We start from the raw sequence: 49,160 nt of genomic DNA on the forward strand, positions 1-49,160 counted from the left end.
TGGTTTCTGTCCATCGAGGCGGGCCTGCCTCCTGATGCTGGCGGCTCGTGCCGTCGGCGCGCCGTACAACCCGGGCGCCCTCAGCGTCTCCGCGGGCGGGGAACCGTCTCCTACGCCGGTTCGAGGTGACCAGGTGGGGCCTCCTACCGGCTGGTCGTCCGCCGCGCTGACAAGATCACGCCGACGGAACCGGGCCTGTGGTTGGCCTCGCGCCGGCGGGCGTACACCCGTCGGCGCGGCATGCTCTGGGAGACGCCCGTCGAGCACGAGCCGTGGCCGCTGGCCGACGCCGCGGTCGACATGATCGAGGAGACGCTGACGACAGCCGCGGGCATCCCCGCCCCACTCGACGAGCCCGTGGTGCACTTCTCGGAAGGAGTCCGGCATGTACGCCTGGGTCCCTCCCGGCCCTGTGTCCCAGGACCGGGCCCTTCCTGACCCCGGGCTGACACGACGGGCCCTCGCCCGGCCGGGATTCCCCCAACCCTTTCGAGCGGGGACGAGCGGATGAGCCGGATTCTCAGCGGGGCAACGCGGCGCCCCCGGCTGCGTTTCGACGGTTGGATCGCGGGCCTGGGCACCTCTTCCGGAACGCGCATCGTGCTCGGACACTGGCAGCGGTCACCGTTCGGGCGGTTCAGCGATGTGATGCTGGAACGGCCCGACGGAGAACGGCTGCTGCTGGCCCCCACGCAGGGGACGGCGAACTTCGTCAGCGACACCTATACCTTCGAAACCGTACGCGTCGTCCCGATCGACGTGACCGTCGCGGACGGCACCTGGATCGTCACCGCGGGGTCACTCGACCTGCGCTTCACCACCGGCCGGCGGGGGCTTCTGGGGTTCCTGCTGTGTGCCGTTCCCGGCGCGCTCGCCCGCCGTCCGGTATGGGGTGCGCTGACGGACTGGCCGACCCGGGTGCTGCTGCCCGGCGTGCGGACCCGCGGCAGCGTCGGCGCAGGACGCCGCGAGTGGTACGGCGCCCGGGACCTGCGGCCGATTCGCACGGTGTCGGCGGCCTTCGAGGGAACCGACCTCGGTGCGACAGCGCCCGTCGAACCGCCCGTGCGCTTCGGGTTCGGCTCGGTGCCGAGGAGACCCGCCGTCACACGGGTCACGACGACGATCTCGCTCGACTCCGAGTAAGGACACCCGGCCAGGGGTACCCGGCCGACCCTACGAAGGGGGCCCCTTGGACAAGACCAGAGTTCGGGAGCCTGCGAACACGGTGGCGGTCGCGCACGGTGCCTTCAACACCGTCGGCGGACTGTGGCCGCTGCTGCACCTGCGCGGTTCCGGGCGGGTCGGACCGAAGGCCGATGTGCGGCTGCAGATGACGACGGGTGGACTGCTGGTCTCCTGTCCACGCCTTTTCGCCACCGCTGGAGCGGACCGGCCAGTACGGCGAACAGGACGACGGGTTGCTGCACCGGATGCCCACGAGTTCTGCGGACCACCTCTCACCGAAGGGCCGCCAGGGAACCCCCAGCAGACCCCGGACCAAGCACAACGTGAGCATTAGGGAGGCCGCCGATGAGTGAGCAGACCCCGTCCCAGGCAGAGGGTGAGCGGCAGCAGAACATCGCCGCGAAGGACGAGCCGGAGACGCCCGGGCCTGGCGACGCACCACGGACGACCCCTTCGCAGGCGGAGGGCGAGGACGAGGACGAGGACGAGGAGAGGCGCGAGGAGTGGGAGGCCGGTTGGTCCGGTCCATGAGAGGCCGCTGCGGGCGACGGTGGTGAAGGCGTGGACGGCCCTGTGAACGACGTCCGGTCGGCGCACTGCGGGCTCACTCGCCGGTGGTCTTGCCGATCAGCCCGCCGTACGCCAGTTGCAGCGCGTCTGCCCCGGCCAGGGCGGCGAGCGCGCCCATGGCGGTGCGCGTCGCGCGCGGCCAGAGCAGCTGGCCGGCGGTGAGAGTCGAGGCCACCCAGACGCTCATGCAGAACGGGCAGGTCACCAGCTCACCCACGGTCTCCTTGCCGTCCTCGGGCTGCGCCTCCTCGTGCAGTTCGGCCGGGCCTTGCGGACCGACGTACCGGGTGAAGGGGGCCCGCAGTGGACTGGTCACCGATGCCTTGCTCAGCAGACGGCTGAGCCGGAACGTGGCCACCGAGGTCAACACCACGTCCCACGGCTCGGGCCGCTCGGGCAGCGGGCGCCCGCGCAGCCGTACCGCCGTGACCCAGGCCGCCGTGTACGCCCCGAATCCCGCCATGGCCGCCAGATAGCCGCCCAACGGCCGATCGTGCCCTGCCGAATAGTCTCGTTCGGTGTGCGTGAGAAGGCCGTGCACGCGTCGTGCGAGGCGGCCGTCAGCTGCTGTGCCCATGGGCCGTACCCGTTTCTGTCGCGCTCCGATGCCGGTCCGCTCCCCGACCGTTCCCCGGACGGTCGCCTCGGTCCTGCCGGCGCAGGCGCACCTCGACGCGGCCGTCGACGATGCGGCTGTCGAAGGCAGGCTGGGGCGCGGTTGCGGGGCCGCGGACGTTCCAGCCGTCCGAGAGCCGAAAGACGCTGCCGTGCCAGAGGCACTCGACGCACCCGTCCGCGACCGTGCCCTCGGACAGCGGTCCGGCGAGATGACCGCACCGCTCGGCCAGCGCGTGGATCGTCCCACCCGGCTCCCGCGCCACCAGGACCGGCACGTCGTCCACGCTGCGCCGTACGGGCTGACCGGCCGGGAACTCGTCCACCGTCCCGATCCGATGCCAGCCCTCCGTGACGACGTGTGGAACCTCTTCTGCGTGGTTGGCGCCGGACGCCTGCCGGTAGGCCAAGTTCGGATCGGCCCGGGGCTCCCGCTCCAGGCAGTCCAGCAGCCGCAGGACCCGGCTCTGCCGCATCCGACGGAGGTGAGGCGTTGTGGTCATGGTCGGCCGGGTCCCCACCTGCACGGACGCCAAACGGAGCGACGAACGTCCGAGCAGTTCCGCCCCGACATCGGTGGCCGTGTAGTCGATGACCTCACTGCCGACGTGGCATTCGGCCATCTCCAGCCGCTCGGGAATGCGGTCGATGGAGATCACCCTCGCCTTCCCCCGGCTGAGCACGGATTTTCACGCTCGGCCGCACTCCTGTCCGGGCGCGACGGGACGTGCGCCGGGGAACGAGCTATGCACCGCCGTTGCCCTCGCGCAGGGAATGGATCATGCTCTGCAGGATCCGGAACGCGCTTGACTGCTCGGTCTCGGTCATGCCGGCCAGCATTCTGATCTCGACGGACCGGACCGCTACGGTCGCCTTCTCGAGGCTCTGTCGGCCACGAGGTGTGAGCCGCGTGGGAAGAGCCTTCCCGACGGGTGCCTGCGCGGGCCTGGTCACGTAGCCCTCCCGTTCCAGGGCTTGGAGCAGCACGTTCATCGACTGCCGTGTCACGAACGCGCCCCGCGCGAGTTCGGAGTTCGACAAGCCCGGTCGTTGAGCCAGCAGCTCGAGGCAGGAGTAGTGCGTCACGCTCATCCCGAGCGGCCGCAGCACCTCCTCCATGGCTACGCGGAGAGCGCTCGACGCCTCTTTCAACAGGTAGCCCAGTGACGTCTTCAGGTCGACACCGTCTTGATTCATGTCAGGATTCTGACATAGGTTGCCTGTGTCAGAAAGCTGACACGAAAAGAAGGAGCATCATCATGCCCGCGACCGGCCCCGACTTCATCTCGCTCCAGGCGCGCGACCTCGACGCTTCGCAAGCGTTCTACGAGCAGTATCTCGGCCTCGTCCGCTCGTCGGCCGGACCTCCGCACGCCGTCGTCTTCGAGACGAAGCCGATCGCGTTCGCACTCCGCGACGTCGTTCCCGGCACCGACCTCGCATCCGTCGCCCAGCCCGGCATCGGTGCCGCGATCTGGCTCCACGCCACAGACGTCCAGGCCATTCACGATGCTCTCGTCGCCGACGGTCACACCATCGTCTCCGCACCGATCGACGGCCCCTTCGGCCGGACCTTCACCTTCGCCGACCCCGACGGCTACCGAATCACCCTCCACGACCGCGCCTGATCGGCCAAACGGCACCGGACGATCACCGATCCCCGAAGGCCGCGGAGCGCTTCCACGCCTGCGGCCGGCGTTCGGGCCACCGTGGGAGCCGGCCGCAGGTGTGGAAGCGCTGCCGCGCGGCTCCCTCCTGCACGGCCTGAACGGCGTCAATCTGTGGGCGGGTGTGTCTGCTTCGCCTCGCGAAGGGCCACCCAGGCGTCCGCTACGGGCCCGATATGTTTAAGTTTGTCGGGGTTGTTCACTGTGTGGATCGTCTGGATCTGCCCGTCGCGTACGTCGAGCGCCCAGGTACTGAGGACCTGGCCGTCCCGGTCGCGGAAGATGGCGCCCGGCTGGCCGTTCACCTGCTGAGGCTGTACGACGCCGCCGCCCCTGACGACCAGCGGCACGAACGCCGCGAGCACCCGGGCCGTGTGCCCGGCACCGAGGATGACGGGCTTGAACTGCGGGGCCTTGCCGCCGCTGTCGCCGATCATCTGAACGTCGGCGGCCAGCAGTTCGGCCAGCCCGTCGACGTCCCCTTCCCGGAAGGCGTCGAAGAACCGTTCGGCGAGTTTCTCGCGCTCCTTCCGGTCGGCTTCGAAACGCACCTGGCCCATGGCCATGTGACGGCGCGCCCGCGCCGCGAGCTGATGGCACGCCGCCGTCGAACGCCCCACGGCCGCTGCGATGTCCGGGAAGCCGAAGGCGAACACCTCCCGCAGCACGAAGACCGCGCGCTCGAGCGGCGTGAGCCTCTCCAGCAGGAGCAGGGCCGCCATCGACAGCGAGTCCGCCAGCTCCGCCGACCGCGCCGGATCCTCGTACGGGTCGGTGAGCAGCGGTTCGGGAAGCCACGGCCCGACATACTCCTCCCGCCGGACGCGTGCCGAGCGCAGCACGTCGATCGAGATCCGGGTGACCACGGTCGACAGGAACGCCTTGACCGAACCCGGCTGAACGGAGGTGGCCTGGTAGCGCAGCCAGGTCTCCTGGACCGCGTCCTCGGCCTCGCTCACACTGCCCAGGATCCGGTAGGCGATCGAGAACAGCAGCGGCCGCAGCTCCTGGAACTCTTCGGTCTTCGTCACGCCGGCTCCTCCTTGAATCTGAGCCACCACCAGAGGTGGCGCGGCTTCCAGTTGGGCAAGCCGCGCCCCTCGGCCATCAATGATCACTGCCTGTTGTTCGGCCGGCAGCGGGGCACCTGCGCATCCGCCATGGCGCCATGACCCGTGGAACGCGCCGCCGTTCAGGGCCACCTCACCAGGGCACGGAGCCCTCCTCGCTGAAGAACCCGGCGGTCGGTCCGTCCGCGCCAAGGGTGGCCAGGCGCACCACGGCTGCGGCGCCCTGTGCGACCGTGAGGAGCCCGGTGTGGTTGTTGCTGTCCGTGGCGACGAAGCCGGGGGCGACCGCGTTGACGAGAACGCCGTCCTTCCGCAGCTCATTGGCGTACTGCACGGTCAGCGCGGTCAGCGCGCTCTTGGACGGCGAATACGCAGCCGACGGCAGCAGTACCGCGAAGGGGCCGTCCGGATCGCTGGTGAGAGTCAGCGACGCCGCATGACTGCTGACGTTGACGACGCGCGGCGCCGGTGACCGCCGCAGCAGCGGCAGCATGGCGTTGGTCACCGCGATCACCCCGAAGACATTGGTCTCGAACACGGCCCGGACCATGGCCAGGTCGACGGAGCTGGGGACTTGATCGTGGGCTTCATCCGGTGCGACCTGCCCGGATCCGGTGATGCCGGCGTTGTTGATCAGCACGTCGAGGTAGCCGAAGCGCTCCTCAACCTGCTTCGCGGCCTCCTGGACGTCGGCCTGGTCAGTGACGTCCAACGTGACCGCGTGCGCGTCACCGCCTGCCGCGCGCACCGCCGCGGCGGCCTCCTCGCCGCGCCGCGGGTCTCTGGCACCGATCAGGACCGTCATGCCCAGCGCAGCGAGTTGCTCGGCGACCCCACGACCGAGCCCCTTGTTCGCCCCGGTGACCAGCGCGATCTTCTGATGTGCCGTCTCCTCGCCCATGTCCCGCTCCCTGTTGTCGAGGTGGGTTCTTCGCAGAACCTGTCTTCGCAACCTGAGACGAGACAGCCCTGCAAACTCTGACACGCGGGACAGAGCCAACTGTTCTCGGCCGAGGCGTTCTGGCCGGAGTCAGGCAGGACGGTCTGCTCGCCGTCGAGGTCCACGAAGCGGTAGCGGCGCTGCCGCCGAGCCCGTCCGGTGCGGAGCTGTGCCGGTAGAGCGCGTAGCCAGTGGCACGTCCGTCGCGCTCGTGGTGCACAGCGCACCGGAGCGAGGTCGCCGTACCGCGCCGGTGTGGGCCACGGCAAGACCGATGACCACCCCGTATTGAGACACGACCAGGAGTACACCGCTCTGCGCCTCGCCCTGATGGTGGTGGGTGACCTCCAGCGCGACCCCCTGGGGTCGGCACCCGCTCCGAAGTCACGGGGTGTGCCCCATGGCAACAGCGTCGGCCGGGATCCGGAATTCCGGCTCCCGGCCGACGGCCGTGTCGCGGTGGACGGTCGGTCAGGAGTTGAACGGCGTGGATCCGTCGCCCGTGACGATGCGCCACAGATGGTCGGCGGTGCCGTTGTCGTCCCACTGCACAGCCTGGGCCCCGGATGCGGTGGACATGTTCTGGATGCCCAGGGCCAGGCCGCTGTTCTTGTTGACGATCTTGCAGTAGCCGCCACCCGCGTCCACCAGTGACCAGAGGTGGTCGGCGGTGAGTGTGTCGCCCCACTGCAGTGCGGTGGCGCCGGCCGTCTTGGAGGCGTCCTTGATGCCGAGCACCTGGCCGCTGTTGGTGTTGAAGATCTTGTAGTAGCCGTTCTCGGCGGGAACGATCTTCCACGAGTGGTTGGCCGTGGTGTCGGCCGTCTGCTGCTGGGCGGCGCCTCCAGGGGCGATCGAGGAGCCGGAGATACCGAGCTCCAGGTTGCTGTTCTTGTTGATGATCTTCACGGCCGGTGTCTCCGGATACCAGGCCTCCAGCTCGGTGACGCCGACGGATTTGCCGGTCTGGGGGGTGAGGACGACCCGGAACTGGGAGGTCGTGATCGTCGGGAAGGTCACCTCGTTGGCGTTGTCGGCGACCGGGGTGGCCGGGTTCTTGGTCTGGTTCGGGACGTTCACCCACGACCCGTTGCTGAGGTATTGGACGGTGTAGCTCGCCGGGACGCGGATGTTCGCGCCGTCGTCGTAGGTGTAGAACTTCACTTCGTTGATCTTTCGCGGCGCGCCGAAGTCGACGCCGAGGTGGTCGGTGGCGTTCGGCGAACCGGAGTTGGTCCACCGGTCGTCGGGGATCTTGTCGTAGCGGATCCAGCCGTCGGTGGCCCGCAGCGGGGCGTCGAAGGTGGTGGGCTTGCAGGTCTGCCCGCTGTGACAGTGCGGACCGTTGGAGACGGTGTTGGTGTAGGAGGCGAAGGCCTTCGGGAAGGGCTGGGTGATGGTCCGGCCGAGCCAGTCCTGCTCGGCGGTCAGCGGGTTGGCCGCCACGTTCATCAGCCGCGTGGCCGGCGCCGTGGCGACGGGGGCGGCCACGTTCACGGTGGTGTTCCCGAGCGTCGACGACTGGTGGATGCGCTGACCGTCCTGGAAGATCTGCAGGCCGCTGCCCTTGCCGTAGTGCGTGCCGTCACGGTCCCAGCGGATCGAGTAGGTGTGCCCGTGGTACGGCAGGGACTCCACGGCGAACCAGTCCCAGCCGGACGGGACCAGCGGCTTGAGTGCCAGCGTGTTGTCCGCCTGCGGCTTGATGCCCAGCAGACCGGTGAGCACCAGGTCGTTGAAGCTGGAGTGGTTGTAGTTCTCGCTGAAGTTGAAGCCGTCGTAGATCCACTCGCCGGTGTCTCCGTTGGCGGCCTCGGCGATGTAGGGCTTGCCGTCCTTGTGCTGGAGGTCGGCGAACTGCGCCAGCATCGTCTGGTAGTCCTGCTTGGTGACGTAGCTCTGCGCCGGGTAGTCCTGGAGCAGGTTCGCCATGCCCGTCAGGATCTGGCTCGTCTGGAACGGCCAGCTCGGGCCGTTCCAGTGGCAGCAGTTGGCGTCGTCGCGCTGCTGGGAGGCGGGGATCGCCTGGTAGTTGAAGTAGGGGTTCGTGGCGATCCGGTCGATCTCGGCGAAGCCCGTCCCCTTGGTGAACTTCAGCGTGTTGGCCCCGGCCTTCATCGGGACCTGCACGGTGACGGACTTCGACTCCGAGAACTGGCCCCAGCTGCCGGTGGGGGCGTAACTGACGGCGATCGGGCCGGCGGTGGCGCCGTTCACGACGAGGTTGTGGGTTGACGTGCTGGTGGTGCCGTTGGCGTAGTGGACGGTCACCGGGTACGTGCCGTTGCCGGGCGCGTCCACGGTGAAGGTGACGTCGCTGTCGGCGAAGTCGATCTGCCCGATGTACTTGCCGTTGGAGGCGGTGGTCGCGTTGAAGGTGTTCGCGTGGGTGACGGCGGCCTGCTCGGCCTCGTAGTCGTGCACCCGCTCCAGCGTCGTGGGGCCGAACGGCGCCGCGAACCGCTTGGAGTCCGTCAGGTACTTCCACGCCGACGAGTACTGCGCATCGGGCAGGTTGAACGCCCAGGGGGCGTAGCCCATCGCCTCGCGCCAGGTCGTCCTGGTCTGCTTCAGGGTGCCGTTGGTGTTGTCCGTGTTGTAGACCTGCATGAAGAACTGGCGCTGCGGGTCCCAGAGCGAGTTCTGCACGGCGGCCTTGAGCTGCGCGGCCTTGGCGTCGTACTCGGTCGCGGTCGCGGTGTCGCCGTTCATGGTGGCGATCTTGCTGATCGCCTGGGCGGCGCTGAACATGTAGGCGTTGATCGTGGGCCGGTAACCCGGGCCGCCGCTGAACCAGTTGCTGCTGTGCATCGACGTCTCGGTGTACTCAGTGGCGTCGGACAGCGGGGTCTGGTGGTACAGGTCGCTGGTGGACTGTGTGCCGTTCACCGTGACGTCGTTGGTGAAGTTCGAGTCCCACCGCTTGTAGAGCGCGATGAGCTGGGGGAGGTCGGACTTGATCCGGGCCGCGTCTCCGGTGGCGAGATAACGCTGGTACGCGGCGCTCGTGATCCACTCGCTGAAGTTGCGGGCGCCCGAGTTGCCCGCCCCGCGCAGCCAGAAGTCCAGGTAGTCACCGGCGTAGTCCTGGTTGCGCAGCCAGCGCCCGTCCAGCACGTGGTAGCCGGCCGCGTCCGGGAGCGCGGTGTACGGGTTCCCGGCATAGCCGATCGGCACGTCGTACTCGGTCGACACGTAACCCGTCCCCGGCGTGGTGTAGCGGAGGGCACGCTTGTAGGTGCTCCACCGGTAGTAGTAGACATCGTCGATGTCGTTGTCGGGGGTGTCGAGGAAAGGGATGTTGTCCTTGTACCACTGCCGCTCGTCGAGTTGGTTGGCGGCGAGGATCGCGTCCTTGTCGAGCGCGACCGCGTTGGGGTCGTCGGCCGCTTGGGCGGGGGTCGCCCCCGGCCCGCCGGTCAACAGGGCCATGGACAGCGTCGAGCCGCACAGTGCGGCCACCAGGCGGGAGCTGGGTCTGAGTCGGTGGCGCATAGAGGTGTCCTCCATTGGGCACTCATACAAGACATTCGTCATTCGAAATATCGAACAGCGTTCGAAATTTTGCGAGACGGTAGTGACGGACGGGACGGGAAGTCAATAGATCCGGCAAGGAAAGTCGACAGCTCGGACAACTCGGGAACATCGCCGCGTCGTTGCCCAGGTGGTTCCGGGGGCCTGCCGTGTCGGCGCGGGCGTGTCGGTACCAGCTGGTCACGGTGGTCCCAGGCCCGTGGCCAGCCAGACCCCATCGCCTGTCGCTCGACGAACTCGCAGGCCGGGGTGAATTGGACTGGTCACGGTGCGCCCTCGACTCCGTCAGCGTCCGTGCGGTCAGAGGGGGCCGTTGACGGGACCGAATCCGACCGACCAATGACCCTCCCGCTGAGGGTCTTCGGCGTGGTGGCGGGGTCGCCGCCCACCGTCGCGAAGGGCAGGGCGGTGGTGCGCGCCGAGGGCCGCTGGATCAGTTACGACGTCCCGGAGGCCCGCCTCAAGCCGGGCCGGAATGGTGAGCGTGGCGCCGTTCCGGCCCGACAGCACCGTGGCGCCGGAGCCGTCGACGACCATGACGTTCTGGCCGGGGAACGGATTGCGCACGGTGATGTCGCCGTTCGCGCCGGCCTCGACGGCGACGGTCACCAGTGTTCCGCCGCGGATCTGTACGTGGGCCTTGCCCCTGCGCTGGATGTGTACGGTCCCGTCCGCATCCCGGGAACTCGGACATCCGGGCGCGATCCGCAGGGTCTGGTCGGGCAGGCCGGATCGCCGCGGCGGCCCGTCGGGGGGGGGGGGGGGGGGGGGCGGGGGGGCCCGCCCCCCCCCCCGCCCCCCCCGCCCCCCGCCCCCCCCCCCCCGCGACCGAGCCAGTCGGGGGGCCCCACCCCCCGGCCCGCGGCCCCCCCGGGCGCGCGCGCCGGGGGGGGGGGGGGCCGGGGGGGGCCCGGGGGGGGCGGGGGGGGGGCGGCCCCCGCCCGCCCGCGCCGCCCGCCCCGCGCTCCTCAGCGGGACTTCTTCGCCATGCTCTGTTCCAGGAAGGAGATGACGGTCTGCCACGTCGGAGTCACGGGACTCGGCGGCGTGGACCGTCCGCCGCGGGTCGTCTGCTCATAGGCGCCCGCTCGGATCGCGTCGTCGCTGAGCATCGCGAAGGCGGTGCCGTGTCCGGCCTTCGGGAAGGAGATCAGGTGTGCGTCGTCACCCGAGGCCACCAACTTGTCGTAGAGGAGCCGGCTCTGGTGGTGGGGAACGATGGAGTCCTGCTCTCCGTGCAGGATGAGGAACGGCGGGGTGCGCCGGTCGCCGATGTAGGTGAGCGGGTTGGCGGCGGCGACCTTGGCGGGGCATGCCGTGACGGTGCAACCGAGCAATCGTGACTCCGGGGGAGCGGGCGTCGGAGTGGCAGTTCGTCAACCCGAACGCCGAGTTGACGACCTGGCAGTTGTCCGGCATGTGCGCGTCCATCTGCAGGAAGTCGGTCGGCGGGTAGAACGGTACGGCCGCCTGGACGGCGCTGGACGGTCCGCGTGGGCCGACGTCGCCCTCCAGCACCGGGATGTTCCCGGTGACGGCGGCCATCGCCGTGGTCCAGCCGCCGGACGAGTCGCCCATGATCGCGACGCGGTCGGGGTCGAGGTGGTACCTCGTCGCGTTCGCGCGCAGCCAGCGGACGGCGCCCTTGATGTCGTACAGCTGGGCCGGGAACCGCGCCTGCCCGCTGGAGGGATCGCCACGCCCGCGACGGCGTATCCGTGCGGGTTGAGCTGTGCGGCCACCTTGTCGGCTCCCGTGCGACCGCTGTCCGCCAGCCAGCCCGAGCCGCGGGTGAAGATCACCAGCGGGACCGGCCGGTCGGACCTGGGGACGTGGAGGTCCAGCAGATGGCCCTGGGTGCCGGGTGGTTGGGCGGGCGCGTAGGCGAGATCCTTGATGACCTCCACGTCCGTGGCCGCCCGCGCGGGGGAGGGAGCGGCGGCCCCCGCGGCCGTGATCAGAGCCACGGCCGCGGCTGCCGCCGCCAGGGCCCGGGGGAGACGCCTCTGGGGGGACCGCATACGCAGAAACATGCCAACTCCGCTTCGAGTGGGTGGAACAGCGCACGTACGGCGGCCACCCGGCCCTTGGCTCCGGCGGCCGGACGGCGACGGGGGTGGGCCGGGCCAGGCCGTAGCGGTCCGCGACCGCGTCCGCCTTCTCGCGCTCGCCGCGCGCCAGCAGCACGCCGGGCGACTCGGGCAACAGCTTGAGCAGCAGCGGTACGGCGATCACGGCCGGCAGCACGCCCGCCCAGAACACCCAGCGCCAGCCCGCGGCCGGAGCCAGGCTCAGGCCGAGCCCGGTCGCCGCCATGCCCCCGAAGTGGTACGACGTCATGAGCAGGCCGGTGGTGAGGGCGGCCCGGCGCGGTGGCGCGAACTCCATCACCATCGCCAGGCACAGCGGCATGAGCCCGCCGAGGCCGAGCCGGCGACGAACCGGCCCGCTCCGAACGCGCCGATGCCTCCGGCCACGGCGCAGATCACCGAGCCGACGGAGAACAACGACACGCTCGCCACCAGCATCAGCCGTCGGCCCGGCCAGTCGGTGAGGTTACCGGCGGTGAGCACGCCGATGAGCATGCCGAACGTGGTCCAGCTGCCGATGGTGCCGGCGGTGGCCGGCACCAGCCCGAGCTCAGGGTCGTCGAGCATGTGCGGCATGACGGCGCCGTAGATGTTGACGTCCATGCCGTCGAAGAAGACGGCCAGCCAGCACAGGGCCAGGTAGAGGCCGATCGCATCCGGCTATTCGGCTATTCGGCCAGGGTCGTGCGAGGTCGCGCCGCAGAGGGATGCGTGCTGTCCTGAAACCAGCTGCAGGAGTACACGCCTATGCGTCACAGCCGGACTTCCGCTTTCGCATCCGCCCGGTCGCCCGCGCCGACCGGAGCGCGCGGCGGCCTGCTGCCGAGGCGGGACCTCGCCGCTGCCTGGTTCCTGGTCGTGTTGATCGCAGTGCCGGCCTGGGCGCTGGCGATCGGGCAGGCCCGGGACATGGGGGTCGAGCCCGGCACGATGGGGATGGCCCTGCCGCTGTTCCTGCTGCTGTGGGTGACGATGATGGCGGCCATGATGCTGCCGTCCATGGCGCCGGTGGCCATCACGTGGGTAAGGGGGATCGGCCGGCAGTCTTCCGGCTGGACGCGCACCGTGCGCACCGTCGAGTTCGTGGGCGGGTATCTGCTGGTCTGGACCGCCTTCGGACTGCTCGCATACGCGGCTCTGGCCCTCACCGGCGGCCTGGTGGGCGACCATGCGACCGCCGGGCGCTGGATCGGCGCGGTGGCCTTCCTGCTCGCGGGCCTGTATCAGCTCGGCCCCCTCAAGTACGTCTGTCTGCGGCACTGCCGCGACCCCATGAGTCACCTGGTGCGCTACGCCGGGTTCCCGCAGCCGGCCCGTGACCTTCGGGTGGGTGTTCATCACGGCGCCTACTGTGTCGGCTGCTGCGCGGGACTGATGGTCGTCCTGATCCCGCTCGGCGTGATGAACGTGGCGGCGATGGCTGCACTGGCCGTGGTGATCTTCGTGGAGAAACTGTGGTCCCACGGCCCGCTGCTCGCATGGGCGGTGGGCATCGCGTTTCTCGTGCTGGCCGTGATCGCGCCGTTCCAGGACTGGCCGCTGCCGGGACTGCAGGGGTCCATGCCGTCGATGGAGGGCATGTGACTCACCTGGCCCCCGAATCCGTGATGTCCGCCAGGCTGCCCGTCGGCAGCCGAAGAAGCCCGCGCCGGACACGCAGAACAGCACCAGGTAGTTGAACAGCATCCGCAACCAGGTCGCGGCCGTGACGTCGCGTGACGCGATCACCGGGCCCCGGTCCTTGTCGGCCGCGGCGCAGGCGATGGTGCGCCGGTTACCGGTCGCCGGTCGACGACTGCCTGCCGGGCGACGATGGGCCCCGGTGGTCTGGGACGCCTTGCCTCATTTTCGATGATTTTGAACCGGGAGCCCGCTTCGTAGGCCGGAATACGACAGCAGCAAGCAACGGGTTCGTTTCACGGATTCGGCCGGGGAGCAACCGGCCGTGGCACGCTCCCGGTGGGTAAGGCTCCCGCTGGACCGCCCAGCTCTTCAGTCCGGACCGCTCCAGTCGAACGGGAAGTGTTTGCTCGACTTCCCCGAGCGTTCCCAGGAGAAGCCGAATGCCTCGGCTCGGTCGACAGTGGCCCGTCCCCAGGTGGCGACCTGGCCGGGTCCGACCTCGGCGCCCGGGGCGTTGTGGACCTGGACGCGTGCGCCGTCCGGCGTCGTCGGGCCGGTGAGTGCCTCGGCGGCGGCCGTGACCTTGCCGGGAATCTCGGCTCGCCAGGTGTCGAGGTCCTCGTCGATCTCGACGTGGATGGGGGCGAAGTCCATGCCGCGCATCTCGGGGTGGAACATCTCACCGAACTGCGCCGGCCATCCGCCCGCCTCACCGCCGAAGATGGCCCCGAGTGCACCGCGCTGCTGTTCGTCGGCTCGTTCGTCGAGGAAGACCGCGGCGTACGGGTCGGTGTGCGTGCCGGCCCAAGGGTTGCCGACGAAGGAGCCGAGCATCAGGACGTTGAGATCGTCGAGCCGCACGTCGCCGAAGCTGCCTTCCCGGATGTGCCAGACAAGCACGCCTTCGCAGTCGCCGTAGGTCGGGGGCTGTGCAAACGTGCAGGGGCACGGTATGGCGCACTTGCACACATCGAACCAATCACCGGTCAGGCGCCAACGCGTACCGGTAGTGACCTGCTGTGCCATCTCGCTTCCCTCCTGCCGAGCCCCAGGGAGCTCACTCGGAGTGGCGAGACCGCGTGTCCCGAACCCGCTCGCGGGATCGCGAGGCGGCCTCCCTTCCAGCTTGCACCTCACGTCCCGGCCGGGGAAACCCGGCCACCGCGGAGCTCAGGTGCGAAGTTCTGGAGCACACCCCACTTGGCCATCGAAAGGGAAGTGGTGCGATACGAGGTGCCGGCGAAGGACGTCGTACGTGTGCGGGCCGACGTAGCCGGGTTCGGACTGCCGAACGAGGGCCCTTTGGCCCGGCGCGCCAACGGGAACGGCGGCCACGGCCTCCGGGGGAGTGGGCGGGGACCGCCGCTGAGGATTTCGGCCGAGCGCGGCGGTGGTCAACGCCAGTCGTCGATCACATACGCGTCGGGGTGGCTGTACCCGGGTTCGTTGGGCCTGTGCATGGTCACGCCCTGCAACCAGGTGCGGAAACCGCGGTCGATCATGCGCTGGTAGGCATCCGGGCGACCCAGGTTCATGCCGGCGTCCAGTTGCCCCAGCCCGCGCTCGGCGGCCAGCCGCTCGCATGCGTCGAGCAGTCGCTCGAACCGGTCGGCGGCCTCCGGACCAGGACGTACGGCACCGAATTTGACGAAGCACACGTCCAAGCCGGCCTCCGTCCCGGTTCCGCAGTGGCAGACGGCCAGGCCGTCGAGCTCGGAGCCGGCGCCATGGAGCAGGATGGTGTCACCGAGTCCCTGCGCGTGCGCAGCCACGATCTCGCGTTCCAGGCTCAGGCCCTCGTACACGGCTCCGGTCAGCGCGCGACAGAGGCTCAGTGCGTCGGGCCGCTCGGCGGCGGGCAGTTCGCCATAGAGCACCCGGCCGGGGACTGACGCACCGTCTGTGACCTGCTTCTTCATGATGGCTGTGAGGAATCGAGGCCAGAAACCGTACCGGCGGTAGAGCTCAAGATGCTTGGGACTGTGCGCGAAGGTGAACAGGCCGAGGTGGCGGTTCCCCCAGGCGTCGAAGCAGTCGATGACCGGCTCCATCAGACGCCTGCCGATGCCCTGGTCCCACAGATCCGGACGTACGGTCAGCGGTCCGAAAAACCCGACGCTGCCCCAGTTGGCGGCGAAGTTCGATGCGACTACTTCGCCCTCGACCGTCGCCGCGAAGGCCGCCTGTGGATCGGCCGCCCAGCGGGTGCGGACGTAGTCGACGGTTCCGAACGGATCAGGTGCCCCCAGGAAGGTCCCGAAGGCGCCCCTGCAGATCTCGTCGGCCCGATCCAGGTCCGCCTCATCCAGCAGGCGGACTGATACCGGGGCCGCGCCACTCTTGCGCTCCGCTGCTGGTGGGACCATCACTCTCTCCTTCCTGCCTCCGTTCCATCGCACCACGGAGGTGCGCCGCAGGCGAGATGAACGGTCCGGCGACACCCTCGAGGATCGAGCACCAAGCCGGTCAACCTTGCCTGTCCGCGGGAACCGCAGCAGGTAGCCGGCGGCCTCTGTGGCACAACCTTGGCGAAGCCGCCGAGAGGTGCGTTGCAGACCACCGCGGCTGATTACCGAACTGGGCGCCCGGGCCACCAGGGTGGGTCCAGGAGCCCAAAGAACCCACGGACACTCCGGGCTCTCCGTGGCCTTGGAACAGCTCCGCCTCAAGGCCGTCTTGGCCCATTGTCCCGAGCCGCATGCGCTCTCCGGACATGTCCGGTCCTTCGCCCGGATTCTCACCGAGCGCCAGGGCCACCGGCTCCCTGAGTGGCTCGCCGCGCCGTCGGGCGGTAGCGAGGATACGGGCGCGGTGGGAACGCGCATTGCGTCGCAGCGGGTCGCGGACGAAAGGCTTTGGCGCGGCGGTCGATCCCTTGTCAGTCGAGGTCAGGCAGCGGGCGCCAGGCCACGTCGCGGGCGTCCTCCGGCGGGACGCCGAGCATACGCAGCAGCATCTCGGCCAGGTTCGAGGCCGCCTCGTCCCCGTCGAGATCCGGGCGGGCGAACCGCAGTTCCACCAGCGCCAGGAGGGAGCCGCCCAGGGCGGTCAGGGCGGCGGTCGGGTCCCCCGTGGCGAAACGGCCGGAGGCGATGCCGACCTCCAGGTCCCGCACGGCGCGCGAAGCCAGGCCCGAGTCGGAGTGGATGTGACCGAGGCCGCGATGGCGCAGGACCTGCATGAGTTCCGGTCGGGAGTCGGCCAGGCGCGCGCTGAGGCGAAAGCCCGCCGCGACGAGTTCCGCCGGGTCGTCGACGTCCCGCAGGTGCTCGTCGAAGGTCTGGCCGAGCTCTTCGAGGGCGTCCACGACGGCCGCGTCGAACAGCTCCGCCTTCGATTCGAAGTGGTTGTAGAAGGAGCCGAAGCCCACGTCGGCGCGTTCGGCGATCGCCTGGATGCTGGCGCTGGTGTCGCCGGTGTCGGCAAGGATCTGCCGGGCCGCGCGGACGAGCGCCTGACGGGTCTCGGCGCGGCGCCGTTCGAAGCGGTTACGGGGCGGGGCTGATGTCGGCATACGCGTGAGTCTACCCGCGAGAGCCGTTACGCCACAGTTCTGATGAACCAATCAGTGCAACTCTGATGAGATTATCACTTGTATCCGATGCCGCTATTGACGATCTAAGCGTCAAGCTTGATGATTTCCTCATTACGGCAATGTTGCTTGGAGGACACCATGTCCGAAACCCGCGTCAACGCAGTCGGCGTCACGGACGCCAGGACGGCCCATCAGGACCTCCACAGTGAGCAAGGCGCCCTGCGCGGCGAACACCCCGGACGGTCCCGCAACCCGGTGATCAAGGTCGCCGGCCTGGCCTGGCTGGAGTTCGAGAAGCCCGACCTGGACCGGGCCGAGGTGTTCGCCTGCGACTTCGGCTTCCAGATCGCCGCCCGCGCGGAGCGGGAACTGTGGCTGCGCGGCACCTTCGCCGGCTCACCGTGCGTGGTGATCCGCAAGGGGCGTGCCAGCACCTTCATCGGCCCGGCGTTCCGCGCGGCCGAGCGCGCCGACCTGGACCGGCTGGCCCGCGCCACCGGCACCGACGTGCGCGACACGGACGTCCCCGGCGGCGGAAGGGGTGTCGACCTGCTCGATCCCTCCGGCTTCCCCGTGCGCGTGGTGCACTGCGGCGAGGATCTGGCGGCGCTGCCCGAACAGCGGCCGCTCGAGCTCAACTTCGGCGCGGAACATCGTCGCAGGAACGTCACACAGCGGCCGCCCCGGGAGCCGTCCCGCATCCAGCGGCTGGGCCATGTGGTGCTGGAGACGAGGGTGTTCGCCCGCGCTCTGGACTGGTATCTCGACACGCTCGGGATGATCGTGTCCGACTTCCTGTTCCTGGACGGGCAGCGCGACCGCGGCCCGACGATGGCCTTCATCCGCTGCGACCAGGGCAGCCGTCCCGCGGACCACCACACCCTCGCGATGCACCTCGGCCCCGGCAACGGCTACGTCCACTCCGCCTACCAGATCACCGACCTCGACTCGATCGCCGCCGGCGGCGAGTACCTGGCCGAGCGCGGTTACCAGCGCAGCTGGGGCATCGGACGGCACATCCACGGCAGTCAGCTGTTCGACTACTGGCGCGACCCCGACCGCCTCATGCTGGAGCACTTCGCCGACGGCGACCTGTTCTCCTGCGACGTCGAACCCGGCTGGGCGCCCATGTCGACCAGCGGCCTCGCCCAGTGGGGCCCGCCGGCCTCCCGCGACTTCCTCGGCGCCGGCCCCTCGCCGCAACGGGTCCGCGACGTCATCCAGGCCCTGCGCGGCGACAACGAAATGGACCCCGCGCGCCTCCTGGGCCTGCTCAAGGCCGCCAACTCCTGACCCCCGCACCCCTCACGAAGGCACTGACATGAGCACCAACGTCCTGCGCACCGCCGACGGCTGGTGGGTGGTGCGCGACGCGCACGCCGTCCACATCGACACCAATGCCGTCACCACCGCCGAGCTGCTGGCCGACCGGGCCGCCGTCACAGCGGCCGCCGACTCGGGCGAGGCGGGTACGCCCGTGGCCGACCTGGTCGCCCTGTCCCCCGTCACCACTCCCTGCCGGGTGGTCGCCCAGATGGTCAACTACCGCAGCCACGCCCGCGACTCGGGCTTCACCGGCGACATCCCGCCCGCCTTCTTCCGCAAGGCGTCCGGCTCGGTCAGCGGCCCCCACCAGGGCATCGTCCGCCCGCAGCACGTGAGGTTCCTCGACTACGAGATCGAGCTCGGCCTGGTCATGGGCGCGCCCCTTCCGGTCGGCACGGTCGTGGAGGAGCGGGACCTTCCCGCCTACGTCGCCGGTCTCGTGCTCACCAACGACGTCAGCGCCCGTGAGGTCCAGCTGGTCAAGACGCAGTTCTACGAGAGCAAGTCGTACCCGACCTTCACGCCCACCGGCCCCTTCCTGGCCCTGCTGGAGCCCGAGGACTTCGCTCACCTCCTCGACCTGCGGCTGAAGCTGTCCGTCAACGGTGACCTGCGCCAGGACCGCACCCTGGCCGACATGATCGTCCGCCCGGCGCGGGCGCTGACCCTGCTCGCCCGCTTCCAGACCCTGGCCCCCGGCGATCTGCTGCTGACCGGCACCCCCGGCGGCACGGCTCTGAAGGCTCCGCCGAAGGCCGTGGAGAAGATCGGCGCGCTCCTGCCGCCCGCGCTGAAGTGGAAGGTGTTCTTCAGGAACCAGGCCAAGAACCCACGCTACCTGCACCAGGGCGACCTGATCACCGCGACGATCGCCACGCCGGACGGGCGGATCGACCTGGGTGAGCAGCGCACCCCCGTCACCGACGCGAAATGACCGACGCGAACCGATCCCCGAAGTGAGCCGCACATGACCGCCGACCAGGCCGCCGGACCACGGGACACCGCGCCCGGGCCGGAACACGTACCCGTGGTGATCGTCGGAGCCGGACCCGTGGGCGTGACCGCCGCCCTCCTGCTGGCCCGGCGTGGCGTGAGGACCGTCGTCCTCGAACGCCACCATGACGTCTACCCCCTGCCCCGCGCCGTCGCCACCGACGACGAGGTGCGCCGCATCCTCCAGGCCGCGGGGGTGCAGGAGGAGTTCGCGGCGATCGCCCGGCCCGCGCGGGGGCTGCGGCTGCTGGACGCCCGGCACCGGGTGATGGCCGAGTTCCCGCGCGCCGCGCAGGGAGCCCACGGCTTCCCGCAGACGAGTATGTTCGACCAGCCCGAACTGGAACGGGTGCTCCGCGACGCCCTCGCTCGCACCCCGGAGTGCGAGCTGCGCGGCGGCGTGGAAGTCACCGGCGTGGAACAGGACGGCGACGGTCCGGCCCGGGTGACCTACCGCGACGACGAGGGCGAACACCTTCTGCGGGCGGACGCCGTCCTCGGCTGCGACGGTGCGAACAGCCTCACCCGCGACGCCATCGGTGCCACGTGGGAGGACCTGCGCTTCGAAGAACGCTGGACGGTCATCGACGTGCGCACCAGCCTCCCGGTCCGCTGCTGGGAAGGTGTCGAGCAGATCTGCGATCCGCGGCGGCCGGCGACGTTCATGCGCATCAGCGAGGACCGCTACCGCTGGGAGTTCCGGCTGGAGGACGACGCGGCGCCGGACCACGAGCGGCTGCGGGAGCTGACCGCCCCCTGGGTGGACCTCGCGCCCGGCGCCGACTTCGAACTGGTGCGGCAGGCGCAGTACACCTTCCGGGCCCGTATCGCGGACCGCTGGAGCCGCGGCCGGGTCTTCCTCCTCGGCGACGCCGCGCACCAAACCCCGCCGTTCATTGGGCAGGGCCTGTGCGCGGGCCTGCGCGACGCCTACAACCTCTCCTGGAAGCTTGCCCGCGCCCTCCGACAGGGCGCCGATGATCGGCTGTTGGAGACGTACGAAAGTGAACGCAAGCCGCACGCCCGCCATGTGATACGGCTCGCGGTCGCCATGGGCTGGGCCATGACCGGCGGCCAGGACGGCGCCGCAGTCATCCGCCGTGGCGTCCTGAGCGCCGCCGTCCGCGTCCCCGGTCTGAGTACGGCGGCCGCACGCGACCTCAGTCCCGCCCTGAGCGCGGGGCCGCTCGTACGCCGTCGGCCCCGCCGGGGCGGCCGCGGTCTCGTGGGTACCTTCTGCCCCCAGCCGTGGGTGACTGTCGACGGACGTCGCGCCCGCCTCGACGACCTGCTCGGCGGCTCCTTCACCGTGCTGACCGCCGTGCCCTCGCCCTCGCTGCGGGCGGTCGCCGACGGCCTGGGTGCCCGGACCGTTCCCGTGGCCGGCCTCGGCGACGACGGCCGCCTCGCCGCCTGGCTGCGTGAGGGACGGGCGGACGCCGTACTGCTGCGGCCGGACCGCGTGGTGATGGACATCGTCCCGGTCGGCGGCCGCGACTTCACCGACACCGCCGACTGGGCGTCCCTGCTGCACACCACACGAAGCCCCCTCCCTTCCCAACAATTCGTTGAGAAAATCCTGTTGAGGAGCACGACGCGATGACCACGCCGTACCCGGACCCCTTCTTCACACCCGACCCGCGGACCGCGGCCACCAGCCGCATCGTGGACTTCGGCCGCTGGGCCTCCCAGCACTGGGGAGTCGACGCCGACCTCACCGACTACGCCGCACTGCATCACTGGTCGGTCACCGACCTGGAGGGCTTCTGGGGCGCGGTGTGGGAGTACTTCGACATCGAGGGGTGGACGCCGTACGAGCGGGTGCTGGAGGACGAGCGGATGCCCGGCGCCCGCTGGTTTTCCGGTGCCGGCCTCAACTACGCCCACCACGCCCTGCGCAACCTCGCGGACGACGACGTGGCGATCGTGGCCCTCGACGAGACCGGCTCGGGATACGAGGTCACCGGGGCGCGACTGCGCGCCCAGGTCGCATCCGTCGCCGCGACATTGCGCGACCTCGGCGTGGGGCTCGGCGACCGGGTCGTCGGCTACCTTCCCAACACCCCGCACGCGATCGTGGCGTTCCTGGCCGCGTCGAGCCTGGGCGCCGTCTGGTCCGTATGCGGGCAGGACTACGCTCCCAAGGCGGCCGCCGACCGCTTCGCGCAGCTCGAACCCACCGTCCTGATCGCCGCGGACGGCTACCTGTTCAACGGCACCGCCCATGACCGCCGCGACGCCACCCTCGAACTGGCCGCTTCACTGCCGACGTTGAAGGCCACTCTGCTGGTCGACCACGTCGGCCTGCCCTGGCCCTCGCGGGACTACCCCTCGCTGGTCATGCCATGGGAGGACGCCGCCACCCGCACCGAGCAACTGGCCTGCACACCCGTGCCGTTCGACCACCCCCTGTGGGTCGTCTTCTCCTCCGGCACCACCGGCCTGCCCAAGGGCATCGTCCACGGCCACGGCGGCGTCCTCATCGAGCACCTCAAGACCCTCGGCCTGCACTCCGACCTCGGCCCCGGCGACCGCCTCCTGTGGTACACCACCACCCACTGGATGATGTGGAACCTGGTTGTCTCCACCCTCCTGGCCGGCGCCACCACCTGCACCTACGACGGCAGCCCCGCCCCGCTCACCCGCCCCGACGTCCTGTGGGAACTGGCCTCTCGCCACCGCGTCACCGTCTTCGGCACAAGTCCCGAATACCTGCTCGGCATGGCCAAGTTCGGTATCGACCCGTCCGTGCACGACCTGTCGTCGATCCGCGTCGTCGGCTGCACCGGCTCCGCGCTGCCGGCCTCCGCCTACCCGTGGGTCCGCGACCACGTCGGCGGCCATGTCCTGCTCGCCTCCATCAGCGGCGGCACCGACATCGTCTCCGGCTTCGCCGGCAGCGCGCCCAACACACCGGTTTGGGCGGGCGAACTGTCGGCCCCGCACCTGGGTGTGGCACTCGCCGCGTACGACGCGGAAGGCAGGCCGGTCGTCGACCAGGTAGGCGAGCTGGTCGTCACCCGCCCCATGCCGTCGATGCCGCTGTCCTTCTGGAACGACCCCGACGGCGCCCGCTACCACGACGCCTACTACTCCGCGTACCCCGGTGTGTGGCGGCACGGCGACTGGATCACCCACACCTCCCACGGCTCGGTGATCGTCCACGGTCGCTCCGACAGCACGTTGAACCGCAACGGCGTACGGCTCGGCAGCGCCGACATCCACTGGGTGGCCTCGGGGCGCCCGCCGAAGCCTCCGACAGCAGAAGCTGTCAAAACCGGCGGGACGCGGTGCGCGGCGCACGCCGTCAAGCGCGCCGCTTCCGCTTCTGTCACCGCCCGCCGTCTGGCCGCTGCCGTGCTCGCGGCGGGCGCTCTGGTCTCGACGGCGGCGCTGCCGGCGTCCGCTGCGACCACGCCCGTGCGCAGCACCCGAAGGTGGAGATCTCTGCCGTCCAGTACGACTCCCCGGGACGTGACGACCGCTCGAACCGGTCGCTGAACAAGGAGTGGGTGGAACTCACCAACGCCACCCGCCAGGCGGTCAGCCTCGACGGCTGGACCTTGAAGGACGCCTCCGGCCACACCTACCTGCGACCACTACCGTCTGGCCGGCCGCGCCACGGTCCGCGGCCACACCGGTGAGGGCCGCGACACCCGCACCGACCTGTACCCAGACCGCCGCGCCTATGTGTGGAACAGCGACCACGACACCGCCACCCTGTGCAACGACCGCAGCCGCTTCGTCGACGACGAGTCCGGCATTTCGGGCGCCATGCCTGCGGTTTCCGGCTTTGCCACCCCGGCGGCTGCCTGCGGTCCTCAGAGCGGAACCGGTACTGGCGATACGTGGTTGAGGCCAGCGAGGGCCTCATACCTGGGCAGCCCGTCATCCACAAGAGGGGTGACGGCGTGCACCCGCCAGCGGAGCTGGGTAACCCCTCCGAGGGGCGTGGTAAAGCTAGAAAGCAAAGATTCGGCCGCTCGGCTGAGAGGGAACACCTGCGAGAATATGACTCATGGCAAGTGGTGCTATGAGTGCGATCTAGTGTCGATGGAAAGAAGCGCTAATCGAGCTACATCGCGGATGTGAAGCACAAGTCAACGGTCAGGGTCCGGAACGTCGACCATTCAAGTGGCCGGGTGGTGAAGGGGGAGACTTCCTGTGTCAACTCAACACAAGGTGCGGAATACGCCTGCTATGCTTATTACGATAATGCATAAATGCGTCCGCCATGGTGAGGGTTGATCTCCCTCGGGTGGGGCATTGTTCCGGGCGCGCATGGGCCCGGAGTAATGCCCCATTTGGACCGGAAGGGGAGAGAGTGAACTTTTGGGGTGCTCGGGCCGCGTCGTTTGCGGTGCCACTCGGGCTTGGCTTGTTGCTTGGCCTGATAGGGCCTATCACTGAGCATTGGGGCGGCCGTCCAGGTGCGGCCGTGGGCGCCGTTTTCACCGGTGGGTGGCCGTGGGCCTGTTACGCATTTCTGGTGGGTTATTTCCGCCGGTCTAAAATCGAATCGGTTGTTCTCGCGCCTCTGGGGCTGGCTATCGGTGTCGTGACCTACTACCTGACTAAGGGAAGCCTGGCCTCCCTGGATGGACTGGATTCCTCAGGTGCGGGATCATCCGGAATTGCCCTCTGGGGTGTGCTGGCCTTCTTCTTCGGAGCACCCCTTGGGCTCCTGGGGAACCTCGCACAGGTGCCGGGCATCGGCGGCCTCTTCTTCCGGCTGCTTGTTCCCTTGGTGGCTTTTTATGAGACTTCCATGCGTCTGGAGACGGAGTGGCGCGGGCCGAGTCAGGTTGTTCTGGGTACCTGGACCACCGTTCGGTTCATGGCTGTTGCCGTTGCGGTCGCTCTGGTGGGCCACACGGTCTGGGGTTGGTGGAGGTCTCGCCGTATTCGTTCCGCCGGGGTGGGCGTTGGCTAGTCCCAGGTCAGCAAAGACAGGGCGATGATGCTGCCATAGCCGGTTCCGTCAGCGGTTGGGCATTTGCATCACCGCGTCCGTCAGGGGCTGGATCAAGGCTAAGGCCGGTGCCGACGAGGCAGCCATCGACCAGATCAGGGCGGTACTGGATCTGCTTGAGCCGGCGTTTCACCGTGCGGGTGATCTGGCCGAGGTCGGCCGCGGCGAGGTTGCCCAGGTCTCGCTTGACCAGTGCCCAGATGCCGTCCTGCGTGTTGAGGTCAGGTGCGTAGGTGGGCAGTTGGAAGACGGTGAGCCACTCGGCGTTCGCGTGGATGAACTCGCGTATGCCGGCCGTCAGGTGGAGGCGGACGTTGTCCCAGACCAGGGCGATCGGGCCGCCGAGCTGGATGCGGGCGCGGACGATCAGGTCGCGGATGTCGCGCCAGCCGAAGCCCTTCGGTTCGTCCTTGCGGCCCCGGTACTCGCGGATCCCGTAGATCAGCCGGGACCGCTGGCCTGGTTTGTAGCAGGCCATGCCTGCCATCGACACCCGCCCGGAGCCCCGGCCCCTCACTAGCGCCAGCGCTCCACCGACCGCACATTGTTCCGTAGCGCAGCAGCCATCTCCGCGTCCTTCTGCCCGGCCTCGAAACGCTCCACAGCCCGGAGTCGTAACCGCTCCCGCGCTGTTCTCTCGCCGGCGGTCAGCCCGCCGCCCTGTGCGTACCTCACACTCCAGGGTCACCGGCGCCGACAGGCGGCTGAAGCGGGCACGGCTCAACCGTCCCCGAGGACGAAGGATTCGTGCCAAGCTACGTAGTTTCACGGATGCCTCTGGCCAGGATGATGGGGAGACTTGCCCGGCGCGGGCATCGCCGGACGAGTGTGATCCTTCCGGCGAGCCGGAGACTGCGGCTGCGGCGCCGACGGCTCGACGTGAACTGCCCTCGCGTACACGCTTCGAAGAGATCAACAGAACGGAAGGGGCGACTTGTCTATGCGAACGGGCATCTCCCTCCAGGGGCGTCACAACCCGATGCAATTTTTTCTCTACTTCGTACGTCTGACGATCGAGGTCGATGGAAAGGCCCAGAGCGGTTCTTGGCGCAGCCGCTTCGTACCGCTGGCCCCTGGCGCACATCGGGTCAACGTCTATTTCCGGTACCTGTTCAAGGCCCGTTGCTGCGCGGCCGACGTCACCGTCCAGATCACCGACGGTCAGGAAGTCACGCTGGAGTACCGCGCTCCGCAACTCATGACGTCGGCCGGCCGTCTCGCGGTCGTCCGCTGAATCGCGCCTTCGTTTGTCGGCCGACCGTGGCCAGAACGGCCCTGAGTGGTTGATGGCCGGGGTGCGGGCTTTGACCGCAAAGACGTGACCGGCTGCCCCCCAAGGGCTCGTCGAGTTCGCACCTGAGGGTTACGGGATGCGTCGCACTGTGAAGGGACCTGACGGCAGCGTGCTCGTCCAGTTCACGGGGCGTGAGGGACCCGGCTGCGGGGACTGGCGGATCGAAAAGCTCCACCATGCCGCCGTCGAGCGCGGTGCCGCAAGCGGCGTCACAGACCACCACGACCAAGACCGGGCCGGCGCGCTCGCCGACCGCTGGGAGGACATCACCCGATCCCGAAACTCGACAGCGTGGTCCAACCCACGGCCCTTGGCGGTGGTGTTGGCCCGCGAGGTGCTTGACGGAGACCTGGACCGGCTCGACGCTTTCCTGCGCCCCCACCCGGGCCCGCCGTCGGCGCCGGGGGCACGCTCTGTGGGTGGGTGCTCGGCGAACCCGCCGACCAGGACATGGTCCTGGGAGGAGACCTGGACGAGGTCGGCGCTCGCCCGCTCGCGCCCAGATCCCCGCTTGACGCCTGGGACCTGGCATGTGTGCTGGACGCGGTCGCCGAAACCGCTGACCAGGACGTGGCCCTGGCCCTGGCCGACCGGGCGGAGACACTGATCGATATCGGCGACGGCCATGGTCACGACATTCTGCTGAGGTCCGTGACACTCCTGCTGGCCCGGCGTGGGCAAGTCGAGCGGGCCATGGCCCTCGCCGACCGGCTAGACGCCGATCTGCGGGTGGGGCGGCAGGCGGAGATCGTCGGGGAGCCGGCCTGCTACGGCGACATGGGCAGGGCCGAGGCTCTCGCCCACGCGATCACCGACTGCCGGGCACAGGCCAGGGCGCTGATCGAAGTGGTCCGGGAGCTGGCCCGGCGCGGCGATCCGGACCGGGCCGAGGTCCTCGTCCACTCGATCACCGACCGCTGGGCACAAGGCGAGGCACTGGTCGCAGTCGTCCGGGAGCTGGCCCGGCACGGCGATCCGGGCCGGGCCCCTCACCCGCTCTATCGCCTACCGCGCGACACGAGCCCGCGCGCTGGCCGCACTCGTAGAGCTGTCCGAGCCGTCCCACGCGTGCAGGCTTGTTGCACAGGTCGTGGTTCTCGGCGGCTGGGCCGCTGCCCTGCCGGTCCTGGAGCCGATCGTGCCCCGTTCAGTGGCAGTTGTCGTCGATCAGATGGTGAGCTGATCCGCGGCAAGGTGCGAGAGCTGCCGAGCGGTACGCCACCTCGTCTGCCAGGCCACGGCATCTCAACACACGCACCGGTCGCATCGCCGGAACACCAGGCCGCCGGACAACACACCCCCCGATTGTCACCGTTGATTGCGAGACTCACTCCATGATTTCCAAGTTGCCCCTGGACAGCCCCCGTTGGAGTGACCTTGACGGTGTGGAAGTCGAGGAGGTGAAAGCACTCCTGGAGCAGATGGTCTCCACGGCTGCCACCGGGACCAGCGACGAGTGGAGGCAGACCTGGACATACCTGACCCAAGGCCTGATTGACGACGGAGTCGTCTCCGACGGCGCCTATGCGGCCCTGCCACATATCGTCGAGGCGGCAGCGGCCCTGCCTGCGGAACAGACCGTGGATTTCTGGGTGGACATGGGATTCATCGTGACTGCCGATTACAGGCCCCCCATCCCGGCCGATCTCGAGGCGGGTTTCAGCGGCGCACTGCTTCTGGCCGAGCGGGCGGCCACACAGAGCCTCCTTGCCGCCGGCACGCCCGCGACGGTCTGCGCCCACCTCGCGCTGTGCTGTGCTGCGTTCGCCGGTCACCACACCGCCTCAGCGCTGGGGCGGCTTCTCGATCCCCAGGAAAGCGGCCTCCTGCTTCTGTGTCCCGGGTGCGGGAGTGATACCGAGATCTCCGAGTTCTTCGTGGACCCGGTGCATCCGCCTTTCGAGGCTCCAGGGCTGCCTGATCCCGCCCATGTCCGCCAGGGAGCGCATCTTTGGGGCGAGGTCGCCGCAGCGTTGCAGGAGGAGGCGCTGGGGGAGGGGTGGGAGCCCTTCCTGCGGGTGGCACGCGAAGTCGCGTCGGCGGGAGTACCCCCCGAAATCCCGGGGCAGGCCGTCCTGTGCCTGGTCGCCGGCATGGTCGCGGTCAAGGGCGCCCCGCAACGGGCCGGGAGGGAATGGGCCCGCAAACTGATGTCGCTCACCGGATACTTCCGCTGCTGGGACTGCGAGCGGACATGGACGATCGCTGACGGCCTGGCGGAGAACCCGGACGGTGCGCGCCCCCAGCATCAGCTGACGCGGGTGTGGACGGATACCGACGAGTCGGCTGCCACGGTGGAGTCAACGGCAGCCGGCCGAGCTGGTGAAGCAGCGACCCGGTTCCGGCGGGGCGGGAACGAGCTGCTCGCGGACGACGGCACACCCTGGGGCCGTATATCAGTGTTCTCCGATTCCGCGCCCGGTTCATTCGGGGGTGTCAACTCGTTGACGGTGGTATCCCGCCCCGGTCAGCCAACGCTCGTGGCCGGCGCCGGAGACAGGGGTGTGGTGTGCCTGTGGGATGCGGCCGATGGCCGACTCGTCCATGGACCGCTGCCAGGACATCCTGACCGTGTCTGCTCGATGACGGTCCTGCCCCTGCCCGATGGCCGCATCATTCTGGCGAGCGGAGGCGACACCGGGACGATCGCCCTGTGGGATCCGGTCACCGGGCAGCCGGTTCGTGAACCGGCCGGCAACTGGCCCGGCGGGGTGACCGGAATGTGTACCGCGACCCGACCTGACGGCCGGACCCTGCTCGTCACCGCCACCCCCCGAGGCGCGGTCCGGTCGTGGGATCCAGTCACTGGTGAGCCGGTCGGGCGCCTCAACCCCTATGGCAGTCCGATCCAGTCGATCGCCGCCATCCCGATCTCCGTCGGCCATACGCTGATCGCGGCCGCCGACACCGGGGGCCGAGTTCACGTGTGGGATCCGGCCGTCGACGACCCCTGGGAAGAAGGCGCGGCCGTGCAGCTGAGCGGACGTGCGCTCGAAGATGCCGATCACCGTGCCGCAGCTGTGGCGGCTGTGCCCACACACGGCCGAACCCTGCTGGCTACCGGAGACGACGGCGGCGTGGTCATGCTGTGGGACCTTGCCACCGGCGCCCCGGTGGGCGACGGTCTGCCCGCCTCAACAGGCACCGCCGGCCTGCCGGTCATCACCGCCACCACCCTGCACGGCGGCCGCACTGTCCTGGTCACCGGCAGCGAACACCGTGACAGACTGCGGGTATGGGAACCGGAGACCGGCGCGGTGCAGCACATTGCCCTGGATGTGGCGGTCACCTGCCTGGCCACCGCAGGTCCGGACTTGATCGTCGGACACGACCGTGGAGTCCTCAGACTCCCGCTCACACCGCAGTGAACCGTCCCGGTTCGGTCAAGACTCCGCGCCCCACCCGTTCGAAATACTGGTCACAGCGTCGGCCGGACGGCACTGCACTGCGACCGCCGGCCATCCGGTCGTGTTGAACCCGAATTCATCCGGTCGGCCAGCATCGCCTGTCACGCGAATGACAGCAGAACCACGACGACACCGGCGAGGCGGCCGAAAGCATCCCGGGCCTCACGTCGCTCACCAGGCTCCGCGACCACGGCCGCCCCCCACCGCAGCTTGGTGTGCTCAGCAGCCTCCTCCACCGCGGACAGAACACGCCGCGCCCAGGGCGACTCCCCACGAGATCGCCCTTCTGGTCAGCGAGCGGTCCGCGTCGCGTAGATCCGCCGTCACTGTCATGACCAGCGGCTTCCCAACTCGAGCTGGCTCACACCGCTGCTACCGGAGCTGAACTTGTTCTTTAAGGTCTGACTGTGATGGGTCGCCCTTTACTGGTCGGTCTGCGGCATCCGGACGACCGCCGTCCCTCCCTCCAGGTCTACCGTTGTCCGGTTCGGTGGTGCCCCGTCTTCCTCGTCGTCCCGCATCACCAGTGCCGACTGTCGCTCCTTGAGTTCGTTCTGCTTTCCGGGTGAAAAGCTCGCGTGGAGCTGCTCGAACCCGGTCGCCGATATCTGGCCCTGCCGGGCGCTGTTCCGCCATGGCAGCAGTCCGGCCCGCCCGGCACGGAGAAGCAGCTGATCTGCGAAGGCCACGACGGTCAGCAGGATGACCAGTCCGGGCAAGGTCATGAAGACGGCGAATTCCATGCCCTCAGTATCCGGACCAGGGGGCGATGCCGACAGATCAGAGGGTAGGGCCAACTTGAAACGCTCGGTCATGCCGACCTCGAACGACACCTCGAACATGATCGCCCGAACGGGAAGTCCCGGGACATGAATACGGCCTTCGCTCGATCCTGTGCTCCGACCAAAGAGGCACTTGACCAGTACGAAGGCCGTGGGGAATGAGTCTGCTGCATCACGATGCCCAGCGGGATGCGTTCGCTGTGGCGTGACACTTCCGGGACGACTTTTACTCGTGTCTGACCGCCCGACGTGACGAACTGTTCGAGCTGACGGACGCCTTGTTGTGCGCGGACGGGCCGGTGAGAACACCGGTGGACCTGACGCTGCCGGCCGAACGCCGCCGCGGACACGGTGCGCTCTACGAGGCTCTCAACCGTGGTCGGATCGACACCGGGCGGCTGCGGCGGACGTTGGCCGCGCTGCCCCAGCCCAAGGCGGCCGACGGTCGGCTCGTCCTGGCCGGGACGTGAGCAACTGGCTGCGGCCGGACGCACCGTGCAGCGCCGAGCGGCTGTTCTGCCACACCTACGGCCGAAGCCGGGACCAGCACTTGGTGATCCCCGGCTGGCCATACTCGTTCGTCGCCGCTCTCGAATCGGGCCGCACGTCCTGGTGCCGGCTGCCGGACGCTGTCCGACTCGGGCCCGAGGACGACGTCGCCGAGGTCACCGCCGTTCAGGTCCGCCGCGTGGTGGAGGATCTGATCGCGGGCGCGCAGTGGCGCCCGGGCGATGCGGACATCCTCATCGTCTTCGACGCCGGATACGACGCCCCGCACATGGCCTATCTGCTGGACGGCTGCTGGACGGCCTGCCGGTCGAAGTGCTCGGCCGGCCATTCCTGCGCAGATTCGACCTGGAGCACACGTTCCGCATGGCCAAGCAGACCCTGGGCTGGACTTGTCCCAAAATCCGTACTCCTGAGGCGGCGGACCGCTGGACGTGGCTGGCCATCACCGCCCACACCCCATTGCGGCTCGGCCGCCCGCTCGTTGAGGGCCTCCGCCGTCCCTGGGAACGGCCGGCGAAGCCCGGTCGGCTCACCCCGGCTCGGGTCCGCCGCGGGTTCCGGAACCTCCGTGCCACCTTGAGTTGCCCCGCCCGTGGGCCGAAACTCACGCGGCCAGGCCCCGGCAGACCACTTGGCTCCAGGAACCGATGGCCCGCCGCTCGCTATGACGTGGGCAACGTCAAACGCCCTGAGACGATCAGCGAACGCGATCACGCCAGACCTTAAAGAACAAGCTGAAGGCCTTCGCCCGAACCACCTGGCGCACCCGGCCTGCCGGGACCGGTCAGGCCGATGGAGCCGCCTGGGGAGTACGAGCGGCATCAAGGACGTCAGGCAGGGGCAGGGCCAGAGCGGCGGCGATTTCGGCCAGCTCCGCTTGCGTGGGATGGACGGGGCCGCCAGCGCCTTCCTGGACGAAGACGCGGATGCGGGGGGTGCGGATACCGGTCCGCGCGGCAAGTGCCTGCGCGTTCAGGTGACGGCGGCGCATCCCCTGCTGCAGCAACTCTGAAAGGTCAGCCATCCGCTTCTCCTGCCCGAGTCCGACGTCTTTATACGCTTGGGCCCCGACGCCGGGGGTGCCTCTATGTCCTTCGTCAAGGCACCCTTGTCGGGTTGGGGTGATTCGGTCTTGCTGGGTCATGCGGCGGGCTCGACGTCCGCGGGCGTGCGGGATTCGTAGAAGGTGCCGTCTCGGAGCATGGCGAACAGGACGCTGATGCGGTGGCGGGCGAGGCGGAGGAGGGCCTGGGTGTGGGTTTTGCCACGGGCGCGTTGCTTGTCGTAGTAGGTGCGGGAGGCGGGATCGGCGTTCATGCAGGCGAAGGCGGAGAGGAACATGGCGCTCGATCGATTCCGCCAGCACTGGGAACTGCCGGGTGGGCGTGTGGAGGAAGGCGAATCTCCTCGTCAGGCTACTGTCCGCGAGTTGCTGGAGGAGAGCGGCCAGCAGCCCAACGGGTCGTTACGGTTCATCGGCCCTACGCTCTTCGCCTTCCTTCGGAAGGTCAGGACAACTGGACCACCGCGCACCCGGGGCCGTGCGGCGATCGACTCCCACAGTCCCCGTTACCACCGGCAGTCTCGGCGATGATCTGGATTCCCCAGGCATTCCGTGGAGCCGCGAGGGACACGCTGGCCCGGTGGTCGATATCACCCTTCTCGTTGGGTCTGAGGCTGACGCTGTAGAGGTTGGTCGTACCGGGCAGATCTTCCAGGTTGGCGTTAACGGCGGTCACGTACACGTTGACGGTCGCCCATCGGTCAACACCGTCCGCATGGACACCGAAGGTCAGCCTCCGGTCGGATTCCGGCCCTTCGACCTTGACGCTGACCAGCGTCGGACGCCCGTTCCCACTTGCGGCCTGAGCCGCGCCGACGACCGCCACGCTCAGGGCCACCATGTAGAAGATGACACCGAGCCCCAGGACAACCGTCTCCGCCAGGTTGCCTCGCCGTGTCGGATGGATGAGCAGGGCAACGATGCTGCAAACGATGGCGAGGATGGCGCTGAGCGCAGCCACGAAGATGGGCCACGACTCGTTGTTGAGCGCGACGAACACGACATCGCTCGTCAGTCCCAGTGCGGTCATGATCCCGGCCACGGTGACGAGCGCACCGGCAAGGATCTTGGCGACATCGTCCAGGCGCTTTCCGATCCTGGCCTGGACGTCGTCGAGGGTGCGAGGTTCCTGGTCACTACCTGACGACATCATCCGTACATAGTGGTGAAAACCGAGCGCATTCCGGCGCATCCACACAGGCGGTTGGTCCTGAAAGCGGACTTGACTTCCGGTAGCTGGCCCGAAGTCACCGTCCCACCGGTTCTCGGCCACCCCGCCGGAACACCGGCCGTATCTCGCGGGAGACCGTGCAGCGGAACCTCCGGCCGTCGGGGGCCACGAGGGTTCGTGCCCTGACGGGCCCAGGGGTGGGGCCGCGATGTCGGGAGTGGAGTCGTCTGTCGGCGGCTTCGGGGTCGCCCCTGGCAGCCTCGCGGCAGCCGTCCGGGACCTTGCCGACGAGCGCCGAGTCGACCAAACCACCCGCAGCGCTGTCTACGACGTCTGGGGGGTGTTCCCTGTGGCCGCCCCGCCGGACGGCGTGGGTGCTCCCGCCCGGGCACCCCGCCCGGAGTACGGAATTCCCGGTAGGGCAGCATCTGCTCAGCTATCGCCTGCCCGTGAGGGGTTCGTCATGCGCTCCACCCGCCGCGTCGCTTCGCCCGCGCTGCTGACCTGCCTGGTTCTGGCGGGCTGTTCGTCCGTCCCGCTGGGTACGTCGGACCCGTCGTCACCCGGCCCTGCGGTGCCGGCCCCGGCTTCGTCGGGTGCCGCGGGCGGGGCCCGGTCGATCGCGGTGGGGGCCGGCCCGCGGAAGAAGTACACGGTGCAGCAGCAGCCGGCGGCGGGCAGCTGCCACTACCGCTATGAGAAGGGGGAGCCGCTGGAGGACCCGGAGTGCACGCCGGGCGCGATCTCTCCGGCCGTCACGCAGGCGAACCTGAAGTCGACGATTTGCCGCAAGGGCGGCTACACCTCCGGCGTGAGGCCCTCCACGTACGTAACAGGCAAGGAGAAGAAGCTCAACGCCGCCTCCTACGGCTTCGCCGGGAACATGAGCGACGCCGAGTACGACCACTTGATCAGCCTGCAGCTGGGCGGCGACCCCAACGACTACCGCAACTTGTGGGTGGAGCCGGCCGACCCGAACCACAAGAAGGGCGGTGGGGTCAACAACCTGAAGGACCCGGTGGAGACGAAGCTGCACACCGCGGTCTGCGCCGGCAAGGTCACCCTCACGCAGGCACAGCAGGCGATTGTCACCGACTGGACCACCGCGCTGGCCACGCTCGGCCTCAGCTGACCCCGGGGCCGCTCGGCCGTGCCGGCATGGTGCGCGGGGCGGCTGTGTGGGGCCGGGCGGGCCGCGGAAACTCACCTCGTCCAAAGCCAAGCAGTATCTCGCCTGGGAACTCCTCAAGGAGTGCTACCCCCACTCGCTGCATATTGACGACATCGTGAAGGCCGGTATCTCGCGGACCAATTTCGCGGCCATGGTCGCTCGAGGTGACACAGAACTGGCTCCCAGGGTCACCTACCGTCTGACCGCCGAGGGCCGCGACAACGATCCGGTGGAAGAAGGGCACGGCGAAGGCGAGTACGAGTAGCACGCCCATGGCGCGCACTGCGGACACGACCGACCGGTGCTCCCGACCTCCACGATCGGCGCGGGATGAGCGTCCATGACTCGGTGGCACCGGGAGGCGGAGCTGCGCCGAGCACAGGTTCCACGCCAACTTCCGTCCGGTGGACCATGGTTGTGACGTCCTTTCGCACGACTCCCCCGTAGTCTGTGATCCAGGGGCCGGAACCACCGCCACCTGCCGACGCGAGAGGAAACGTGCCTGTGCGCACCCAGAGGCAGCGCGACGAAGGCGCCGTACCGGCATCCGTGGCACGAATGCCCGCGGCCGTACCGCTGACTGCGCCGCGGTCACCGGCCGACGCCATGTCTCCGGCGACGCTCACCGCGTTGCAGCGCACCGCCGGCAACGCCGCTGTCGCGCGTGCGCTGGAACAACGGCTGGGGCAGCGGGAACAGCACACCCATGGCGCGCACTGCGGACACGACCGACCGGTGCAGCGTTCGGCCGTGCACGAGGCGCTGCGTTCGGCGGGGCGCCCGCTGGACGCGCCGGTGCGGGCGGAGATGGAGTCCAGGTTCGGCACGGACTTCTCGGACGTCCGGCTGCACACCGACGCCGTGGCCCGGCAGTCCGCCAAGGAGGTCGGCGCCCTCGCCTACACCTCCGGAAGCAGCATCGTCCTCGGCGAGGGGGTGACCGACGCGCACACTCTCGCGCACGAGTTGACGCACGTCGTCCAGCAGCGCCGTGGGCCGGTGGCCGGCACGCCCACCGCCGACGGTCTGTCGGTGAGCGATCCCGCTGACCGGTTCGAACGGGAGGCCGAGGCCAACGCCCATCGGGTGATGGCCGGTCCGGTGCCCACCGACTGGAGCGCGCAGCGGTCGGCCGAAGCCGGCGGTACCCGACCGGCCGGCGGGTCGGTCGGCGAAGCGACCGTGCAGCGCCTCGCCGTTGTGACCCCGCAGATGTACCTCCAAGGGCTCGGGGCCGACGCCGGCACCGTTACGGCACAGCAGCTCAGGGTCTACGTGGCCACGGTCCTGTGGGACGACTTCATGCAGGCGACCCGGATGGCCGGCGACGACGAGGCCAAGGAACTCAAACGTCGCATGGCGGTGATGGCGGGATTCCTGAAGGCCACCCCGCCCGACACCGAGGGTGCCGTCAGGGAGGCGGCCGACCTGCTCCAGGTCCTCCAGACGGCCCAGCGGGCGTACGGCGCCTCCTCGCCGAACCGGACCACGCGCTACGCGACCGAGCCCGATTCCGCGGTCGCGTACGAGCACACGAAACAGGGCAGGTCGGCCGACGTCGTATGGGGGGACGATCCGACCATGCGCCAACTGATCGCCGAGGGCCTCGGTCCGGGAGTCTTCGGCGACACCTACCCGGAGACGCAACCCAGGCTTCAGAACCACTCCGCCGCCGGCGCCAACCTGGCGCTCAAGCAGCTGACCTGGCCGCAGGCCCGCAACCTGTTGCCTCGTCCGCTCCTCAATCTCCTGTTCGACGTCCGCTTCCAACTGGAGGCGCCTGCCGGGTCGGGCCATGTGGTCGACGAACGCGACGCCGCGGAGCGGGCGAACCGGACCAAGAGCCCCACCGCCCCGGGCACCCTGCGCAGCTGGCACCAGGACGACTACGGCAGGCTCCCCGCCAACGGCTTCGACGCCGCCGCCGTTCCCGCTCACGGACAGGCCCTGCACCAGCACTACACCAGCAACTCGCAGAGCGGCGCCGGTTCCTCGGTGCAGAACCAGGCCACCAGCCCACGCGGCTACGCCGAGTACACCGGGACCGGCACCAACGGCGCCCACAACGTCAAGGTGGTCCTGGACTACATCCAGAAGCGGGTCTACCTCACCGTGACCCATTACCAGTTCTGGGCGCTGATTCCCGACGCCACGGGCGGGGCGCCGTACACCTTCTGGGAGAGCGGCAGCCAGAAGCTGGAAGACGCGCAAGGCGGTCTGCAGCAACGGGAGCGGGGCGACCAGGGGATCATGATGAGCCCCTGGCTGGAGATCCTCCTGCCGTGACGCCCGTCAGCGAGTGAAGGAGTGGTAGCCCCACGCACCGTTCTCGGTGCCCTCCACTCCACTTGTGGCCGCCGAAGGGCAGGTGCGGTCCGAGCGCGTAGTGGGTGTTGACCCAGGCCGTGCCGCACTCGAGGCGCGCCGCCACCACGGCCGCCCGGTCGGTGTCGGTGCCCCACACCGAGCCCGAGAGGCCGTATGTGGTCCCGTTGGCGCGGGCCAGGGCGTCCTCCATATTCGTGTAGGGGCACGAACCGTGCCCGGGACCCTAACGGGCCGGACGACGAGATCGACATCGGGACGGTCGTGGAGACGGCCGTATCCCCCAGCGGACGCCCGACGCCCTACCAGCGCGGTTCGTGGCCCGACCGCCGTTCGCGACGGCTACAGGTCGAGGACCGCGCGGAGGGCCTTGTCGACGAGCTCTTGCTGTTCGGGGCCGATGTTGCCGTGCAGCGTGCCTGTCGCTCCGGACGGGCGTGGCCGGCCATCCACACCGGTGAGGGCCGCGACACCCGCACCGACCTGTACCAGAACCGCAGCCGCCACATCTGGGACAGCCGCTCACACGCTGCCACCCTGCGCAACCTCCACGACCGCATTGTCGACAAGGCCTCCTGGGGCAACCGCCACCACGGCGGCCACCACAGACACCCGGTACCGCCCGGTGCGCGGCTGACTGACGCGTGAGTCCTCCGGCCCGCACCGGCAGCGGCGCGCCCGGCCCTTCATTCCGGGACCGAGCGCGCCGCTCGCCTGCAGTCGGCCGCGTCATGTAGCCGCCCCAGATCGAGCCCCCGCATACAGCGATCCAGTCTGTGCAGTCCGGCTCCTGCTCCGCGCCGATCGGGTGCGAGGCGCAACTCAGTTCCTGGCGCCGGAGGAACGCTCGGACGCATGTCAGTGCCGCCGCAGTGGCCCGTAGTGCCTCTGTCATGGGGGCGACGGAGAAATGTCTCCGAATTGAAGATTTTGCGGCGGCCAACGGCTTGACCGTTACCTGCCACACCCAAAGAATGGGGCCACCCCTGACAACGTTGTCTAAGAAGGGTTTGTCCGTTGGAATCTCCTCCAGCCGCACTGAGCCGCCGTCAACTCATCCAGTTCGCGGGTACGGCGACCGCTCTTGCAGCGCTTCCTCTCGCGGCCGTCGGCGCACCAGCGGCCGCGGCCGCCGCCATGTCCGTGGGGCCCGTGGCCGAGACCTACTACCGGGTTCTACTCGCTCACACCCGGTGGTCGGAGAGCCAGTGGGACGCTGCCGCTGGGCGCTATACGGCGAAGGACTTCGGGTTCGCCGTCGTCCTCGGCAACGCCGTACTGGTGACCCGGGGCTCCTACGACGCCGACGCGGCCGGTATCGACCGTGAAAGCCTGCGTGCCCGTACCGTCGCCACCCTCAAGCACTTCGCCGCCGCCAATCGGCTCGCAGGCGGTTCTGCCTGGGGCCGGCAGCTGTACTGGGACACCACCTTCCAGTCGTACTTCGTGCTCGCCGCGCGGCTTCTGTGGCAGGATCTCGACGAGACGACACGTCAGCACGTCGATGCCATTGCCCGGGAACAGGCGGCGTACACGACGGCCCTCGGTACCGGCAACGACCCGGGCTCGGGCGGCTGGACTCCGAACGGACTCACCGGCGGGTACAAAGGAGACACGAAGCTGGAGGAGATGGGCGTCTACGCCCAGGCCCTCGCGCCCGGCGTCGCCTGGGGACACCAGGACCCCCGCTATCCGTCCTGGCGTACCGCCTTCGGCCGCTGGAGCCGCAACGAGGCCGGGCTGCCCGCCGCCGACCTCGCCAACCCCGCCACGGTGGACGGCGTGCCAATCAGCGACAACACCGCGCAGAACCTCCACGACACGTTCATAGTGGAGAATCACGACTCCTTCGGCCCGCACTACCAGGCGGAGTTGTGGCGTACCTCGGCCCGCAACGCCGCTCACTTCTTCGCCGCCGGACGCCCTCTGCCCGAGGTGCTGACCGCGCAGCCCAACGCCGACCCCCTGTGGCGGACCATCCTGGGCGTCATGAGCGACGCCGGCGAGCCGTTGATGCCGATGGTTGACGACCGGGAGCACCTGTACGGGCGGGATGTCATTCCCCTCGCCTTCCTTGCCCAGGTGCTCGGCGACCGTGCCGCGGCGCGCTGCGAGGCCACGCTTGCCGAGCGGCTGGAGGCCTACCAGGCCTACCCGCCCCAGAACCGGTTGGCGAAGTTCTCCGGCGAGGCCAAGTACGAGCCCGAGGCACGGGCTGAACTGGCCATCAGCTACCTGCTGCACGAATGCCGGGTGGGTGCCCCGGTCCAGCCCTTGACCTCCCAGGAATTGTTCGCCCGTGCGAGCGGCGCCACGGACTACGGAATCGCCCCCGGGCTGCTTGCCCACCAGTCGCCCGGCGCCTGGGCGGGAACCGTCACCAAGCCCGGCTTCGTGAAGTTTGCCTGGCAGCCCGGCCACGACGACTGGCTCTTCCGCATCAGCGGTAAGTCCCCGGTGTTCTTGCCGACGACGACCTCGAAGGTGGAGAACCGAAAGGCCGTCACTTACCACCGGCTCCGCGACGGCTTTGACGGCAGCGCGTCCTTGCTGACCCTGGAGAACGGATTCGCAGGACTGGCCACCCTTCCCGGAGGCGCGGTCGTCTACGCCACCTCAGGCACTGCCCCCGGCGAAGGTCACCTGGAAGTGCACAACCTCACCATGCCGGGGATGCCAGGCCTGGACGGCAGCCGGACCTACACCACCGCAGAGGGCACCACCACGATCCCCGCTCGCGACGGCGACGCTCCGCAGCCGGGGGGAGGCCGGACCGACGAACTCGCCTTCCCGCGCGGCGCGTATCGCCACCTGCGGATGCGCGGCCTAACCCCGCACCTGACCTTCGGCTACTCGCTGTACGCCTTCGAAGCCCGCGACGGAAAGGACGGTATGGACCTAGCGGGCGGCAGTACCGCTACTGCCTCTTCCTACGACCCCGGCCGTGACCCGAAGTACGCGGTCGATGGCGACCCGGCCAGCCGCTGGGCCGTCGCCAAAGCGGAGAGAAGCCGTGCCGACAGCTGGCTCGCGGTTGACCTGGGGGCGGAGCGTGAGGTCGACCGCGTCACCCTGCGCTGGGAGAGCGCCGCCGGCCGCGCCTACCTCCTGCAGGGTTCCACGAACGGCACCACATGGAAGGACTTGGTGAGTTGGCCGGTGGCGGACCTGACCTCTCAGGGAGGGTGGCTGGCACTGGACGGGCGGGCAGGACTCATTGTCAGAGGTGCGTCCAATCCTCTGGCGGTCTACGCGGACACAATCGTGCTGTCCGACGGCCCGACGGAACGGCTGCTCGTCGAAGGCATCCCGGGGGCGAGCGCGAAAGACGTGCGTATCACCGCCGAGAAGCCCGCGCCGAAGGCGCAGCCCGCGGCCGTGGCGGTCAGTGTCACTGAGAGCCACCTCGTTCTGTTCAATCTCTCCGCCAAGGACGTGGCAGCGGAGGCCGAGCTGCCCCAGAACCCTGACCGACTGAATCTGTACGCCGGGGTTCAGATCATGACCGCGACCGGGACCACATACAGTGCCGATCTTGCCGCTGCTTCGGCCCGGGTGGAGCCACCTCGCTTCGAACTTCGCTCCACCCAAGGCGGCACGATCCCGGTGGACCTACGTGCCGAGGTCATCGACGGTACGACGGTCCGGCTCAGCGGCCCGCCATGCAAGGCGATCGTGATCGGGCAGGGCACCAGCGTGAAGGCCACGGTCCGCAAGAACCGCACCACCGAGGTCGTTCTGCACAAGGCGACACCGTGGCCGCTCTCGGACGCGGCCCTCGGCCGCCCAGTCTTCCCCACCGCCCCCCTTCCCAACGGGATGTCCGACCCGGCGGCCGCCGTCGATGGCGACAAGAAGACAGCCTGGACGCCCGGCCGGGCCGGCCGCATGGTCGTCGACTTGGGCGCGGAACGGCACGTCACGGAAGTGGTCGCCACATGGGGCTCAGGCAAGATAGCCGCAGCGCGGGCAGAGTTCGGCAATGACGGCGTCATCTACCAGGAAATCGGTGAGCTGTCGGTGAAGGGCCGTACCGCGCGGCTCAGTACGACAGGATCGGCGCGCTACGTGGCGCTGTCCGTCCCTGGCTGGGTCAAGGGATACGCATCCCTCGTCGCCCTCTCCCTCCACACCTCCTGACATCGTCGCGTTCAGATCGACCGCAAGGCCGGGGCGGGGCGAGAACGGACCCTGGCCACCGCCCTGTCAGCCGCTCGTGCAGCCGGAGGGTGCACGAGCGTGCAGCCGGAGGGTGCAGAAACCGAGAACTCCCCGGACCGCAGGGCCCATGCGTTCCCGGCCGTCCTGCTGCCGGCAGCAGGACGGATGCCATCCGGTCAAGCCCCGCCCGCCCCTGGTCGGGTGGGCTTCACCCAAGACCGCTCAAGCCGTCCGCACCCAGCTGCACTGAGCCGGTCTTCGGTGCCTGGGACTGGGCGGCTTCGACGAGGTCGACCGCGCCGCGGGGTCGCCGGTGGAGTAGTGCTGGATGGCCCGGAACGCGAGGGTGTGTTCGCTGCGACGATGGGATCGTCGGCGCTGGCGGCGGCCCGCAGGGCGGTGGGGTAGTGGCGTTCGGCGGCGGCGGATTTCCCGCTGTCGTAGGCCGTCCAGCCCGCGCTGCGGGACGTTTCGGCCGCCGCGGCGACCGGGGAGTCCGCTGTCGAGCAGATGCGGGCCGACCGTCGCCACGTTGACGCCCAAGTCGTCCGAAAACTTGGGAACCTGACGCACAATCTGCACAGGACACGACGATCCGAGCGCGCTCGGCCGAACGAGATCCCGCCCCACCTCCCGCCCAACGCGACAACTCGGCGCGCTCCTCCTCGGACAGCACTTTCTCGACAGCACGCGGACCCCGATGCGCCATGAAAATAGGCTGCAGAATCAGGCCTGAAACTTCCGGCGCATGACACGAGTGCTGTGACCGGATCGGTTCACCGGGTTGGCGGTATTGTCCGCGCATGAATCAGTTCCCCTGCACTTGGGAAGCCCTCGTTGTGCGCACCGACTTCTCGTCAGACGGTGCGTGGGGCGCTCTGCGGGCGTCGCTGTTCTCGCCCAGCAGGGACGGTTTCTTGGCCAACGTCGCAGTCGTCGATGACCGGAGGTACGAGGGTTTGGCATCCGACCAGGCCCTCGACCTGATCCCCGCGGAGTACCAGCATCCGCTTCTTGTCTTGGCGGACTCTGTAGCCCTCTCCTCGGCTGAACGGCCGGTCCTCGTGCTGGACCTGCAGGGTGAGCGCGGGCGCGGTGTCCGCGTTGTGGCAGCCCAGCTGTGGAGCATTGAGAACAACCTCTCGGGCGCGAACATGGACTTCGAGGAGTTCGCCGGCGCCGTCGACGAGGACGGCGTCTTCCGAGGCTTCTGAGTCACTGGCCGTTGGGCGGTGTCAGGCTGCGGACGCGCTTGGGCGTCCGTCCCAGCCGATGCCCTTCTCGCTGCGGACGCGGGCGCGTTCCTTGGGCTCTGCGGCCGGGACGTCGCGGCGGCGGGCGTTGGCGCTGCGCCACCGCGGGTAGGCGTGCCATGCCCGTGTCTGCGCGGTGTGGTCGGGGTGGTGGGAGTTGGCGATGGTGAACTGCCGCAGTGGTCCGAAGCGGGCTTCGATCGGGTTGGCCCAGGAGGCGTAGGTCGGGGCCTTTGGGGCGGACAGGTTGTCCAGGATCACGTGGATCGGGGTGCCGTCGGATCGGGCGGCGCAGTCGGTCCAGCTCCGAGAGGCGCTTGCCGGTGGGGACGACAACCAGCTGCTGTAGCCGGGCTGCCTGCTCCGTGGTCGAAGCCGCAGCGGGGTGCTGCTCGGCGGCATGGCCGGCCACGATGGCAGGCACCTGTTCTGGGTTGTCCGGGAAGGTGTCCGGATAGCGGATGGTGCCGAGCTGGACGGCCCGGCCGATCCGGGTTCGCGCGCCACGGGCGGCCGTCGTGCGGCGCCGGGCGGTGTGCTCCAGCAGGAAGGACGCGGCGAGCTGCCCCTCGTCCGGTCGGTGAAGTGACCGAAGTACCTGCGCTGTGCGTCGTTCGGAAGGTTGGTGGGCGCCGCCCGCTCCTTGATCCGTCGGTGTGATGCGCGCGGCGGTGCCAGGTGACCTGACGGAGCGTAAGGTGATCGACGATTTTGAGCCCCGAGCGTCACCCCATGTGGGTGGCGGTCCGGGTGCTGCACGGCAGGGCCGCAGCAGCTGGCGGTCGATCGTGCTCAGAGCCCGCCGTCAGGATCGCGCTGTGTGATCGTTGTGGGATCGGTGCGGGCGGTCAGGGTGGCTAGGTAGTCGTCCAGGAGCTCGACCTGGCGCTGTGGTGGGAAGGCTGCCGGGGCGAACAGTGCCTGGACCACCAGGCCGAGAATGAAGGACTGTGCGCCGGCCGCGATGTGCGCGGGGTTGCCGGGGGGCAGTTCGCCGAGTTCCTGAGCTGCGGCCACCCGCTCGCTCAGCCTGTCGCGGCTTTGGGCGTACTTGCGGGCGTAGTCGGTGTTCAAGTCGGGGTCGGAGAGCGCAGCGTCCCAGGAGGAGACCCAGATCCGGTTGCTGTCGGTGGCCTCGGGGGTCAGCGGCAGGATGTCCAGCAGTGCGTCCCTGAGGGCGGCCCGGCCTTGGCCCGCTTGGCGGCGGGGGCGGGAGATGGTGCGCTGTTCGAGCAGGTGAAGGGCGTACTCCACCAGGGCGTGTTTGGTGGGGAAGTAGTGGGTGAGCAGGCCGGTGGTCGCGCCAAGTTCGGTGGCGACGGCGCGCAGAGTCAGGCCGGCGAAGCCGCGTGTGGCCATGACCTGCCAGACCGCTTCGGAGACGTCGCGGCGGCGGGCCTCGTGATCTCCCTTGGTGCGTGGCATGCTGCCACGGTACATTGCCGTAACGCTTGTTATGTGAATGGGGAGGCTCTCATGTTCTCGCTGCCGCTGCGCGACGGTGCTCGCCTCGGTGGGCTGGAGGTCTGGCATGCCGAGGAGTTCGCTGACCATCTGGACCGGGCCCGCGAGCACATTCGGCCGTGGGTCGGACCCGCGTTCGTCACCGACGATGTGGATGGAGCGCGGGCCACGCTCAAGCGGTATGCGGAACGCCAGGCCGACGACGGTGCCCGCCTGTACGGCATCTGGCGGGGTGGAGTGTTGGTCGGCGGTGTGATGTTCACCGATTTCAATGCCGCGGTCGGCTCGTGTGAGATCGGTTGCTGGCTGGAGCCCTCCGCTGAGGGTGACGGTCTGGTCACACTGGCCTGTGGCGCGCTGCTGGACTGGGCTTTCACGTCCCGGGGGCTGCACCGGGCCGAGTGGCATTGCCGGGCCGACAACGACCGCAGCTCAGCGGTGGCCAAGCGGCTGGGCATGTCGCTGGAAGGTGTGCGACGCGAGGCATGGCCGTACGAGGGCGTGCGCTACGACAAGCAGGTTTGGGCGGTCCTCGCTCCCGAATGGCGAACCCCGGGTTCGTGACCGACCGGCGGCACGGCTCGGTCCGACAGATAGGCCGTCGCTTCAAAGGCCTTATGTAGCGGGAGACTTCGCGCACGAGGGGGGCTAGGGGTGCGCGCCGCTCTGCGAGAAAACGGCAGCGCCGAAGAAGTGGTCGAGTTTTTTCAGCTCCGGCACCCTCTGCGGCGGGGGCGGCAGCCCAGCTCGGCTGTCCAGTGGGAGAGATCGCCAACGTCTGGTCTTCTCCGTCGATGGTGAGCCCCCGCTCGCCCTGACCAGCGGAGCCCAACGTGTGGATACCCGCCTGTGACCCGCCTCCTGGGTGTGGGGCGCGGCGAGATCCGGCGCGCTGGTCCCGCGCTCGTCCGCACGGTGACAGGCCAGGAAGTCGGGGGCGTGGCGTGGCATCTGTGGGTCGCCCCCGGCCGGTGCGCACGCTGATCGATGGCGTGCTGGAGCAGCATCCGTACGTCTGTGCGGGCGTCGGTATGCCACACACCGTCTCCGGGGACTGATGCTGGACGGCCGTCCCAGGTCGATCCAGGCCATGGCGTTGAGACTTCCGGGCGGCAACGAGCAGAACCGGCAGCAGTTCGTGAACCAGTCCACTTGGGACCCGGTGCCGGTGCGGCGGTGGATCTGCGAACGCATGCTGCCGCTTATCGCCCCGACGGCCGGGTGATCGACGACGTCTCGGTGCCCAAGGACGGCCGGATGTCGGCCGGGGTGGCTCCGCAGTACTGCGGGGCCCTGGGCAGACGTACCAACTGCCAGGTCGCGGTCAGCGTCCACGCCGCCAGTGACACCGCCTCACTCGGCCACCGGGGCCGCGTGGGTCATCGGTCTGAACGGCTGACAGCACTCGGTGCGCGGCCCGCGAGCCAGACGGCGATCCGCTCCTGCAACTCGCGGTCGGAGTAGGGACTGTCCCAAAACGCGAACCATTCCAGGTACCGCAGTATGTTCTCCGAGCGGTCCGGGTGGCGCACCGCGAGCACATCAATGCCGATCTCGCCGGTCGAGGCTGTGACGTACACACTGCTGTCGAGAGCCATCATGCCGAAGCCCGGGTGACCCGCGTGTATGCCGAGGAACGCCGATGCCGCGCCTCGGCCCATGACGTCCCAGCGGTCCAGGAGCCGGACGCGGGTCCAGGCCGCCGGTGCGGCACGGCGGCCGCTGTGCATGTTCTGCAGGGAGGCCCAGTGCGTGTGGGTGCCCTGTGGAAGCTGGAGGAGGAACTCGCGCCGGTGGTCGAGAAGACCCGATGAGACCACGAGGTCGTACCAGTCCTCGTTGAGACGCTCGACGAGCCGTGGGGTGTCGTATCGGTGGGTGAAGCCGCCGACAATGTCCTCGGCACCGTATCCGGAGACGAACGGCATCGTGTTGTCCGGGACGGCGTTCGGGATCACCTCGAGGCCGGCCCGCCGCAGCGGCCGGTACACCTTACGTTCGCGCTCCTGGGCACCCACCGGTCACTGTTCTACCAGGACCAGCGCGCCAAGAATCCCCCGGCCCGGCGCTTCCACGTTTCCCCACCTTCCGTATCGGACCGGTGCTCGGATCAACCGCATGATCGGCTGGACAGGTCCTGATGACCTGAGTCGGAGATTCATCGAACGCCACGAAGTGCGCCGGCCACTCCTGTGCCGCTCGGTCCGCGCCGGCCCCGCGCCGGGCAGGCCGGTTCTGCAGCCGCTTGAACGCGAGGCGACCGGCGGCGTCCCATACGACCAACTCGCCGTCCATCGCGGTCGCGTCCGGCAGCTGCACGGCCCCGGCCAGGAGCTCCGGAAACGATGTCGCCATCTCGGTGCCGCGCCTCGAGCGCAGCACCACCCGGCCCGCGTCGACGCGGACGGCGGCCCGGAACCCGTCCCACTTCGGCTCGCCCGCCCAACCCGGCCGCAGAGCAGGGTCGGACACAGGGGCGGTGAGCATCGGTTCCGGCAGTGTCCACGTCGCAACCCCATGTCTTCCACCCAGCCCGCCTGTCGGCAAACCGAGTGCGCGTTCGCCCCGGACCACCGGCCCGACCATGGCAGGTCAGCGCACTGCAACTCCTCGCCGGGCGCGCGTGCCGGGGGCTGTGAGCTGAGCTCCTGGCGCACGTCCAGGTAGCAGCGCAGGCGGCCACCGGGCTGCCCCGGATCCCGTGTCGTACGGTCTGCCGTCGAGGTCGCCCACCGGCCGCAACGGATCTCATCGAAACCGGCGGTGCCGCCGGTAGTGAACCAATACCGGAATCAGGCCGCGACGAGCTCCTGCTCGCGGTCCGGCGTCGCGACCTTGGGCTTCTTGTTCGGCAGCGAGAGCCGGAAGACCTTGCGCCACGCGGAGAACACCTGCTTGGGCAGCGGCCCGGTGACGTACTCCAGCTCGTACTTCTCGAACAACGGGCGCACCTTCACCGCGACCTCGGCATACCGGTTGCTCGGCAGGTCCGGGAACAGATGGTGCTCGATCTGGTGCGAGAGGTTGCCGGTCATGAAGTGCATGGCCTTGCTGCCGCTGATGTTCGCCGAGCCCATCATCTGGCGCAGGTACCACTGACCGCGCGTCTCGCCCTTGATCGACCGGCGTTCGAAGACCTGCACGCCCTCGGGGAAGTGCCCGCACATGATCACCGAGTGGGTCCAGATGTTGCGGACCAGGTTTGCGGTGAACGTGGCGCCGAGCGTGGTGAGGAACGACGGGCCCGACAGCAGCGGGTGGATCACGTAGTCCTTGATCACCTGCTTGCGGATCTTGCGGCCCACGGCCTTGGCCCGCGCGCGGAACTCCGGGTTGTTGCGGCGGCGCTTGTGCAGGTTCTTGCCGAGCTCCAGGTCGTACGCTGCGATGCCGTACTCGAAGAAGCAGGCGTTGATGAAGTTCCACAGCGGCTGGCCGAGGTGGATCGGGTGCCACTTCTGGTCCTCGTCGACGCGCATGATGCCGTAGCCGAGGTCGTTGTCCTTGCCGATCACGTTGGTGTAGGTGTGGTGCAGCTCGTTGTGCGAGTGCTTCCACTGCTCGGCCGGCGAGACGTGATCCCAGTCCCAGGTGGTGGAGTGGATCTTCGGGTCCCGCATCCAGTCCCACTGGCCGTGCAGGACGTTGTGGCCGATCTCCATGTTGTCCATGATCTTCGCCACGGACAGACCGGCGGTGCCGATCAGCCACGCGGGCGGGAAGATCGAGAACAGCAGCACGCCCCTGCTGACCAGCTCGAGCTTGCGCTGCGCCGAGATGACCCTGCGGATGTAGGCGGCGTCTTTCTCACCGCGGCCGGCGATCACCTCGTCGCGGATCGCGTCCAGCTCGCGGCCAAGCTCCTCGATCTGCTCCGCGGTCAGGTGGGCGGTGGGGTCGATGGCGGTCAAGGTGCTCCTACCGTTCGATGTCGCAGGGGCCCGCCGCGGCGGACACGCAGGTCTGGATGAGGACGCCCGGCTCGGCCTCGGTGATCTCGCCGGTGCGCAGGTCGCGGACGGCGCCCGCCTTGAGCGGCGTGACGCAGCCGAAGCAGATGCCCATGCGGCACCCGGACGGCATGAGCACGCCGGCCTCCTCGCCGACGTCCAGCAACGGCGTGGCGCCGTCCGCGTCGACGGTCTTGCCGGTGGTGCTGAACGTGACCTCGCCACCGCTACTGCCACCATCGCCGGCGACGACGATGCTGGGGCGGAAGCGTTCGGTGTGCAGGCGCTCTTGGACGCCGTGCTTCGTCCAGTGCTCTTCGGCGGCGTCGAGCAGGCCCGCGGGTCCGCAGGCCCAGGTCTCGCGCTCGGCCCAGTCGGGCACGAGTTCGTCGAGACGGGCGATGTCGAGCATGCCGTCTGTGTCGGTGTGCAACTCGGTGAGACGCAGCTTCTTGGCCGCGACCAGGTCGTGCAGATCGTTGCGGAAGATCACGTCTTGCGGCTGTGGCGCGGAGTGGACCATGACGACGTCGTCGAACTCGATGTCGCGCAGCATGCCCATCACGGGCGTGATGCCGCTGCCGGCCGTCAGGTAGAGCACCTTGGCGGGCTTGGCCTCCGGCAGCACGAAGTCACCGGTCGCCTGGTCGAGCTGGATCAGCGTGCCGGGTTTCGCCCTGCGGACCAGATGGTTGCTGACCTTGCCGTCCGGGATCGCCTTCACGGTGATCGTGACGCGGCCGTCGTGGCGGTTGGTCGGCGAGGTGACCGAGTAGGCACGCCACAGGCGCACCCCGTCGACGTCGACCCCGATCCGAACGTACTGACCGGCCGTGTGGCCGCGCCAGCCCCGTCCCGGCCTGATCACGATGGTCGCGGCGTCACCCGTCTCGGGGTGTACGGCCTCGATGCGCCCACGCAGGTCAGCGCCCGCGCGCAGCGGGCTGACCAGGTCGAGGTAGTCCGACGGCAGCAGCGGCGTCGTGACCATCTCCAGCAGTTTCCACGCCCTACTGCGGAGGGCTGCACTCGTCATGACTCCAGCTTGATGCGCCTCAAGGCGTAAAGTCCTGTCCGCAGGACGTAAATCTGGTCGGCTGAATTGTTCGTAGGGAACAAAACATGAGCCATGCAATCCGGAGGGCCTCCGAACTGGCCCTGAATGAGACGACGGTCACCGCACTTCGGGCCACGCTGAAAGGCACCGCCGACGAGGTCGTCCAGGCGATCATCGACGAGGTCCCTCCATACGCCAACGCCCTTTCGGGCCACATGGGCGGCACCATCCGCCGAGCCGTCCGCACCGCCCTGGGGCACTACCTGGACCTCGCTAGCGGGAACGCCACGGGCGGCGACGCCGGTGACGCAGCATACGAGCTGGGCCGCGGCGAAGTGCGCGACGGCCGTTCGATGGACGCCCTGCTCAGCGCCTACCGCGTCGGCGCCCGCGTGGCCTGGCGATGCCTGGCCGCGGGTGCCGTACCCGCAGGTCTGCCCGCCGCCGAGGTCGCCAAGTTCGCCGAGCTGACCTTCGCCTACATCGACGAGCTCTCCGCCGCGAGCGCCGCGGGCCACGCCGACGAACTGGCCGCCCGGGGCCGGGCTCATGAGCGCCACCTGGAACAACTGGTCCGCGACCTTCTCGCCGACGCGAGCCCGGAGGTGCTGCTGGCCTCTGCTCAACGGGCCGGATGGCAGCCTCCGGTCTCGCTGACCGCGGTCCTGCTGCCCGCCGACCAGGCCCGGCCCGCCTACCGCACGCTCGACCCGAGCACCCTCGTTCTCGACGATCTGCCGGACGCCTTCGGCGTGCTTCTCGTCCCCGATGCCGACCGATCACATCTCTTGAGGCAGATGACCGACCGCACCGCCGTGGTCGGCCCGGCCCGGCCATGGACTCGTGCGTCCGCCTCGTACACACGAGCCGTACGCGCGCGCTCCCTCTCCTCTGATATCCGCGACACCGAGGACCACCTGCCCGAGCTGGTGCTGAGTGCCGACGTGGACGCGTTCGCAGACCTGCGTGCCCGAGCCCTCGCACCGTTGCGGACCTTGCCTGTCGCGACCGCGGGGCGGCTGGAGGAGACGTTGCGGGCGTGGCTGCTGCACCATGGCAGGCGGAACGAGGTGGCGGCCGCGTTGTTCGTCCATCCCCAGACCGTCCGGTACCGGATGTCGCAGTTGCGGGAGCTGTTTCCGGATCTCGAGTCGCCGCACCGGGTCCTTGAACTGACGCTGGCGGTCGGTCTTCGGGTCAGCTGACGCGTTCTTCGACCGTCCGCGAGCGGTGCAGGAATCGTGCCTCGTCCTCGGTGCCATCTGCGGGCTCATGCGGGCCCGGGGAAGAGCAGTATCAGCCAACTGAGACTGGGGGGCGTGGGGGGGGGCGCGGGGCCCCCCCCCCCCCCCCCCCCCCGCCCGGCCCCCCCCCCGCCCCGCCCGCCCCCCCCCCCGGGGCCCCCCCCCCCCCCGCCCCGGCGGCCCCC

42 protein-coding genes and 9 pseudogenes are annotated in these 49,160 nt (G+C 69.2%); 26 read left to right on the forward strand and 25 right to left on the reverse strand.

The window, feature by feature from the left end; all coding sequences use genetic code 11:
* The first annotated feature begins 201 nt into the window (after nt 1-201).
* The 3 genes from ACIPFH_RS34570 to ACIPFH_RS34580 all read left to right on the forward strand — a co-directional run bounded on the left by ACIPFH_RS34570 (nt 202) and on the right by ACIPFH_RS34580 (nt 1,719).
* The gene (locus tag ACIPFH_RS34570; RefSeq protein WP_401832873.1) at nt 202-438 is read left to right on the forward strand and encodes a DUF2071 domain-containing protein; all 237 of its coding nucleotides are present in this window, start codon (nt 202-204) and stop codon (nt 436-438) included.
* Between the two features lie 69 nt (nt 439-507).
* Nucleotides 508-1,146 (forward strand): hypothetical protein, encoded by a 639-nt coding sequence (locus ACIPFH_RS34575; RefSeq protein ID WP_401832875.1) that lies wholly within the window; start codon nt 508-510, stop codon nt 1,144-1,146.
* A gap of 387 nt (nt 1,147-1,533) precedes the next feature.
* On the forward strand, nt 1,534-1,719 hold the full coding sequence (locus ACIPFH_RS34580; protein ID WP_401832877.1) for a hypothetical protein: 186 nt from the start codon (nt 1,534-1,536) through the stop codon (nt 1,717-1,719).
* Between the two features lie 73 nt (nt 1,720-1,792).
* Here ACIPFH_RS34580 and ACIPFH_RS34585 read toward each other — a convergent pair whose 3' ends face one another.
* The 3 genes and pseudogenes from ACIPFH_RS34585 to ACIPFH_RS34595 all read right to left on the reverse strand — a co-directional run bounded on the left by ACIPFH_RS34585 (nt 1,793) and on the right by ACIPFH_RS34595 (nt 3,570).
* On the reverse strand, nt 1,793-2,335 hold the full coding sequence (locus tag ACIPFH_RS34585) for a DUF1360 domain-containing protein (RefSeq protein WP_401832879.1): 543 nt from the start codon (nt 2,333-2,335) through the stop codon (nt 1,793-1,795).
* Nucleotides 2,319-2,786 (reverse strand): annotated as a pseudogene (locus ACIPFH_RS34590) (Rieske (2Fe-2S) protein); the annotation flags it as partial. The pseudogene ACIPFH_RS34590 and the gene ACIPFH_RS34585, both read right to left, overlap by 17 nt.
* A 331-nt stretch (nt 2,787-3,117) precedes the next feature.
* The gene (locus tag ACIPFH_RS34595) at nt 3,118-3,570 is read right to left on the reverse strand and encodes a MarR family winged helix-turn-helix transcriptional regulator (RefSeq protein ID WP_401832880.1); all 453 of its coding nucleotides are present in this window, start codon (nt 3,568-3,570) and stop codon (nt 3,118-3,120) included.
* 62 nt (nt 3,571-3,632) lie between these two features.
* On the opposite strand from ACIPFH_RS34595, the gene ACIPFH_RS34600 reads away from it, so the two are divergent.
* Nucleotides 3,633-4,001, forward strand: coding sequence for a VOC family protein (locus ACIPFH_RS34600; RefSeq protein WP_401832882.1), 369 nt, complete (start codon nt 3,633-3,635; stop codon nt 3,999-4,001).
* A gap of 146 nt (nt 4,002-4,147) precedes the next feature.
* Here the strand turns inward: ACIPFH_RS34600 and ACIPFH_RS34605 are convergent, their stop codons facing one another.
* From ACIPFH_RS34605 to ACIPFH_RS34615, 3 genes are all read right to left on the reverse strand, one after another.
* On the reverse strand, nt 4,148-5,071 hold the full coding sequence (locus ACIPFH_RS34605; protein WP_401832885.1) for an RNA polymerase sigma-70 factor: 924 nt from the start codon (nt 5,069-5,071) through the stop codon (nt 4,148-4,150).
* A gap of 172 nt (nt 5,072-5,243) precedes the next feature.
* On the reverse strand, nt 5,244-6,011 hold the full coding sequence (locus tag ACIPFH_RS34610; RefSeq protein WP_401832887.1) for an SDR family NAD(P)-dependent oxidoreductase: 768 nt from the start codon (nt 6,009-6,011) through the stop codon (nt 5,244-5,246).
* Between the two features lie 510 nt (nt 6,012-6,521).
* On the reverse strand, nt 6,522-9,545 hold the full coding sequence (locus ACIPFH_RS34615; protein WP_401832890.1) for an MGH1-like glycoside hydrolase domain-containing protein: 3,024 nt from the start codon (nt 9,543-9,545) through the stop codon (nt 6,522-6,524).
* A gap of 248 nt (nt 9,546-9,793) precedes the next feature.
* On the opposite strand from ACIPFH_RS34615, the pseudogene ACIPFH_RS34620 reads away from it, so the two are divergent.
* Nucleotides 9,794-9,924 (forward strand): annotated as a pseudogene (locus tag ACIPFH_RS34620) (IS5/IS1182 family transposase); the annotation flags it as partial.
* Between the two features lie 628 nt (nt 9,925-10,552).
* Here the strand turns inward: ACIPFH_RS34620 and ACIPFH_RS34625 are convergent.
* Both ACIPFH_RS34625 and ACIPFH_RS34630 read right to left on the reverse strand, forming a co-directional pair.
* Nucleotides 10,553-10,921 (reverse strand): prolyl oligopeptidase family serine peptidase, encoded by a 369-nt coding sequence (locus ACIPFH_RS34625; protein ID WP_401832893.1) that lies wholly within the window; start codon nt 10,919-10,921, stop codon nt 10,553-10,555.
* A gap of 139 nt (nt 10,922-11,060) precedes the next feature.
* Nucleotides 11,061-12,277, reverse strand: a pseudogene (locus tag ACIPFH_RS34630) (MFS transporter); the annotation flags it as partial.
* A gap of 144 nt (nt 12,278-12,421) precedes the next feature.
* Between ACIPFH_RS34630 and ACIPFH_RS34635 the strand changes: the two are divergent.
* Nucleotides 12,422-13,258, forward strand: a complete 837-nt coding sequence (locus tag ACIPFH_RS34635) for a DUF2182 domain-containing protein (RefSeq protein WP_401832896.1) — start codon at nt 12,422-12,424, stop codon at nt 13,256-13,258.
* Nucleotides 13,259-13,666: 408 nt separating this feature from the next.
* Here the strand turns inward: ACIPFH_RS34635 and ACIPFH_RS34640 are convergent, their stop codons facing one another.
* The 3 genes from ACIPFH_RS34640 to ACIPFH_RS34650 all read right to left on the reverse strand — a co-directional run bounded on the left by ACIPFH_RS34640 (nt 13,667) and on the right by ACIPFH_RS34650 (nt 16,811).
* Nucleotides 13,667-14,323 (reverse strand): DUF1326 domain-containing protein, encoded by a 657-nt coding sequence (locus tag ACIPFH_RS34640; RefSeq protein ID WP_401832898.1) that lies wholly within the window; start codon nt 14,321-14,323, stop codon nt 13,667-13,669.
* Nucleotides 14,324-14,691: 368 nt separating this feature from the next.
* Entirely contained in the window at nt 14,692-15,738 is a 1,047-nt protein-coding gene (locus ACIPFH_RS34645; RefSeq protein ID WP_401832901.1) for a GNAT family N-acetyltransferase, read from the reverse strand.
* 437 nt (nt 15,739-16,175) lie between these two features.
* Nucleotides 16,176-16,811, reverse strand: a complete 636-nt coding sequence (locus ACIPFH_RS34650) for a TetR/AcrR family transcriptional regulator (protein WP_401832903.1) — start codon at nt 16,809-16,811, stop codon at nt 16,176-16,178.
* 159 nt (nt 16,812-16,970) lie between these two features.
* Here ACIPFH_RS34650 and ACIPFH_RS34655 point away from each other — a divergent pair, with 159 nt between their 5' ends.
* From ACIPFH_RS34655 to ACIPFH_RS34680, 6 genes are all read left to right on the forward strand, one after another.
* On the forward strand, nt 16,971-18,125 hold the full coding sequence (locus ACIPFH_RS34655; RefSeq protein WP_401832905.1) for a VOC family protein: 1,155 nt from the start codon (nt 16,971-16,973) through the stop codon (nt 18,123-18,125).
* Nucleotides 18,126-18,153: 28 nt separating this feature from the next.
* On the forward strand, nt 18,154-19,092 hold the full coding sequence (locus ACIPFH_RS34660; RefSeq protein ID WP_401832908.1) for a fumarylacetoacetate hydrolase family protein: 939 nt from the start codon (nt 18,154-18,156) through the stop codon (nt 19,090-19,092).
* A gap of 33 nt (nt 19,093-19,125) precedes the next feature.
* A complete protein-coding gene (locus ACIPFH_RS34665) occupies nt 19,126-20,754 on the forward strand; it encodes a bifunctional 3-(3-hydroxy-phenyl)propionate/3-hydroxycinnamic acid hydroxylase (RefSeq protein ID WP_401832910.1) in 1,629 nt (542 codons plus the stop codon).
* Nucleotides 20,751-22,652: an acetoacetate--CoA ligase gene (locus ACIPFH_RS34670; RefSeq protein WP_401832911.1), complete on the forward strand. Its 1,902-nt coding sequence runs from the start codon at nt 20,751-20,753 to the stop codon at nt 22,650-22,652. Before ACIPFH_RS34665 ends, ACIPFH_RS34670 begins: the two co-directional genes overlap by 4 nt.
* On the forward strand, nt 22,589-22,795 hold the full coding sequence (locus ACIPFH_RS34675) for a lamin tail domain-containing protein (RefSeq protein ID WP_401832913.1): 207 nt from the start codon (nt 22,589-22,591) through the stop codon (nt 22,793-22,795). Before ACIPFH_RS34670 ends, ACIPFH_RS34675 begins: the two co-directional genes overlap by 64 nt.
* A gap of 794 nt (nt 22,796-23,589) precedes the next feature.
* Entirely contained in the window at nt 23,590-24,084 is a 495-nt protein-coding gene (locus ACIPFH_RS34680; RefSeq protein ID WP_401832914.1) for a hypothetical protein, read from the forward strand.
* 7 nt (nt 24,085-24,091) lie between these two features.
* Here ACIPFH_RS34680 and ACIPFH_RS34685 read toward each other — a convergent pair whose 3' ends face one another.
* Entirely contained in the window at nt 24,092-24,610 is a 519-nt protein-coding gene (locus ACIPFH_RS34685) for a transposase (RefSeq protein WP_401832915.1), read from the reverse strand.
* A 453-nt stretch (nt 24,611-25,063) separates the two neighbouring features.
* Here ACIPFH_RS34685 and ACIPFH_RS34690 point away from each other — a divergent pair, with 453 nt between their 5' ends.
* From ACIPFH_RS34690 to ACIPFH_RS34700, 3 genes are all read left to right on the forward strand, one after another.
* On the forward strand, nt 25,064-25,357 hold the full coding sequence (locus ACIPFH_RS34690; RefSeq protein WP_401832917.1) for a hypothetical protein: 294 nt from the start codon (nt 25,064-25,066) through the stop codon (nt 25,355-25,357).
* A gap of 483 nt (nt 25,358-25,840) precedes the next feature.
* Entirely contained in the window at nt 25,841-26,755 is a 915-nt protein-coding gene (locus tag ACIPFH_RS34695) for a hypothetical protein (protein ID WP_401832919.1), read from the forward strand.
* Entirely contained in the window at nt 26,752-28,785 is a 2,034-nt protein-coding gene (locus ACIPFH_RS34700; protein ID WP_401832922.1) for a WD40 repeat domain-containing protein, read from the forward strand. Before ACIPFH_RS34695 ends, ACIPFH_RS34700 begins: the two co-directional genes overlap by 4 nt.
* A 461-nt stretch (nt 28,786-29,246) precedes the next feature.
* On the opposite strand, the gene ACIPFH_RS34705 is transcribed toward ACIPFH_RS34700, so the two are convergent.
* Nucleotides 29,247-29,567: a DUF6191 domain-containing protein gene (locus ACIPFH_RS34705; protein WP_401833332.1), complete on the reverse strand. Its 321-nt coding sequence runs from the start codon at nt 29,565-29,567 to the stop codon at nt 29,247-29,249.
* Between the two features lie 320 nt (nt 29,568-29,887).
* On the opposite strand from ACIPFH_RS34705, the pseudogene ACIPFH_RS34710 reads away from it, so the two are divergent.
* Nucleotides 29,888-30,696: pseudogene (locus ACIPFH_RS34710) on the forward strand (transposase).
* Nucleotides 30,697-30,900: 204 nt separating this feature from the next.
* Here ACIPFH_RS34710 and ACIPFH_RS34715 read toward each other — a convergent pair.
* A complete protein-coding gene (locus tag ACIPFH_RS34715; protein ID WP_401832923.1) occupies nt 30,901-31,140 on the reverse strand; it encodes an XRE family transcriptional regulator in 240 nt (79 codons plus the stop codon).
* A 116-nt stretch (nt 31,141-31,256) separates the two neighbouring features.
* Nucleotides 31,257-31,475, reverse strand: a pseudogene (locus ACIPFH_RS34720) (IS110 family transposase); the annotation flags it as partial.
* Here ACIPFH_RS34720 and ACIPFH_RS34725 point away from each other — a divergent pair.
* Nucleotides 31,456-31,710 carry an NUDIX domain-containing protein gene (locus ACIPFH_RS34725; RefSeq protein WP_401832926.1) on the forward strand — a complete coding sequence of 85 codons (255 nt, stop codon included), beginning with the start codon at nt 31,456-31,458 and terminating at the stop codon, nt 31,708-31,710. The pseudogene ACIPFH_RS34720 and the gene ACIPFH_RS34725 overlap by 20 nt on opposite strands.
* Here the strand turns inward: ACIPFH_RS34725 and ACIPFH_RS34730 are convergent.
* A complete protein-coding gene (locus ACIPFH_RS34730; protein WP_401832928.1) occupies nt 31,625-32,371 on the reverse strand; it encodes a hypothetical protein in 747 nt (248 codons plus the stop codon). The two genes, ACIPFH_RS34725 and ACIPFH_RS34730, sit on opposite strands and share 86 nt — an antisense overlap.
* A gap of 442 nt (nt 32,372-32,813) precedes the next feature.
* On the opposite strand from ACIPFH_RS34730, the gene ACIPFH_RS34735 reads away from it, so the two are divergent.
* The 3 genes from ACIPFH_RS34735 (at nt 32,814) to ACIPFH_RS34745 (ending at nt 35,807) form a co-directional block, all read left to right on the forward strand.
* Nucleotides 32,814-33,482 (forward strand): hypothetical protein, encoded by a 669-nt coding sequence (locus tag ACIPFH_RS34735; protein WP_401832930.1) that lies wholly within the window; start codon nt 32,814-32,816, stop codon nt 33,480-33,482.
* Between the two features lie 46 nt (nt 33,483-33,528).
* Nucleotides 33,529-33,786, forward strand: a complete 258-nt coding sequence (locus ACIPFH_RS34740; RefSeq protein WP_401832933.1) for a hypothetical protein — start codon at nt 33,529-33,531, stop codon at nt 33,784-33,786.
* Nucleotides 33,787-34,127: 341 nt separating this feature from the next.
* Nucleotides 34,128-35,807 (forward strand): DUF4157 domain-containing protein, encoded by a 1,680-nt coding sequence (locus tag ACIPFH_RS34745; RefSeq protein ID WP_401832935.1) that lies wholly within the window; start codon nt 34,128-34,130, stop codon nt 35,805-35,807.
* Here ACIPFH_RS34745 and ACIPFH_RS34750 read toward each other — a convergent pair.
* Nucleotides 35,770-36,039, reverse strand: coding sequence for an aldehyde dehydrogenase family protein (locus ACIPFH_RS34750; RefSeq protein ID WP_401832936.1), 270 nt, complete (start codon nt 36,037-36,039; stop codon nt 35,770-35,772). The two genes, ACIPFH_RS34745 and ACIPFH_RS34750, sit on opposite strands and share 38 nt — an antisense overlap.
* A gap of 215 nt (nt 36,040-36,254) precedes the next feature.
* Here ACIPFH_RS34750 and ACIPFH_RS34755 point away from each other — a divergent pair, with 215 nt between their 5' ends.
* From ACIPFH_RS34755 to ACIPFH_RS34765, 3 genes are all read left to right on the forward strand, one after another.
* Complete coding sequence (locus tag ACIPFH_RS34755) at nt 36,255-36,494, forward strand: hypothetical protein (RefSeq protein WP_401832938.1); 240 nt, start codon at nt 36,255-36,257, stop codon at nt 36,492-36,494.
* A gap of 369 nt (nt 36,495-36,863) precedes the next feature.
* Nucleotides 36,864-39,986, forward strand: a complete 3,123-nt coding sequence (locus ACIPFH_RS34760) for a discoidin domain-containing protein (RefSeq protein ID WP_401832939.1) — start codon at nt 36,864-36,866, stop codon at nt 39,984-39,986.
* Between the two features lie 824 nt (nt 39,987-40,810).
* The gene (locus ACIPFH_RS34765) at nt 40,811-41,221 is read left to right on the forward strand and encodes a DUF6924 domain-containing protein (RefSeq protein ID WP_401832942.1); all 411 of its coding nucleotides are present in this window, start codon (nt 40,811-40,813) and stop codon (nt 41,219-41,221) included.
* A 21-nt stretch (nt 41,222-41,242) separates the two neighbouring features.
* Here ACIPFH_RS34765 and ACIPFH_RS34770 read toward each other — a convergent pair.
* The 3 genes and pseudogenes from ACIPFH_RS34770 to ACIPFH_RS34780 all read right to left on the reverse strand — a co-directional run.
* A pseudogene (locus ACIPFH_RS34770) lies at nt 41,243-41,551 on the reverse strand (IS630 family transposase); the annotation flags it as partial.
* Between the two features lie 79 nt (nt 41,552-41,630).
* Nucleotides 41,631-42,056: pseudogene (locus ACIPFH_RS34775) on the reverse strand (DUF4158 domain-containing protein); the annotation flags it as partial.
* Nucleotides 42,053-42,685, reverse strand: a complete 633-nt coding sequence (locus ACIPFH_RS34780; protein WP_401832944.1) for a TetR/AcrR family transcriptional regulator — start codon at nt 42,683-42,685, stop codon at nt 42,053-42,055. The gene ACIPFH_RS34780 and the pseudogene ACIPFH_RS34775, both read right to left, overlap by 4 nt.
* 51 nt (nt 42,686-42,736) lie before the next feature.
* Here ACIPFH_RS34780 and ACIPFH_RS34785 point away from each other — a divergent pair, with 51 nt between their 5' ends.
* The gene (locus ACIPFH_RS34785; RefSeq protein WP_401832945.1) at nt 42,737-43,288 is read left to right on the forward strand and encodes a GNAT family N-acetyltransferase; all 552 of its coding nucleotides are present in this window, start codon (nt 42,737-42,739) and stop codon (nt 43,286-43,288) included.
* Between the two features lie 481 nt (nt 43,289-43,769).
* Nucleotides 43,770-44,080, forward strand: a pseudogene (locus tag ACIPFH_RS34790) (transposase); the annotation flags it as partial.
* Nucleotides 44,081-44,103: 23 nt separating this feature from the next.
* On the opposite strand, the gene ACIPFH_RS34795 reads toward ACIPFH_RS34790, so the two are convergent.
* The 5 genes and pseudogenes from ACIPFH_RS34795 to ACIPFH_RS34815 all read right to left on the reverse strand — a co-directional run bounded on the left by ACIPFH_RS34795 (nt 44,104) and on the right by ACIPFH_RS34815 (nt 47,710).
* Entirely contained in the window at nt 44,104-44,742 is a 639-nt protein-coding gene (locus tag ACIPFH_RS34795; protein WP_401832948.1) for a hypothetical protein, read from the reverse strand.
* Nucleotides 44,717-45,310, reverse strand: coding sequence for a hypothetical protein (locus tag ACIPFH_RS34800; RefSeq protein ID WP_401832949.1), 594 nt, complete (start codon nt 45,308-45,310; stop codon nt 44,717-44,719). Before ACIPFH_RS34800 ends, ACIPFH_RS34795 begins: the two co-directional genes overlap by 26 nt.
* A 68-nt stretch (nt 45,311-45,378) precedes the next feature.
* Nucleotides 45,379-45,471 (reverse strand): annotated as a pseudogene (locus ACIPFH_RS34805) (DUF6207 family protein); the annotation flags it as partial.
* A gap of 45 nt (nt 45,472-45,516) precedes the next feature.
* Entirely contained in the window at nt 45,517-46,635 is a 1,119-nt protein-coding gene (locus ACIPFH_RS34810) for a fatty acid desaturase family protein (protein ID WP_401832952.1), read from the reverse strand.
* A 7-nt stretch (nt 46,636-46,642) separates the two neighbouring features.
* Complete coding sequence (locus tag ACIPFH_RS34815; RefSeq protein ID WP_401832953.1) at nt 46,643-47,710, reverse strand: ferredoxin reductase; 1,068 nt, start codon at nt 47,708-47,710, stop codon at nt 46,643-46,645.
* Nucleotides 47,711-47,796: 86 nt separating this feature from the next.
* On the opposite strand from ACIPFH_RS34815, the gene ACIPFH_RS34820 reads away from it, so the two are divergent.
* Nucleotides 47,797-48,936: a PucR family transcriptional regulator gene (locus ACIPFH_RS34820; protein ID WP_401832956.1), complete on the forward strand. Its 1,140-nt coding sequence runs from the start codon at nt 47,797-47,799 to the stop codon at nt 48,934-48,936.
* The last annotated feature ends 224 nt before the right edge of the window (nt 48,937-49,160 follow it).

The organism is Streptomyces sp. NPDC088157, assembly GCF_044741545.1.
Taxonomy (GTDB): domain Bacteria; phylum Actinomycetota; class Actinomycetes; order Streptomycetales; family Streptomycetaceae; genus Streptomyces.

Bases quoted from the DNA above. Each gene is read 5' to 3' on its own strand.
- ACIPFH_RS34690 (WP_401832917.1), top strand. From the start codon at position 25,064: ATGCGAACGGGCATCTCCCTCCAGGGGCGTCACAACCCGATGCAATTT.
- ACIPFH_RS34670 (WP_401832911.1), top strand. From the start codon at position 20,751: ATGACCACGCCGTACCCGGACCCCTTCTTCACACCCGACCCGCGGACC.
- ACIPFH_RS34750 (WP_401832936.1), bottom strand. From the start codon at position 36,039: ATGGAGGACGCCCTGGCCCGCGCCAACGGGACCACATACGGCCTCTCG.
- ACIPFH_RS34725 (WP_401832926.1), top strand. From the start codon at position 31,456: ATGGCGCTCGATCGATTCCGCCAGCACTGGGAACTGCCGGGTGGGCGT.
- ACIPFH_RS34815 (WP_401832953.1), bottom strand. From the start codon at position 47,710: ATGACGAGTGCAGCCCTCCGCAGTAGGGCGTGGAAACTGCTGGAGATG.
- ACIPFH_RS34660 (WP_401832908.1), top strand. From the start codon at position 18,154: ATGAGCACCAACGTCCTGCGCACCGCCGACGGCTGGTGGGTGGTGCGC.
- ACIPFH_RS34655 (WP_401832905.1), top strand. From the start codon at position 16,971: ATGTCCGAAACCCGCGTCAACGCAGTCGGCGTCACGGACGCCAGGACG.
- ACIPFH_RS34715 (WP_401832923.1), bottom strand. From the start codon at position 31,140: ATGGCTGACCTTTCAGAGTTGCTGCAGCAGGGGATGCGCCGCCGTCAC.
- ACIPFH_RS34585 (WP_401832879.1), bottom strand. From the start codon at position 2,335: ATGGGCACAGCAGCTGACGGCCGCCTCGCACGACGCGTGCACGGCCTT.
- ACIPFH_RS34700 (WP_401832922.1), top strand. From the start codon at position 26,752: ATGATTTCCAAGTTGCCCCTGGACAGCCCCCGTTGGAGTGACCTTGAC.
- ACIPFH_RS34635 (WP_401832896.1), top strand. From the start codon at position 12,422: ATGCGTCACAGCCGGACTTCCGCTTTCGCATCCGCCCGGTCGCCCGCG.
- ACIPFH_RS34765 (WP_401832942.1), top strand. From the start codon at position 40,811: ATGAATCAGTTCCCCTGCACTTGGGAAGCCCTCGTTGTGCGCACCGAC.
- ACIPFH_RS34800 (WP_401832949.1), bottom strand. From the start codon at position 45,310: ATGGTCGGGCCGGTGGTCCGGGGCGAACGCGCACTCGGTTTGCCGACA.
- ACIPFH_RS34785 (WP_401832945.1), top strand. From the start codon at position 42,737: ATGTTCTCGCTGCCGCTGCGCGACGGTGCTCGCCTCGGTGGGCTGGAG.
- ACIPFH_RS34685 (WP_401832915.1), bottom strand. From the start codon at position 24,610: ATGGCAGGCATGGCCTGCTACAAACCAGGCCAGCGGTCCCGGCTGATC.
- ACIPFH_RS34600 (WP_401832882.1), top strand. From the start codon at position 3,633: ATGCCCGCGACCGGCCCCGACTTCATCTCGCTCCAGGCGCGCGACCTC.
- ACIPFH_RS34650 (WP_401832903.1), bottom strand. From the start codon at position 16,811: ATGCCGACATCAGCCCCGCCCCGTAACCGCTTCGAACGGCGCCGCGCC.
- ACIPFH_RS34665 (WP_401832910.1), top strand. From the start codon at position 19,126: ATGACCGCCGACCAGGCCGCCGGACCACGGGACACCGCGCCCGGGCCG.
- ACIPFH_RS34615 (WP_401832890.1), bottom strand. From the start codon at position 9,545: ATGCGCCACCGACTCAGACCCAGCTCCCGCCTGGTGGCCGCACTGTGC.
- ACIPFH_RS34580 (WP_401832877.1), top strand. From the start codon at position 1,534: ATGAGTGAGCAGACCCCGTCCCAGGCAGAGGGTGAGCGGCAGCAGAAC.
- ACIPFH_RS34705 (WP_401833332.1), bottom strand. From the start codon at position 29,567: ATGGAATTCGCCGTCTTCATGACCTTGCCCGGACTGGTCATCCTGCTG.
- ACIPFH_RS34730 (WP_401832928.1), bottom strand. From the start codon at position 32,371: ATGCGCCGGAATGCGCTCGGTTTTCACCACTATGTACGGATGATGTCG.
- ACIPFH_RS34745 (WP_401832935.1), top strand. From the start codon at position 34,128: ATGTCTCCGGCGACGCTCACCGCGTTGCAGCGCACCGCCGGCAACGCC.
- ACIPFH_RS34575 (WP_401832875.1), top strand. From the start codon at position 508: ATGAGCCGGATTCTCAGCGGGGCAACGCGGCGCCCCCGGCTGCGTTTC.
- ACIPFH_RS34820 (WP_401832956.1), top strand. From the start codon at position 47,797: ATGAGCCATGCAATCCGGAGGGCCTCCGAACTGGCCCTGAATGAGACG.
- ACIPFH_RS34610 (WP_401832887.1), bottom strand. From the start codon at position 6,011: ATGGGCGAGGAGACGGCACATCAGAAGATCGCGCTGGTCACCGGGGCG.
- ACIPFH_RS34735 (WP_401832930.1), top strand. From the start codon at position 32,814: ATGCGCTCCACCCGCCGCGTCGCTTCGCCCGCGCTGCTGACCTGCCTG.
- ACIPFH_RS34595 (WP_401832880.1), bottom strand. From the start codon at position 3,570: ATGAATCAAGACGGTGTCGACCTGAAGACGTCACTGGGCTACCTGTTG.
- ACIPFH_RS34780 (WP_401832944.1), bottom strand. From the start codon at position 42,685: ATGCCACGCACCAAGGGAGATCACGAGGCCCGCCGCCGCGACGTCTCC.
- ACIPFH_RS34640 (WP_401832898.1), bottom strand. From the start codon at position 14,323: ATGGCACAGCAGGTCACTACCGGTACGCGTTGGCGCCTGACCGGTGAT.